The 57,671-nt window shown below is 66.7% G+C and carries 44 protein-coding genes (2 of these 44 cut by a window edge); 31 read left to right on the forward strand and 13 right to left on the reverse strand.

All coding sequences use genetic code 11. From position 1 onward, the window contains the following. Both CCK87_RS17635 and CCK87_RS17640 read right to left on the reverse strand, forming a co-directional pair. Positions 1 to 794: the 5' portion of a metal-dependent hydrolase gene (locus CCK87_RS17635; RefSeq protein WP_086462724.1), read on the reverse strand. It extends 85 nt beyond the left edge of the window; only the first 794 of its 879 coding nucleotides appear in the window; the start codon lies at positions 792 to 794; its stop codon lies off the left edge, out of view. A 9-nt stretch (positions 795 to 803) separates the two neighbouring features. Then, a complete protein-coding gene (locus tag CCK87_RS17640; protein ID WP_086462725.1) occupies positions 804 to 1,673 on the reverse strand; it encodes an aldo/keto reductase in 870 nt (289 codons plus the stop codon). 173 nt (positions 1,674 to 1,846) lie between these two features. On the opposite strand from CCK87_RS17640, the gene CCK87_RS17645 reads away from it, so the two are divergent. Further along, positions 1,847 to 2,110: a hypothetical protein gene (locus CCK87_RS17645; RefSeq protein WP_085488135.1), complete on the forward strand. Its 264-nt coding sequence runs from the start codon at positions 1,847 to 1,849 to the stop codon at positions 2,108 to 2,110. Between the two features lie 16 nt (positions 2,111 to 2,126). Here CCK87_RS17645 and CCK87_RS17650 read toward each other — a convergent pair whose 3' ends face one another. Further along, entirely contained in the window at positions 2,127 to 3,776 is a 1,650-nt protein-coding gene (locus tag CCK87_RS17650; RefSeq protein WP_086462726.1) for a cyclic nucleotide-binding domain-containing thioredoxin-disulfide reductase, read from the reverse strand. 132 nt (positions 3,777 to 3,908) lie between these two features. Here CCK87_RS17650 and CCK87_RS17655 point away from each other — a divergent pair, with 132 nt between their 5' ends. Both CCK87_RS17655 and CCK87_RS17660 read left to right on the forward strand, forming a co-directional pair. Beyond that, entirely contained in the window at positions 3,909 to 5,126 is a 1,218-nt protein-coding gene (locus tag CCK87_RS17655; protein ID WP_212638260.1) for a low temperature requirement protein A, read from the forward strand. Then, on the forward strand, positions 5,116 to 5,511 hold the full coding sequence (locus CCK87_RS17660) for a DUF202 domain-containing protein (protein WP_086462727.1): 396 nt from the start codon (positions 5,116 to 5,118) through the stop codon (positions 5,509 to 5,511). The genes CCK87_RS17655 and CCK87_RS17660 overlap by 11 nt, the downstream gene beginning before the upstream one ends. 634 nt (positions 5,512 to 6,145) lie before the next feature. Here the strand turns inward: CCK87_RS17660 and CCK87_RS17670 are convergent. Further along, on the reverse strand, positions 6,146 to 7,498 hold the full coding sequence (locus tag CCK87_RS17670) for an HNH endonuclease signature motif containing protein (protein ID WP_086462729.1): 1,353 nt from the start codon (positions 7,496 to 7,498) through the stop codon (positions 6,146 to 6,148). A 548-nt stretch (positions 7,499 to 8,046) separates the two neighbouring features. On the opposite strand from CCK87_RS17670, the gene CCK87_RS17675 reads away from it, so the two are divergent. From CCK87_RS17675 to CCK87_RS17750, 16 genes are all read left to right on the forward strand, one after another. After that, on the forward strand, positions 8,047 to 8,910 hold the full coding sequence (locus CCK87_RS17675; RefSeq protein WP_086462730.1) for an ABC transporter ATP-binding protein: 864 nt from the start codon (positions 8,047 to 8,049) through the stop codon (positions 8,908 to 8,910). Beyond that, on the forward strand, positions 8,892 to 10,466 hold the full coding sequence (locus CCK87_RS17680; RefSeq protein ID WP_086462731.1) for a transporter: 1,575 nt from the start codon (positions 8,892 to 8,894) through the stop codon (positions 10,464 to 10,466). Before CCK87_RS17675 ends, CCK87_RS17680 begins: the two co-directional genes overlap by 19 nt. A gap of 48 nt (positions 10,467 to 10,514) precedes the next feature. Then, a complete protein-coding gene (locus tag CCK87_RS17685; protein ID WP_086462732.1) occupies positions 10,515 to 11,318 on the forward strand; it encodes an MOSC domain-containing protein in 804 nt (267 codons plus the stop codon). Beyond that, positions 11,315 to 12,292, forward strand: coding sequence for a PDR/VanB family oxidoreductase (locus CCK87_RS17690; protein ID WP_086462733.1), 978 nt, complete (start codon positions 11,315 to 11,317; stop codon positions 12,290 to 12,292). Before CCK87_RS17685 ends, CCK87_RS17690 begins: the two co-directional genes overlap by 4 nt. A gap of 133 nt (positions 12,293 to 12,425) precedes the next feature. Then, positions 12,426 to 18,515 (forward strand): Ig-like domain-containing protein, encoded by a 6,090-nt coding sequence (locus CCK87_RS17695; protein WP_249273975.1) that lies wholly within the window; start codon positions 12,426 to 12,428, stop codon positions 18,513 to 18,515. Positions 18,516 to 18,545: 30 nt separating this feature from the next. Then, complete coding sequence (locus CCK87_RS17700) at positions 18,546 to 19,520, forward strand: MoxR family ATPase (RefSeq protein ID WP_086462734.1); 975 nt, start codon at positions 18,546 to 18,548, stop codon at positions 19,518 to 19,520. Next, positions 19,517 to 20,833, forward strand: a complete 1,317-nt coding sequence (locus CCK87_RS17705; protein WP_249273976.1) for a DUF58 domain-containing protein — start codon at positions 19,517 to 19,519, stop codon at positions 20,831 to 20,833. The genes CCK87_RS17700 and CCK87_RS17705 overlap by 4 nt, the downstream gene beginning before the upstream one ends. Further along, the gene (locus tag CCK87_RS17710; protein ID WP_086462735.1) at positions 20,833 to 23,193 is read left to right on the forward strand and encodes a transglutaminase domain-containing protein; all 2,361 of its coding nucleotides are present in this window, start codon (positions 20,833 to 20,835) and stop codon (positions 23,191 to 23,193) included. Before CCK87_RS17705 ends, CCK87_RS17710 begins: the two co-directional genes overlap by 1 nt. After that, positions 23,190 to 24,677 (forward strand): RDD family protein, encoded by a 1,488-nt coding sequence (locus tag CCK87_RS17715; protein ID WP_086462736.1) that lies wholly within the window; start codon positions 23,190 to 23,192, stop codon positions 24,675 to 24,677. Before CCK87_RS17710 ends, CCK87_RS17715 begins: the two co-directional genes overlap by 4 nt. Then, entirely contained in the window at positions 24,674 to 25,498 is an 825-nt protein-coding gene (locus tag CCK87_RS17720; RefSeq protein ID WP_086462737.1) for a protein phosphatase 2C domain-containing protein, read from the forward strand. Before CCK87_RS17715 ends, CCK87_RS17720 begins: the two co-directional genes overlap by 4 nt. Continuing rightward, complete coding sequence (locus CCK87_RS17725) at positions 25,495 to 26,991, forward strand: FHA domain-containing protein (protein WP_086462738.1); 1,497 nt, start codon at positions 25,495 to 25,497, stop codon at positions 26,989 to 26,991. Before CCK87_RS17720 ends, CCK87_RS17725 begins: the two co-directional genes overlap by 4 nt. Next, entirely contained in the window at positions 26,988 to 28,637 is a 1,650-nt protein-coding gene (locus CCK87_RS17730; protein ID WP_086462739.1) for a serine/threonine-protein kinase, read from the forward strand. Before CCK87_RS17725 ends, CCK87_RS17730 begins: the two co-directional genes overlap by 4 nt. Then, complete coding sequence (locus tag CCK87_RS17735) at positions 28,637 to 29,419, forward strand: hypothetical protein (protein ID WP_086462789.1); 783 nt, start codon at positions 28,637 to 28,639, stop codon at positions 29,417 to 29,419. The genes CCK87_RS17730 and CCK87_RS17735 overlap by 1 nt, the downstream gene beginning before the upstream one ends. Before the next feature lie 3 nt (positions 29,420 to 29,422). Further along, positions 29,423 to 33,880 carry an FtsK/SpoIIIE domain-containing protein gene (locus CCK87_RS17740; RefSeq protein ID WP_086462740.1) on the forward strand — a complete coding sequence of 1,486 codons (4,458 nt, stop codon included), beginning with the start codon at positions 29,423 to 29,425 and terminating at the stop codon, positions 33,878 to 33,880. Positions 33,881 to 34,007: 127 nt separating this feature from the next. Further along, positions 34,008 to 34,274 carry a WXG100 family type VII secretion target gene (locus CCK87_RS17745; RefSeq protein WP_044441009.1) on the forward strand — a complete coding sequence of 89 codons (267 nt, stop codon included), beginning with the start codon at positions 34,008 to 34,010 and terminating at the stop codon, positions 34,272 to 34,274. Between the two features lie 111 nt (positions 34,275 to 34,385). Further along, the gene (locus tag CCK87_RS17750; protein WP_086462741.1) at positions 34,386 to 34,859 is read left to right on the forward strand and encodes an LpqN/LpqT family lipoprotein; all 474 of its coding nucleotides are present in this window, start codon (positions 34,386 to 34,388) and stop codon (positions 34,857 to 34,859) included. A gap of 76 nt (positions 34,860 to 34,935) precedes the next feature. Here CCK87_RS17750 and CCK87_RS17755 read toward each other — a convergent pair whose 3' ends face one another. After that, the gene (locus CCK87_RS17755; RefSeq protein WP_086462742.1) at positions 34,936 to 36,156 is read right to left on the reverse strand and encodes an ice-binding family protein; all 1,221 of its coding nucleotides are present in this window, start codon (positions 36,154 to 36,156) and stop codon (positions 34,936 to 34,938) included. 247 nt (positions 36,157 to 36,403) lie between these two features. On the opposite strand from CCK87_RS17755, the gene CCK87_RS17765 reads away from it, so the two are divergent. Continuing rightward, the gene (locus CCK87_RS17765; RefSeq protein ID WP_086462744.1) at positions 36,404 to 37,003 is read left to right on the forward strand and encodes a DUF308 domain-containing protein; all 600 of its coding nucleotides are present in this window, start codon (positions 36,404 to 36,406) and stop codon (positions 37,001 to 37,003) included. Next, positions 37,000 to 37,248, forward strand: coding sequence for a hypothetical protein (locus CCK87_RS17770; protein WP_249273977.1), 249 nt, complete (start codon positions 37,000 to 37,002; stop codon positions 37,246 to 37,248). Before CCK87_RS17765 ends, CCK87_RS17770 begins: the two co-directional genes overlap by 4 nt. A gap of 300 nt (positions 37,249 to 37,548) precedes the next feature. Here CCK87_RS17770 and CCK87_RS17775 read toward each other — a convergent pair whose 3' ends face one another. From CCK87_RS17775 to CCK87_RS17785, 3 genes are read right to left on the reverse strand one after another with little or no spacing between them, the layout of a single operon-like run. Continuing rightward, positions 37,549 to 38,085, reverse strand: a complete 537-nt coding sequence (locus CCK87_RS17775; RefSeq protein ID WP_086462746.1) for a HEAT repeat domain-containing protein — start codon at positions 38,083 to 38,085, stop codon at positions 37,549 to 37,551. Between the two features lie 35 nt (positions 38,086 to 38,120). Further along, positions 38,121 to 39,503: an adenylosuccinate lyase gene (purB, locus tag CCK87_RS17780; protein ID WP_086462747.1), complete on the reverse strand. Its 1,383-nt coding sequence runs from the start codon at positions 39,501 to 39,503 to the stop codon at positions 38,121 to 38,123. A 45-nt stretch (positions 39,504 to 39,548) separates the two neighbouring features. After that, on the reverse strand, positions 39,549 to 40,085 hold the full coding sequence (locus CCK87_RS17785; RefSeq protein WP_086462748.1) for a low molecular weight protein-tyrosine-phosphatase: 537 nt from the start codon (positions 40,083 to 40,085) through the stop codon (positions 39,549 to 39,551). Positions 40,086 to 40,198: 113 nt separating this feature from the next. Here CCK87_RS17785 and CCK87_RS17790 point away from each other — a divergent pair, with 113 nt between their 5' ends. Continuing rightward, positions 40,199 to 40,471 carry a hypothetical protein gene (locus tag CCK87_RS17790; protein WP_140162921.1) on the forward strand — a complete coding sequence of 91 codons (273 nt, stop codon included), beginning with the start codon at positions 40,199 to 40,201 and terminating at the stop codon, positions 40,469 to 40,471. Then, positions 40,468 to 41,901, forward strand: coding sequence for a hypothetical protein (locus CCK87_RS17795; RefSeq protein WP_086462750.1), 1,434 nt, complete (start codon positions 40,468 to 40,470; stop codon positions 41,899 to 41,901). Before CCK87_RS17790 ends, CCK87_RS17795 begins: the two co-directional genes overlap by 4 nt. A gap of 54 nt (positions 41,902 to 41,955) precedes the next feature. Here the strand turns inward: CCK87_RS17795 and CCK87_RS17800 are convergent, their stop codons facing one another. The 3 genes from CCK87_RS17800 to CCK87_RS17810 are packed head-to-tail and all read right to left on the reverse strand — an operon-like array spanning position 41,956 to position 45,884. Beyond that, positions 41,956 to 42,354, reverse strand: a complete 399-nt coding sequence (locus CCK87_RS17800; protein ID WP_086462751.1) for a phage holin family protein — start codon at positions 42,352 to 42,354, stop codon at positions 41,956 to 41,958. A 24-nt stretch (positions 42,355 to 42,378) separates the two neighbouring features. Continuing rightward, positions 42,379 to 43,674 (reverse strand): glycosyltransferase, encoded by a 1,296-nt coding sequence (locus tag CCK87_RS17805; RefSeq protein WP_086462752.1) that lies wholly within the window; start codon positions 43,672 to 43,674, stop codon positions 42,379 to 42,381. Continuing rightward, the gene (locus CCK87_RS17810) at positions 43,671 to 45,884 is read right to left on the reverse strand and encodes a glycosyltransferase (RefSeq protein ID WP_086462790.1); all 2,214 of its coding nucleotides are present in this window, start codon (positions 45,882 to 45,884) and stop codon (positions 43,671 to 43,673) included. Before CCK87_RS17810 ends, CCK87_RS17805 begins: the two co-directional genes overlap by 4 nt. 194 nt (positions 45,885 to 46,078) lie before the next feature. On the opposite strand from CCK87_RS17810, the gene CCK87_RS17815 reads away from it, so the two are divergent. From CCK87_RS17815 to CCK87_RS17830, 4 genes are read left to right on the forward strand one after another with little or no spacing between them, the layout of a single operon-like run. Next, the gene (locus tag CCK87_RS17815; RefSeq protein WP_349290002.1) at positions 46,079 to 46,918 is read left to right on the forward strand and encodes an alpha/beta hydrolase; all 840 of its coding nucleotides are present in this window, start codon (positions 46,079 to 46,081) and stop codon (positions 46,916 to 46,918) included. A 2-nt stretch (positions 46,919 to 46,920) separates the two neighbouring features. Next, on the forward strand, positions 46,921 to 48,714 hold the full coding sequence (locus CCK87_RS17820; RefSeq protein ID WP_086462753.1) for a GGDEF domain-containing phosphodiesterase: 1,794 nt from the start codon (positions 46,921 to 46,923) through the stop codon (positions 48,712 to 48,714). Positions 48,715 to 48,753: 39 nt separating this feature from the next. Continuing rightward, complete coding sequence (locus tag CCK87_RS17825; protein WP_086462754.1) at positions 48,754 to 49,164, forward strand: hypothetical protein; 411 nt, start codon at positions 48,754 to 48,756, stop codon at positions 49,162 to 49,164. Beyond that, on the forward strand, positions 49,161 to 49,826 hold the full coding sequence (locus CCK87_RS17830) for a DUF1345 domain-containing protein (protein WP_249273978.1): 666 nt from the start codon (positions 49,161 to 49,163) through the stop codon (positions 49,824 to 49,826). Before CCK87_RS17825 ends, CCK87_RS17830 begins: the two co-directional genes overlap by 4 nt. Here the strand turns inward: CCK87_RS17830 and CCK87_RS17835 are convergent. Together CCK87_RS17835 and CCK87_RS17840 are read right to left on the reverse strand one after the other, a co-directional pair. Beyond that, entirely contained in the window at positions 49,823 to 50,863 is a 1,041-nt protein-coding gene (locus CCK87_RS17835; protein WP_212638261.1) for a LacI family DNA-binding transcriptional regulator, read from the reverse strand. The genes CCK87_RS17830 and CCK87_RS17835 overlap by 4 nt on opposite strands. 48 nt (positions 50,864 to 50,911) lie before the next feature. Next, the gene (locus CCK87_RS17840; protein ID WP_086462755.1) at positions 50,912 to 52,468 is read right to left on the reverse strand and encodes a sugar ABC transporter ATP-binding protein; all 1,557 of its coding nucleotides are present in this window, start codon (positions 52,466 to 52,468) and stop codon (positions 50,912 to 50,914) included. A 405-nt stretch (positions 52,469 to 52,873) separates the two neighbouring features. Here CCK87_RS17840 and CCK87_RS17845 point away from each other — a divergent pair, with 405 nt between their 5' ends. The 4 genes from CCK87_RS17845 to CCK87_RS17860 all read left to right on the forward strand — a co-directional run. Continuing rightward, positions 52,874 to 53,869 (forward strand): ABC transporter substrate-binding protein, encoded by a 996-nt coding sequence (locus tag CCK87_RS17845; RefSeq protein WP_086462756.1) that lies wholly within the window; start codon positions 52,874 to 52,876, stop codon positions 53,867 to 53,869. Between the two features lie 121 nt (positions 53,870 to 53,990). Further along, a complete protein-coding gene (locus CCK87_RS17850) occupies positions 53,991 to 55,580 on the forward strand; it encodes a sugar ABC transporter ATP-binding protein (protein ID WP_086462794.1) in 1,590 nt (529 codons plus the stop codon). Continuing rightward, positions 55,580 to 56,647 carry an ABC transporter permease gene (locus CCK87_RS17855; RefSeq protein WP_086462757.1) on the forward strand — a complete coding sequence of 356 codons (1,068 nt, stop codon included), beginning with the start codon at positions 55,580 to 55,582 and terminating at the stop codon, positions 56,645 to 56,647. Before CCK87_RS17850 ends, CCK87_RS17855 begins: the two co-directional genes overlap by 1 nt. Further along, positions 56,644 to 57,671: the 5' portion of a sugar ABC transporter permease gene (locus CCK87_RS17860; RefSeq protein ID WP_086462758.1), read on the forward strand. The gene runs 13 nt beyond the window's last position; only the first 1,028 of its 1,041 coding nucleotides appear in the window; its start codon is at positions 56,644 to 56,646; its stop codon lies off the right edge, out of view. The genes CCK87_RS17855 and CCK87_RS17860 overlap by 4 nt, the downstream gene beginning before the upstream one ends.

Consider the following 57,671-nt stretch of genomic DNA (forward strand, 5'->3'; position numbering starts at 1 on the left):
AGTGCCGCCACATGGGTTCCTCCGCAGGGGATGCTCACGGGGTGGCCGTCGAGCGTCGTCGTCCAGTACCGGCGGTCGGTGAGGCGATCTCCGTCGCGCTCAATCGCGGCCGCAGCGCCCGAGGCGATCCACGCCGACAGGCGCGCATCCACGCCTTTCTCGACCTCGCCGAGGTCGTCGGCGAGCCTGGCCGGCGTGAAGCCCTTCTTTCGCAGCGACTTGCCCACTCGGTAGGCGTCGGCGGAGCCGCGCTCGTGAATACGCGACGTCTCGATGGCCAAGGCGTCGAAGTTCGGATGCTCGAGAGCGTCGAGTGACGCCTCCTTGTTCCACGACCCGGCGAGTTCTGCATTGAGCGCCAGCGACGCAAGGTGGCATGCCGTATGGCCGACAGAAAGCGCGTGCCGGTAGTCGGCATCGACCGCGACGGATGCGTCGGATCCTTCGACGAGGCCGGCCTCTGTCGCGAGGGCATCGTCGACGATGTGTGCCGTCACGAACGCCCAGCCTTCGGTTCCCTTGCGTACGGGAACATCGCCAGCGAGATAGAGCGCCTCGCCATCGGTCGCACCCACGACGCAGTCGAGAATGTCGAGTTCGACGCCGTTCGTTGTGAGTACGGCGCGATCGGCGGGCTGGTCGGGCCAGGCGGAGTCGACGGGGTGGCAGGCCGAGATGTCGAGCACAACCACGCGTCGACCGGCATCCAGCGCTTCGGTGTGAAGCACGGTGCCGGTCGACGTGAGGTCTCCCGCCGGGTAGGTGACGATCGTGTCAGCGGTGGGAAGTGTCATGCGGTGAGGTTAGCTTGCCAGCGCGGAGAGTTCGTCGAACTCGGCGTCGCTGAGCTGCACTTCGGCGCCGGCGATGTTCTGCTCGAGGTGATCGACCGACGAGGTGCCGGGAATCGGCAGCAGTACGGGTGAACGCTTGAGCAGCCAGGCGAGCGCGAGCTGCGAGGGTGTCGCGTCGTGCTTCGCGGCGATGTCGTCGAGTACGCCACCTGCCTTGGCAAGCTCGCCGGTCGCCAGCGGGAACCACGGGATGAACGCGATGTTCTGCTCGGTCGCGTAGTCGAGCAGCTCCTCCGACTGGCGGTTGGCGAGGTTGTACAGGTTCTGCACCGAAGCGATGGTCGCGAACTCGGTGGCGGCCTTCAACTGCTCGACGGAGATCTCGCTCAGGCCGATGTGACGGATCTTGCCCTCCTGCTGCAGCAGCGCGAGCTCGCCGACCTGGTCGGCCAGGGGCACCTGGCTGTCGATGCGGTGCAGCTGAAAGAGGTCGATGCGGTCGACGCCCAGGATGCGCAGGCTCATCTCGGCCTGCTGGCGCAGGTACTCGGGGCGGCCGACGGGGCGCCAGTCGGCGGGTCCTGAGCGGGTGAGTCCAGCTTTCGTCGCGATGACGAGGTCGTCTGCATAGGGGCGGAGTGCCTTGGCGATGAGGGGTTCGGCCACGGCGGGTCCGTACGAGTCCGCCGTGTCGATGAAGTTCACGCCCAATTCGACTGCGCGGCGCAGGACGCGCACGGCCTCATCCGGATCGGCGGGCCAACCCCATACCCCGGGGCCGGTCAATTGCATGGTGCCGTAGCCGAGACGGGTGACGGGCAGGTCTCCGCCCAGGTCGAAGGTTCCGGATGCCCTGGCGGGAAGCGTTGAGGTTGTCATTGCGCCAACGCTACGCCCGTGCCGGATCGTGCGGGTAGCCCCGGTCGACGTGTTCGCCGCGCGCGGAAATCGAGGCAGGTGGGACGAAAAAAGGAGGTGGTTTCGGCGTCGGAGGGACAGACTGGAGAGGGCTTTCGTATGTACGGCTCAATCGATCGATCAAGGAGTTCACCGTGACCGCAGTAGAAGTGGCAACAGTCTCGTACACCGTGTCGGCCGACTACTTCGCCGAGGTCGGCGCAGATTTCAACAGTGAGGCGGTCGACGATGCGGTGCTCGCCGAGCTGAACCGGATCGTTCCGAAGGGTGTCGTGGTGCACCGCAACGGCAAGGCGTATGCGGAGCCGGAGGTGGCCGCGGCCGCTCGTGAGATCGACTGGGACGCTCTGCTCGAGCGCATCGACGTCGATCAGATCATGGCGACGCACGGGCGCTGAATCGGAGCGGCTTCACCTACAGGTGCACGCCGATCGCTCGGTGAACGGATGCGACGGCGCTCGCGCCCTCGCCCACCGCGGCGGCGACCCTCTTCATCGAGCCGTGCCGCACGTCGCCGGCTGCGAAGAGGGCGGGAACGCTCGTTTCGAAAGGCAGAGGCACGCGGCCTAGCGCGGAGAAGGTCTCGCCGAGGGCTGCCTCATCGAGATGCGAGTCGGTGAGCAGGAACCCGTTCTCATCGGAGGCCACACCCGTGAGCCACTCGGTGGCCGGCGTCGCACCGATGAAGCAGAACAGCCCGGCGCTCTGCTGTTCGGAACTCGTGCCCGTCGCTCGGTTCGTGAGGGTGATCGTCTCCAGCGACTCGTCCCCTCCGAGTGCGGTCACCTCGGTCGACGTGTGAACCGTAACGCGCGGGTCGACCAGAAGACGGTCGACGAGGTAACTCGACATCTCCTTTCGGATGTCGGTTCCGCGGATCACGAGGCAGACGTCGCTTCCTCTGCCCGCGAGAAAGAGCGTCGCCTGGCCGGCGGAGTTCGCTCCCCCGACCACGGTCACCGGCTTGCCGGCGACAGCGCGTGCTTCGAGTTCTGTAGCCGCGTAGTAGATGCCCGCGCCCTCGAAGTGAGACCACCGAGGAAGCGAAAGCGCCCTGTACTGAGCGCCCGTGGCGATGACGACCGCGCGGGAGTTGATCTCGGTTCCGTCTTCGAGAACGACGCGAAGGCGCTCGCAGTGGGGGTCGAGCGCGGTGACCGTGCACGGACTGTAGATGCGCGCTCCGAACTTCAGCGCTTGAACCGAGGCGAGTCCGGTGAGCTCAGACCCGCTCAATCCATTGGGAAACCCCAGGTAGTTCTCGATTCGGGAACTCGCGGCGGCCTGCCCGCCCGGCCCCGTCGCATCCAGAAGCACCGTATCGAGGCCTTCGGATGCGCCGTAGACGGCGGCGGCGAGGCCGGCCGGCCCGGCGCCGATCACCGTGAGATCGACTTGCTGGCCCGACGGGCGCGCGTAGGAGAGGCCGATCCGTTCGGCGAGATGGCCCGGCGTGACGTGGGTGAGCACGTCGGAACCGAGCAGCACAACAGGCAGGTCGGACGCGGTGACGCCAGCGGACTCCATCAGGGCGATTGCCGCGGTTCCGTCTGCGTCGAACCAGTGGTGTGCGAGCTCGAGGCGAGCGGCGTAGGTGCGGAGTGCGAGAGAGGCGGATGACAGCGGGCTTCCGATGATCTCGATGCTGCGCGACGCGGTTCCTCGAAGCATGGCTCGACGCGCCTGGAACGCTCGGAGCAGGATGCTCGACAACTCCGGATCCTCCGACATGACGCGGCGGAAATTGTCGGGTGAGATGCGGTGAACCGTTCCGGGGGATGTGACGCGAGCCGTGAGAAACACGGTCTGCCCGGTCAGCAGGTTCAGCTCTCCCAGAAACCTGCCCGCGCCGTGCTGCGCCACGATCTCCTCGGCCGAGTCGCGCGTCGCCTCGCGCACGATGTCGATCGCGCCGCTGTCGATGAGCACGAGGTCGTAGCTGCGGTCGCCGACGCGAAACAGGGTGTCGCCCGTGGCGACCTCGGCAGGCTCGCCGAACGAGCGAAGGCGGGCGAGCTGGGCCTCGGTGAGTACGGGGTTGGATGCGCTGGGCTCGGTCGTCACACGCCAACCGTAATGCGGCTGTGGCCCGCGAGGGTCATCGATTCGTCGAATCGAGCACGCTCGACTCAAAAGTCATCCGGCTCTGCCCGAGAGGCATCTGTTCGGGGAATGACCGCCCCTAGGCTGTGGATCATGACCCTGCCAGTGATTCGCATGCGGCACCGCGACATCGATGAGAAGCATCGCGCATCCACCCCGCTCGAGTTGCTTTTCGACCTGACCTTCGTCGCTGCCGTGCAGGCGGTAGTCACGCAACTGGCCCACGGCATCGAGGGCGGTCACGCGGCCGAGGAACTTCCCAACTTCTTCATGGTGTTCTTCGCGATCTGGTGGGCCTGGCTGACCTTCACCTGGTTCGCATCTGCCTATGACACCGACGACGTGCCGTATCGTCTCTTCACCATGCTGCAGATGGGCGGAGTGCTCGTCTTGGCTGCGGGAGTTCCCGCCGCGTTCAACGACGGCGACTTCTTGCTCATCACCGTGGGCTACTTCATCATGCGGATCGCTCTCGTCGCGCAGTGGCTGCGCGCCGCCGTGCAAGACCCTGAGGGCAGGGCGACGGCCCTGCGTTATGCGGCGGGAATCAGCATCGTGCAGGCGATGTGGATCGCGCGGCTTTTCATCGCCGCCGAGCTGCCCACCGGGGCGCAGATCGCGACCTTCGCCTTTCTCGCCGGATGCGAGCTCGCCGTGCCGTTGTGGGCGGAACGTCGCGGGTACATCCGCTGGCACCCGCACCACATCGCCGAGCGATACGGACTCTTCACGATCATCCTGCTGGGCGAGTCGGTTCTCGCGGCCACGGTCGGCGTGCAGGCGATCGTGACAGCGGGGGATGCTTCGGGCGAGTTCGTTCTGCTGGCCGCCTCGGGTCTCGCGCTGCTCTTCGGCATCTGGTGGGTCTATTACCTCGAACCGGCTGGCGACGGTCTCGAGAAGCGGCGTCGGCGAAGCTTCATCTGGGGATTCGGGCACTACTTCGTGTTCGCAGCGCTCGCGGCCCTCGGGGCCGGACTCGAGGTGGCCGTTCAGTCGCTCAGTCATGAGGCCCATGTCGACAGCACGACGGTGGCGTACTCGATCGCTATTCCCGTGGCGGTGTTCCTGGTCGCAATGCAGGTGCTCTATCGGCCGCTCCTCGGTTCGGACACGGCCATCCGGCCCGCGAGCAGTCTCGTGGGCGCCGGGGCCGTGATGCTCATTCCTCTGCTCGCCCCGGCGGTCTCGTTCGGTGTCACCGTGCTGCTCATCACACTCGTCGTGGCGGCGATCATCGCGGTGACCGTTCTGCAGCAGCGATCACGCACCCTGAACACCACCGAAGAGGGAGTGCGTCATGGCGCCTGACAAAAGCTTCGAGGACAACCGCAGACCCCGGTCGGTTTACGGCGTCGGTGACGAGCCGGATGCGCGATTCTCGCTGGCCAACGAACGCACGGCGCTCGCGTGGATGCGCACCGGCCTGGCTCTGGTCGCCGGCGGCGTGGCGCTGACGACTCTGGCGGGCGTCGCGGATCTTCCCCTGTTCGTCGACGTGATGGCGGCGCTCGTCTGTCTTGGCGGCGGCCTCGTCGCAGTGTCTGCGCTGATCGGGTGGCGTCGCGTCGAGCGGGCCATGCGGCTCGCGTTGCCACTACCGGCTCCGCGCATTCTCGTCGGGGTGGGGCTGGGCATCGTCGTGCTCGCTCTCGTCTTCGCGGGATATGCCGTCTTCGAGGCCCTGCAGCGGTGAGCACGCCTGGAGCGTCTGCCGGTATGTCCGGGCAACCGGCCCGAGATCCGGGACTGCAACCGGAACGAACCGCCCTCGCTTGGAGGCGCACCGCGATAGCCGCCGTCGGAGTCGCCCTTGTCTGCGGCATCACAGCGGTGCGATCCGGCGCTCTGGCGCTTGCGGTCATCGCAGCTGTGGTCGCTGGCGGAATCGTGGTCTTGTCGCTTCGCCCGCCGTTTCGCGCGCGCATGTCTGGAATATCGCGCACGTCTGGGACGGAGTATCGACCGGAACCATGGTCGGCGCTCGCGACGTTGACGGCGTGCGTCTGCGCTGTCTCGGTTCTCGGATGCGCGCTCGCCGTCGCTGGTGCAATGCTGCGCTGAGTGCGCTGAGTGCGCTGAGTGCGCTGAGTGCGCTGAGTGCGCTGAGTGCGCTGAGTGCGCTGAGTGCGCTGAGCGCGCGAAGACCAGGTGTGACGCCGAGCCCTTCACGGCGGTCGGGTGCGAGGGTGTCCGGGCACAAGCGCATGCGCGTTCGAGCCGGGAAGACCGGCTCCTTCCGTCAAGGACGAACCGCTGATGCACGGAGGGAGTGCGTTCGTGGGCTCTCCTTTGGCTGGCCGGGTATTCGCCATATAGGTCAGGGGCTCCTAGAAGGGGCAGTCGTCGGTGTCGTTCTCCGTTGCAGTCGCTCGGTTTGCGACTGCTTGCCCGGCCGCGGTGGCGGCTCCTGAGCTGGCGGCCGCTGTCGCTGCTGATGCGTCGACGAGTTGTTTCGGTGCGGGTCGCATCGTGCCTTCTGGCTGGATCACATACCGGTAGCCGGCGGGTGAGGTGGCTGTGAGGGTGTCGTCTCCGTTCTGCACGATCTGCCACCTCGTGTGGTGCTTCACCCTGTGGTGCGCCTGACTCAACGGCGCGAGGTTCTCCGGAACGGTGTTGCCGCCGTAGGCGTGGTCCTCGGTGTGGTCGACATCGGCCTGCTCCGACGGGACCGTGCAGCCCGGAAACACACATGTCGGATGCACCAACCGGGCATGGTCGATCATCCTTGCTGTCGGCCGGTAATCCCTCGGGTCCGTCGTCAGGATGCGCCCCGTGATCGGGTCCGTGAGTATCCGCCGCCATGACGTCGCCTCCGCCGTCAACTGCGCGGCGGTCGCCGGGTCGATCGGCCCATAGCCGCGGAGGATCGCTGCCTCTTGCCCAACACCTAGGAGCGTCATCGCGGGAACCATCACATGCACCCTGCCCCGGACGCCCCGGGTGGCGCCCGGGATCGAGGTTTCTCCGTTGAGCATGAGGTCGGTGAGGACATCGAGTTTCAGGTGCGTCATGCTGCGCGGGTCACCTCCCGCCCTGAGACCTGCCGCCAATCGAGTCGCCCTGTCTGTGATCGCGTGGACCTCGGGCGCCGGAGCGAACAGGGTGAGATAGGCCATGCCATCCGCTGCAGGATCGACATATATGCGTCGGGTGCCCGCGGCCTTCTCGGCACGTTCGACCGCGGTCGACGGTTGAGACAGTTCGACTTCGTGGCGGGCTTTGCGGTCGAGTTGCTTCGGGTTCACCTCCGCCGCCAGGGCTGCGAGTCTGGTGTCGTACAACACCAAGGCGTCGCCGTCGAGGCCGTCGGCGTGCTTCGCGATGACCTCGGCATGCTCCCACGACACGACTCCGGCAGCCACTGCAGCGAGCGTGGCGGGAAGACGATCCACAAGAGCAGTGCTGGTGTCGATCAGAGTCGCGGCCCGATACTCGGTGCGGCGGGTGAGCTGGGCGAGTTCGGTGAACAACTCGACTCTCTCGACTCGGGCGGTCGACCACACGGGACCACCCGTCGAGGTGTCGGTGGGTGTCTGCCTGTGCAGGTGGTGCGCAGCGTCGGTGACGCGTCTGGCCCTGACGGCAGACAGTCGGGCTATCTGCTGATCGAGGGCGGCGACCTCCTCGAGCGCGACCACGTACGGGTCGGGCTCGAGGAGCGGGATCGAGGATGTCATACCTGAAGTCAAACAGCAGCCACCGACACTGGGTCCAGGAGGGCATTCGATACTTGATCAGGGGATATCGCTGTGGATAACTCCCCGAAGCCTTGCCCTGTGGAGGAGTAGACGCCACCTATACCCCCTTCGACAGGCTTAGGGAACGGGTCTCGATACGGCCGCGGGCGGCCTACTCGACCAACGCGGCCGGGTCTCGATACGGCCGCGGGCGGCCTACTCGACCAGCGCAAACATGGCCTGCTCGACCAGCGCGGCCGGGTCTCGATACGGCCGCGGGCGGCCTACTCGACCAGCGCTGGAGCTGTCTGCTCGACCGGCGCATTAGCGGCCCACTGGACGGGTGCAGGTGAGTCTCGACAGGTCCAGATCAAGAGCGAAAGGCCTCTGCCCGATGTCCCCCGCGCGGGGGATGCGAGCTGTCTGTCGCTCCCCCTATGGTGGGTGACACGCGCCGGGTTCGCGCACGCGTATCGACAGATCGCACGACGAGAACGGCCTGAGTGTCCATCGCAAGACGCAAATCGTAAGACGGAAAGCAGGCGGCTATGTCCTTGGAAGACCCAGTACAGACCCACCCAGTACAGGCCAACCCCGTGCAGGCCGACCCCGTGCAGGCCGACCCGGCCCAGGTTCTCCCCCCGGTGACGGATGCTCATGGGCCGGCCCTCGAGATCCGCGGCCTGACGAAGCGATTCGGTGAGAAGGTCGCCGTCGACAACCTGGCTCTCACCGTTCCCTCCGGTTCGTTCTACGGCCTCGTCGGCCCCAACGGTGCGGGAAAGACGACGACCCTGTCGATGGCGACCGGTCTTATGCGGCCCGACGCAGGCGACATCACGATCCACGGTGTGAACGTCTGGCACGACCTCATCAAGGCCAAGCGCCTCGTCGGGGTGCTCTCCGACGGCGTTCGCCTCTTCGACCGACTCACGGGCACCCAGCTCGTGACCTACGCGGGACTGCTCAGCGGCATGAGTCGCGAGACCGTCGCCGAGCGCACCCACGACCTGCTCAACCTGCTCGACCTCGAATCAGCCGGCGGCACGCTCGTGGTCGACTACTCCGCCGGAATGACCAAGAAGATCGCCCTGGCCTGCGCTCTTGTGCACGCGCCGAGCCTGCTCGTGCTCGACGAACCGTTCGAATCGGTCGACCCCGTGTCTGCCGCGAACATCCGCGACATCCTCGACGGCTTCGTCAAATCAGGCGGCACCGTGATCGTGTCGAGCCATGCCATGGACCTCGTTCAGCGTATGTGCGACCACGTGGCCGTGATCGCCCAGGGCCGTGTGCTCGCGGCAGGCACGACCGAAGAGGTGCGCCAGGGCTCCACACTCGAAGACCGTTTCGTCGAACTCGTCGGAGGTCGCCGCACAGGAGAGGGGCCGGAATGGTTGCGACTCTCGTAAGACTGCGCTTTCTCATTCTGGCGAACAGCCTGAAGGGAAAGCCATGGCAGATCGTCGCCGTCGTCATCGGCGGGCTCTACGGACTCGGCGTTCTCTTCGGCGTGGTGGCCGGGCTGATCGCCCTGAGCTTCGCACCGACTGAACTGGCTCGCACGGTCACGGTGCTCGGCGGCGCAGCAACCATCCTCGGCTGGATCGTGCTGCCTCTCATCGGCCCCGGAACCGACCAGACTGTGGAGCCTTCGCGGCTGGCCGTCTTCCCCATTCCCCTCAACCAGCTCGTGCTGGGCCTCCTCGTCAGCGGAGTCCTCGGAGTTCCCGGAATCGTCACCTCGGTAGCCGCCCTCGCAACAGCGGCAACGTGGTGGCAGCATCCACTCGGCGCCATCGCGGCGATCGTCTGCGCCGTGATCGGTGTTCTCACGTGCGTCGCCGGTTCGCGGGCGATCACCGCGTTGAGCTCGGGCATCGGATCGGGCCGCCGGTTCCGCGAAGCCAAGGGAATCCTGTTCTTCATTCCCCTGATCCTGCTCGGCCCGATCATGATCGGGCTCACGACGCTGCTGCGCAGCTCTGCGGATGCCCTTCCCGGCATCGCAGACTTCGTCGCGTGGACGCCGCTCGGCGCGATCTGGTCGGTTCCCGGCTACATTGTCACAGCAGACTTCGGCCGCGCGGCGGCCGGATTCGTCATCGGTCTCGCGACCCTCGCCATCCTGCTGGTCGTCTGGCGTTCTAGCCTGCGGCACGCGCTCGAGAACCCCGCTCGGGCGTCGTCGCCAGCGATGAAGGGAACCCGCAAGCTGGGCCTCTTCGGAGTCTTCCCGGCGACGCCGTGGGGCGCCGTGGCGGCGCGCGCACTCACCTACTGGATGCGCGATCCGCGGTACGCGCAGTCGCTCATCGTCATTCCGCTGATTCCCGTTCTGCTGTTCGTGTACTCGGGAAACATGGGCAGCATGGGCGTCTTGAACGCGCTCGGCCCGATCGTCGCGCTGCTGCTGGCGTTGTCGATCTACACCGATGTCTCCTATGACAACACGGCGTTCGCGCTGCACCTCTCGACAGGCGTATCGGGCCGCGACGACCGACTCGGTCGCGTGGTGGCCCTGGGCGTCTTCGCCGTTCCGGTTTCCGTGCTGCTGACGATCGCGTCGGTGTGGTTCACGAACTCGTGGCAGGTGCTGCCGGGGCTGCTCGGTCTGGTGTTCGGGCTGCTGTTCTCGGGCTTCGCGCTGTCGTCGGTCATCTCGGGTCGATTCGTGTTCCCTGTTCCGGCTCCCGGCGAGAGTCCTTTCAAGGCGAAGCCCGGCGGCGGCTTTATGCTCACGCTCACGACGTTCGCGACCTGGGGAGGCCTGACCGTGCTCGTGCTTCCCGAGCTGGTCCTGGCCATCGTCGGCTTCGTCACGGGCGATGCGATCTACGGTTGGATCGCCCTGGTCTTGGGACTCGTGCTCGGCGGCGGCATGCTCGTGATCGCGGTGCGTTGGGGAGGATCGATTCTCGACAAACAGGGCCCCGACCTGCTCGCCACGCTGCAAGCCGGCAAGTAGGGCACGCAGGACACCAAAGGAACTTGGCTCGACAAGTACTCTCGAGACATGCTCGGAACGATCGATTCGCTCTACCGTTACCCGGTCAAGGGGCTCACTCCCGAGCCCCTCGACAGGGTGGTTCTCGAAGCGGGCAGCGCGTTCCCCGCCGACCGGCTCTTCGCGCTGGCCAAGCCCTCCGGTGCGTACGATGCCGACAACTTCGTTCCCCTGTCGAAGCGCGAGTACTACGTGCTCCTGAACACCGATCGTCTGGCGGGGCTCGCCTCGAGATTCGACCCTGAGACGCGCGTCATGCGCGTGAACGTGCAGGGGCATCCGGTGCTGGAGGCCGACCTCGGCACAGCCGAGGGCCGGGCTGAACTGGTCGAACTATACGCACGTGTAGCTGATCTGCCCGACGGCGAGCGGCCCGTGCTGGCCGAGCAGCCCGGCTACAACTTCACCGACAACGCGATCGACGGGCCTCGCATGATGAACACCATCTCGCTCATCAACCGCGCATCCATTCGCGAGTTCGAGTCGAGGATCGGGCGTGAGCTCGACCCGTTGCGCTTTCGGGCGAATGTCTATCTCGAGGGTCTCGACCCATGGGTCGAGCGCGGCTGGATGGGCAGGGAGTTGCAGCTCGGAGGCCCCGAGGGCGTGACCGTGCGAGTGGTCGAAGAGACGGAGCGCTGCGCCGCGACCGAGGTCGACCCCACGACGGCCCGCCGAGACGTGCCGGTGGTGCGCCTGCTGCATGAGAACTACGCACACGAGATCATGGGCGTCTTCGCCGAGGTGCTCTCGGCCGGAACCCTCGCGACCGGCGGCACCGTTTCGGTGTCCGAGACGGTGTCGGCAGCATGAGCGCAGCAGGCCCAGCCGACCTCACGGTCGTCGTCACAGGCCGCCGGATGCTCACGGCTGAGGTGTGCGAGTTCGAGTTGCGCCGCCGAGACGGCGGGCTGCTCGAGCAGGCCGAGCCCGGCGCCCACATCACGGTGCATACCCCGTCGGGCGAGGCGCGCAGCTACTCGCTCACCTCGGATCTCAGCGACCGGAGCCGCTACGTGATCGCGGTGCGCCGCGACGGCGCGGGCCGGGGCGGCTCGAGAAGCATGGTCGACGAGGTCACAGAGGGCGATTCGCTCACGATCTCTTCTCCGCGCAATGCGTTCGAGCTGGTGGATGCTCCGGCGTACCTTCTCGTGGCGGCGGGAATCGGCATCACCCCCATCCGCGCGATGCTGATCGAACTGCGTAGACGCGGCGTGAGAGATGTTCAGCTCGTGTACGCGAGTCGTTCACGAGAAGACACGCCCTACCTCGACGAGCTGACCGAGTTGGTCGCATTCGACGAGATCGATGGCCTGATGCAGCCGATGACCTTGCACCACCGCTTCCTGCATGGCGCGCTCGACTGGTGGCCTCTTCTCGAGTCTCCTGGTGACCGGCACCTCTATGTATGCGGCCCGGAGCCTCTGCAGAATGAGCTGCGCGCGCTGACGATGCACTGGCGCCCGAGTCGGGTGCACATGGAGGACTTCGCCGGGATCTCGGCGTTCGGGGGCATCAATCTGCCCTTCGACCTCGAGTGGCAGCCCTCCGGCGCCACCATCACGGTGCCCGAGGCCGTGACGATGCTGGCGGCGCTCGAGGGCGCGGGCATCGACGTCGACAGCTCGTGCGACAGCGGAACCTGCGGCACCTGTCGGCTCAGACTCATCGACGGAGAAGCCGATCACCGCGATGTCGTGCTCACAGAGAGCGAGCGGCGCGACTTCGTTATGCCGTGCGTCTCACGGGCGAAGAGCGGGCGGCTCGTGGTCGCTCCGCTCTGAATGCGCGCATGGGGACTTCTCCCCATTTACAGCGGGTCGTGTAGCCGTGCTTGAATATCCCGGTGCCCCCGTGCCCATTTCAGGGGTGCATCTGCTGCACGCATAACGAGACCGACGTGAAGATGAGGATTTTGTGAGGCTCTTCGAGGCATTGCGTCGCCGCAAGGCGACAGCTGCGTCGGTGGCGACCGTCACGGTCTTCTCGCTCGCGGTCACCACGATGGCATTCCTGTATCAGGGCATCACCACGGCCGATGTCGAGCTCAACGACGGCGGCGTGTGGGTCACCAAGCCGTCGGGACTCCTCGTGGGGCACCTGAACTATCAGGCCCAGTTGCTCGACGGCGGCCTCAAGATGACGTCGAGCGACTTCGACATCCTGCAGCACGACGAGACGATCATCACCGTCGACCACGCCACCGGATCGCTGGCGCCTATCGACCCCGTGTCGGTGACACTGGGCAATGCCGTGGCCCTGCCGGCCGAGTCATCCGTGACCATGGGCGGCAATACGCTCGCCGTCGTCGACAAGACCGGCGACCTCTTCACCACCCGCGCCAGCGATGTCGCCAACTTTCTGCCCGACCCCGATAAGCCCCTGCTAACGCTCGGCTCCGGCGCGTCAGCCACGGTGGATGTCGATGGTGGCGTTCACGCGCTGTCGCCCACGTCAGGCGAGATGGTCACCATTCCGCTCGATGAGAACGGCGTGCCTCTCGAGCCCGTGAAGAACGGCTTTCCCGAGACCGAAGACGATGCCGCCCTCACCATGACGACGGTCGGCGACGACGCCGTCGTGTTCGACTCCGCGAACGGCATCGCCTACCTGCCGGGGGGCAAGAAGGTCGACGTCGCCGATTCCACCGGAGGTGTACTGCAGGAGACGGGCCCGGCATCCGACGCCGTGCTCATCGCCACAGACACCTCGCTGATCCGCCAGCCCCTCGACGGCAGCGCCGCAACGGCGACGTCGGCCGGCAAGCCCGGAAAACCGGCGGCGCCCGTGTATCTCGCCGGCTGCGCCTACGCGGCGTGGGCCGTCTCGAATGCCTATCTCCGCGATTGCGCCGGCGACGACAAAGACGTCGAGACCACCATCGACGGCCTCACCTCACAGGCCCAGCTCGTCTTTCGCGTGAACCGCAACGTGGTGGTGCTCAACGACCTCACCTCGGGCGCTGTCTGGCTCGTCAACCAAGACATGAAGAAGGTCGAGAACTGGGACGACATCGTTCCTCCGCCGGACGAGACGAAGACCGACGAGGAAGACGACAGCACCGAAGAGGAGCTGCAGGTCATCCTGCCCGAGCGCAGCGAGATCAACAATCCGCCCATCGCCGAACCCGACCAGCTCGGCGTGCGCGCCGGGCGCACCGTGGTGCTGCCCGTTCTCGACAACGACTCCGACCCCGACGGCGACGTGCTCACAGCCACGCTGAAGGGCCCGCAGCCCTCGATCGGCGAGGTGCAGCCCATCCTCGGGGGCGTGGCGATGCAGATCATCGTGTCTCCCGACGCATCCGGAACCGGCACATTCACCTACACGGCCGACGACGGGCGCGGCGGCACGGCGGATGCGACCGTGACGCTCACCGTCAAGGCTCCCGGTACCAATGAGGCACCGGTGGAGAAACGCGTGCCCAAGGTGCTCTGCGAGGTTGCATCGACCTGCTCCTACAACGTGCTTCCCGACTGGATCGACCCCGATGGCGACGATATGTTCGTGCGCTCGGCGACGGCCGACGGTGCCAATCAGGTGCAGTTCCGGGCCGACGGAGAGCTCACGTTCACCGCTCTCGACCCCGATCCGGGCCGCAAGATCGTGACCATCGTCGTCTCAGACGGCATCACAGACACCGAGGGTACGGTCGCCTTCGAGGTGCGCGAGTCGGGCACCCTCGTTCCCGTCACCAACGCCGACCACGTGGTGACGAAGGCCGGCCAACAGGTCACCGTGTCGCCAATGGCGAACGACTACTCTCCCAGCGGCACCCCGCTGCGACTGGCGAAGGTCAACGAGGTTCCGGGCGGCACGATCACGCCCGACTACACCACGGGAACGTTCGACTTCACGTCGGCGGCTCCTGGCGACTACTACGCCCAGTACCTCGTGACAGACGGCCCGAAGTCCGCTTCGGGACTCGTGCGCATTACGGTCGTAGGCGATACCTCCGCCGACCAGCCGCCGATCGCCGTGCGCGACGTGGCCCTGCTCACCAAGGGTCGTTCTACGCTGACCGACGTTCTCGCCAATGACTTCGACCCTGCCGGCGGAATCCTCGCGGTGCAGTCTGTGCAGGTTCCCGAGGGACTCGGCGTGAGCGTCGAGGTGCTCGAGCACCGGGTTCTGCGCATCACCGACACGGGCATCTCCGAGCCCACGAGCATCCGCTACACCGTGACAAATGGAGTGAAGACGGCCGAGGGCGAGGTCTTCATCATCCCGATCCCCGCCCCCGAGAGGCTGCTGCCCCCGGTGGCCACCGACGACACGGTCACCGTGCGGGCCGGCGACGTCGCGACGATTCCGGTTCTCGACAACGACTACTCGCCCAACGGCGACACGATCACGCTGGCGCCGGCGCTGATCGCACCCCTGATCGATCCCGCCGACGGCGACATGTTCGTGGCGCAGAACACGCTGCGCTTCAAGGCCGGCCCTGTCGCCAAGACCGTCTACGCCACGTACGAGGTCGTCGACAGCCAGGGCCAGCGTGACGCGGGCTACGTCACCATCCAGATCGTCGGCAACGACGAAGGCGTGAACTCCCCACCCCGCCCGCGCGATGTCACCGTGCGGGCTCTCGAGGGCACGACCGTGCGCATCCCGATCCCCCTGGATGGCATCGATCCCGACGGCGACTCGGTCGAACTCGTCGGTCAGGACGGAGCCCCCACGAAGGGTCGCATCACCGAGGTCGGGCAGTCGTGGTTGGAGTACGAGGCCTACCCCACCTCCGTGGGCACGGACGTCTTCACCTACACGGTGCGCGACCGCAAGGGAGCTGAGGCCTCGGCCACGATTCTGGTGGGCATCGTCCCCTCGTCTAGCGCGAATCAGCGGCCCTACGCGGTGAGAGACACGGTGTCAGTGCGGCCCGGACGCTCGGTGTCGGTCGACGTTCTCGCGAACGATTCCGACCCCGACGGCGACCCGATCGCCATCCAGAAGAACGGTCTCGACGTGCCCGACGGCATGACCGGCAAGATCGAGCGCGGACGCGTCACTGTGACTGTGCCGAACAAGGCGGGCGACTACCCGGTGCAGTACACGATCGTCGACCAGTACGGCGCCACGGCCGTGGGTCAGCTTCTCGTATCGGTGAGCCCGGATGCGACGCTCCAGCCGCCCATCGCCCGTGACGACCTGGTGCAGGTCGCCGACGTGGTCGGTCGCACGAGCACCGACGTCGATGTCAAGAAGAACGACGACGACCCCGACGGAACGATCGATGCCCTCGACGTGTCGGTCACGAGCGGCACGGCGACGGTTCGCGGCAACGGGCAGCTGCGCATCCCGCTCACGCCCGAGTCTCAGATCATCACGTACACCGTGACCGATGTCGACGGGCAGACGGCGTCGGCGTTCGTGTTCGTTCCCGGTCTCGAGAGCGCGCATCCCGCTCTCAAGGCCGGCACCAAGCCGATCGTCGTCAACAGCGGCGAGACCATCAGCATCCCTCTCTCCGACTACGTCGTCACGGGCAACGGGGAGTCCGCACGCATCACCCAGGCCGACAAGGTGGCAGTGTCGCACGGCAACGGAGCGAACCTCGTGACCGACGCGACCACCCTCAGCTACACGTCCGCCGACGGCTACTACGGCCCCGACGCGCTGAGCTTCGAAGTCACCGACGGAACCGGCCCCGACGACCCCAACGGCAAGAAGTCCACGCTCGTCATTCCGATCACCGTCGTCTCGACCACGAACGTGTCACCGACCATGAACACCGGCGCCGTGAACGTCGAGCCAGGCGGAGCCGAAGTCGAGCTCAACCTGCGACCGCTGTCACGCGACCCCGACGAGGGAGATCTGAAGAAGCTCACGTACAAGGTCGTCGGAGAGCTCCCTCAGGGCATCTCCGCCTCGACAGATGAGCAGACGCTCAAGGTCAAGGCGGCGGGCAACGCGGCCAAAGGCGACTCCCCCATTCAGATCGAAGTCAGCGACGGACAGAGCAAGCCCGGAACCGGAACCGTGGTGGTGACGGTGGTCACCTCGACCAGGGCGAAGCCGAGCGCGACCGACGACGTGGTTCCGCAGGCCAACCAGGGTGAGACCCGCCAGGTCGACGTACTGTCGAACGACTTCAACCCCTACCCCGAGAACCCCCTGAAGATCCTCGAGGCGGTCGTGGAGACCGGCGACGGCGGGGCCACCCCGGCCGGAAGCGGCGTCGACGTGACGCCCGCGGCAGACTTCGTAGGAACGATGGTGGTGCGCTACCGCATCGCCGACTCGACCGGCGACCCCGATCGCGAGGCCGACGGACGCATCCGGTTGACCGTGCAGGGCAAGCCCGATGCACCGACCACGCCGAGCGTCACGAGCATTCAAGACCGCACGGTCGTGCTCTCGTGGACCCCGCCCGTGAACAACGGCGCGCCCATCACGGGTTACACCGTGAAGAGTCCGCAGGGGTACTCGAAGCAGTGCGCGTCGACCACATGCACGCTCGACGGACTCACTAACGACGTCGAGTACACGTTCACCGTCACGGCGACGAACAGCGTGGGCGACTCCGACCCGTCGCCGTCGTCGGCGCCCGCCCGACCGGATGCCCGCCCGGACCGCCCGGCCGCGCCGACGCTGGTCTTCGGCGACAAGAGCATGACGGTGAACTGGGTAACGCCATCCACTCCCGGTTCTGCCGTGACGTCGTACAACCTCGAGATCTCGCCGGCGCCGGCACGAGGCGCCGTGCAGAAGACGGGCGTCACGGGCAACTCCGTGGTCTGGGAGGGTCTGGAGAACGGAACCTCGTACCAGGTGCGAGTTCAGGCTGTGAACCGCGCGCCCGACCCGAGCGACTGGAGTCCGTACTCTGCGGCCGAGATCCCGGCCGGTGTTCCCGCGGCGGCCGGAGCGCCCACCTCGGTGCGGGTCGACTCTGTCGGCAGCCAGGCCCAGATGAACGTCAGCTGGAACGCGCCCAATGCCAATGGCGACAAGATCTCGTCGTACATCCTGTACATCAACGGTGGTGCGGGTGCCCGCGAGGTTCCCGTGGCCGGCGGTGCGACCAGCCAGACGGTGACCGTGGACGTCTCTGAGAACGACTACACATTCGCCGTGGCCGCCATCAACAAGGCTGGACAGGGGGCGACGTCGCCGGCTTCGGCGCCTCGTCGGGCGGTCACTCCGCCGAACGCGCCGTCACTCGACAATGCTTCGGCAGGCGACAACACAGTGACCGTGGCCTACACGCCCGGTGCTGCGAACGGGGCCAGATCGAACGAGGTCGGCTACCAGTACTCGATCAACGGCGGCGGATGGTCCGCGCTTCCGGGTGACAACGTCATTCGTTCGGGGGTAGGCAACAACGGCACCTACTCCGTCGCACTGCGCGCGGTTACGACGGCTGATGGCTCGACCTATACGAGCGGCGCCAGCAACTCGATCGGCGGACTGCAGCCCGCTGGTGCTCCCAACGTCCCGTCGGTCACCGCGACCAGCGGTGACTACTCGGTGAAGTTCACCTGGGGAGCGCCGGCGCGGAATGGTCGTGACTTCACCATTCAAGTCCGTATTGACGGCGGTGGCTGGGAAGACGTCGGATCGGCGAGCGGAAGCAGAACGAATACCTATGGAGGATGCGACGGCAACGGAAATTGCTCCCTCCTTGTCAATGACAATTCGGGCACCATTGTCGCTCGTACTGTAGATGCGTCCGGGGCGGTAAGCGGCGAAGCAAGCGCGAGCGCGAAGCCCGGCAATCCGACAAGAGTCACCGTTTCGAAGGGTGGCAACGCCCAGGGGCAAGAGGGATGCGCGACGGCCGGCTGCGCGTACGTCGTCGTTCAGCTCTCGCAGTCGAGCAGCGGGAGTTTCAGCGTTGCGTACCATTCGAACAAGCCCGGTTATGAAAACTGGGAGACCGGCTCGATCTCCGGTAACGGCCAAGCGAGCGGCAAGTACTGGGGATTCACCGGCTACGACGTCTGGGTGACCGTGACCGCTCCGGACGGGAAGAAGTACGAATCGAATCACGTCCCTTGGTGACGCGATGATACTCAGAGAGAAAGACGCTCAATGACAATGACACCCGAGCAGGCGACCTGGTTCGCCGGCACCTTCGACCGCCTCGTCGCGAACGTGGGGCTGGCCGTGTTGGGCAAGCCCCACGTGATCAGGCTCTCGATCATGGCGATGATCGCCGAGGGCCACGTGCTGCTCGAGGACGCCCCGGGAACCGGTAAGACCTCTCTTGCCAAGGCCATCGCGGCGACCGTGCAGGGAACGCACCAGCGCATCCAGTTCACGCCCGACCTGCTGCCCTCCGACGTCACGGGTGTCACCATCTACGACCAGAAGACCGGTGCGTTCGAGTTCCACCGCGGGCCTGTCTTCGCGAGCATCGTGCTCGCCGATGAGATCAACCGCGCCAGCCCGAAGACGCAGTCGGCGCTCCTCGAGGTCATGGAGGAGTCGCGCGTGACCGTCGACGGCCAGGTGCACGAGGTGGGCCGCCCGTTCCTCGTGATCGCCACGCAAAACCCCATCGAGCAGGCCGGAACGTACAAGCTGCCCGAGGCCCAGCTCGACCGCTTCCTCATCAAGACGTCGATCGGCTACCCCGATCTGGCCAGCGCGGAGAAGATCCTCGCCGGCTCGGCCAACCGCAATCCCTCGTCGGCACTCAGCGCCGTGATCACCACCTCGGCGGTCGCCGACATGGCCGACCTCGCCGCGACCGTGCACGTCGACAGCGCGATCCTGCGCTACACCGCACAGCTGGCCGAAGAGACGCGCAACGCACCCGAGAGCCGCGTCGGAGTCTCGGTTCGCGGCGCCATGGCCCTCGTTCGCGCAGCAAAGGTGTGGGCCGCGGCCCAGGGCCGGCATTTCGTGCTGCCCGACGACATCCGCGACCTCGCCGGCCCCGTCTGGACGCACCGTTTCGTGCTCGACCCCGAGGCCGAGTTCCAGGGAACGACCGCAGAGAAGGTTCTCGCGCGCGTGCTCAGCGACGTGGCCGCCCCACAGGCGAGGCAACCCGCCGCATGACCGTGACCGGGGAGAAGAAGCCCTCCCCGATGGCATCGATCGGCCCTCGGCTGGCGAGCGCATCGGGCGCGGTTCGCACGAGCGCGCCCGCACGCTGGGTCGTGGGCACCGGATGGCCGCGCGCCCTCGATGGAGTGCGTGCCGCCTGGCGCGTCATCGGCCCCGTGCTCACCACGGTATCGGGCTTCGGCTGGGCCGTTCTGGCGTTCTCCCTCGTCTTCCTGATCGTGGGGCTCGAGTTCGGATGGCGCGAATTCCTGGTGATCGGATGCGTCGGCCTGGCGGCGGTCGTGATCGCCATCGGCTTCGCATTGGGTCGATCGGCCTACGCCGTGAGGCTCGACCTCGCCAGCGAGCGGGTCGTCGTGGGTGAACGCGCGGTCGGCCGCATCACGGTGTCGAACACCTCCCAGCGCACCCTCTTGCCCGCCCGCATCGAACTTCCCGTCGGCGCCTCGCTCGCCGGATTCCCCCTCCCCCGCCTGGCGCCCGGCCAGGAGCACGACGACCTCTTCGGAATCCCCACGAACCGTCGCCAGGTCATCACCGTCGGGCCCGTGCGCTCCGTGCGCGGCGACCCCCTCGGTCTTATGCGTCGCGAGCTGCGCTGGACAGACGCCGTCGACCTCTTCGTGCACCCTCGAACCGTGCGCCTCGAGGGCTCGGCTTCGGGCTTCATCAAAGACCTCGAGGGCCTGGCCAGTCGAGACCTGTCGAACAACGACGTGTCGTTCCACGCCCTGCGCGAGTACGTGCCGGGCGACGACCGCCGCTACATCCACTGGAAGACCACGGCACGCACGGGAACGCTGATGGTGCGACAGTTCGAAGAGACGCGCCGCTCCCACCTCGCCCTCGCCCTCTCGACCAACACCGCCGACTACGCGAGCGACGACGAATTCGAGTTGGCCGTGTCTGCGTGCGGTTCCCTCGGCATCCAGGCGCTCATGGAAGAGCGCGACGTGACCGTGATGGTGCAGGGAGCGACTCTGCACTCCGAGACCGGCCGACGCCTGCTCGACGACCTGTCGGCGATCGAAGAAGAAGAGAAGCGCGAGACCATCGTGCAGCTGTCGAAGGTGGCGGGCCAGACGGTTCCGGATGCCTCGGTGGCGGTTCTGCTGTTCGGCGGCCCGGTCACACCCACTCAGCTTCAGGCCGCTTCGGTGCACCTTCCCCTCGGCGTGCGCGTCGTCGGCGTGAGCTGCCAGCCCGGAACAGAGCCGATAAGACGACAGATCGGCGACATGACCCTGCTCACGATCGGCGACCTCGGCCAGCTTCCGGCAGCTCTCAGGCGGGTGAACAACTGATGACAGCGCAGACGCCCGCTCCCACTCGTCGAGGCCGCGCAGCCCAACAGATGAGCCGCCGCTCGGCACTCGACACGACCATCGATTGCGCTGCCATCGTCGCGCTCGTCGCCGTCGCCGTCATCGGCTTCGGCCCCGCATTCGGTGGAACGGGCTACCTCGTCGCCGGCTTCGGCGCCCTTGCGCTGGGGCTCGCCATCGCCCTGCTCGGCGCCCGGCTCCGCGCCAACATCCTTGTTCTCGCGGCCGTCACCCTGATGGTCTACATGATCTTCGGCGGACCCCTCGCGGTGCCCACGACCACGCTCTTCGGTGTCGTACCCAGTCTCGAGACGATCCGCGCGCTCGTTCTCGGCGTGGTCTTCTCGTGGAAAGACGTGCTGACCCTCGAGACGCCCGTCGGCGCCTTCGCCTCGGTGCTGATCGTTCCCTACCTGGCCACGCTCGTGGCATCCGTTCTTGCGTTCAGCTTCGCGCTGCGCCTGCGCCGCGCCGCCTGGGCGCTGCTGCCCGCCGGTGCGCTCTTCGTGGTCGCCATCGCTTTCGGCACGCGCGACGCGGCCGCGCCGATCGTGCAGGGACTCGTCTTCGCGGGCATCGCCCTGGCCTGGTGGGCCTGGCGTCGCAGTCAGGATCGCGCTCGCCGCATTGCCGCTACCACGCTCGACAGTTCCGCGGGGGCGCAGGCTCCGGATGCGGGCCTCGCCCGCACGCGGTTGGCGCTCGGCGCCGGGCTGCTCGTCGTCGCCCTGGGAGTTGGGTTGGCGACCGGCGGACTCCTGGCCCCGGTCAGTGCCCGCGAGGTGCTGCGCGACGCCATCGTTCCGCCACTCGACCTGCACGACTACCCCAGCCCGCTCGTGGGCTTCCGAAAGTACGTGCGCGACGAGAAAGAAGACGTGCTCTTCACGGTCAAAGGCCTCCCCGACGGCGCCCGCGTGCGACTCGCAACGCTGGATGCCTACGACGGCGTCGTCTACAACGTCGCGGGAGACGGGACGGCAGGCTCCGGAACGTTCACGCGCGTGAGCGGCGACATTCCGAACGACGTGAAGGGAGACAAGGCCACCCTCGATGTCACCATCGGTGATCTGACCGGCGTGTGGATCCCCGACGCCGGCTACCTCGACTCGTTCCGCTTCACGGGCGACCGCGCCGACGAGCTCGCGAACAGCCTGCACTACAACCGCACCACCGGCGTGGCCATCTCGACGCTCGGGCTGGCCAAGGGCGACAGCTATTCGATGGATGTCGTGATCCCGAAGGTGCTCACCGAGGAGCAGCTCGAGAGTCATGGGCTGCAGTCACTCTCGATGCCGAAAGCCTCGGGAGTTCCCGAAGACGTGCCGTCGCTCGCGACCCAGTACATCGGCGACGCCGATCGGCCACTCACTCAGGTGCGCAACCTGGCGACCTCATTGAGCCAGGAGGGCTTCTTCAGCCACGGTCTCGAGGGCGAGGCTACATCGCGAGCCGGCCACGGAGCGGAGCGCATCTCGGCGCTGCTGGATGCGGACCAGATGGTCGGCGACGACGAGCAGTACGCCGTGGCCATGGCACTGATGGCACGCTCGGCCGGCATGCCCGCCCGAGTCGTGATGGGCTTCTACCCTGACAAGTACGCCGGAGCGAGTGCCGAGCAGCAGATCACGGGAGACCAGCTGCACGCATGGGTCGAGGTCGCCTTCGACGACGCCGGCTGGGTCGCCTTCGACCCGACGCCCCCGAAAGACCAGGTTCCTCAAGAAGAGGCGCCGAAACCCAAGTCCGACCCCAAGGCCCAGGTTCTTCAGCCGCCGCCCCCGCCGCAGGAGCCGGCCGATCTTCCGCCGGATCTGCGCACCGACGACACCGATCAAGACGACGAGCCCGACGCGAACCCGATCTTCGTGACCGTGCTGATCGCATCCGGCAGCCTTCTGGCACTCGTCATCGTGCTGATGACGCCCGTCGTGGTGATCGGCGCGTTGAAGACCCGCCGTCGCAAGGCGCGTAAGAACGCGGATCGGCCGGCCGACAGGGTGAGCGGTGGCTGGGATGAGATCGTCGACCGGGCCGACGACCTCGGCACAGCCGTGGGCCGGGGTGTGACGCGTCGCGCCGATGCCGCGGTCATCGCCGAGGCATGGCCGGACCTTCCTGTGGGCGCCGTCGCAGTGCGCGCCGATCACGGCGTCTTCGGACCTGGCGAGCCCTCCGCCGACGAGGTTGACGCCTTCTGGGCCGAAGTGGACGATATCGTCAGGGGAATGCACGATTCGCGCGGGTGGTGGAAACGCCTGCAGGCGCGGCTATCGCTGCGTGCGTACATCGGCAGGCGCCTGGAAAGTCGGAGCAGACGAAGGAGGGCACGGTCGTGACCAACCCCGTGCAACAGCAGCCCACTGGGCAGTCGATGCCCTGCGTGCGCTGCGGATCGCCCGTTCCCCGAAGCTCGCAGTTCTGCCTCGCGTGCGGAACTCCGACCTCGACGCGCAGCCAGACCGCGGCCTTCGGCGGCCCTGAAGTGCCCGTGCAGGCGGCGTGGCAGCCCACACCGGTGAACGCGCCGATCCTGCTCTCGAGCATCGTGCCGTCCAACTATGGCCGCCGCGTGCTTGCATTTCTCATCGACGGCGCGTTCGGTGGGGTGCTCACCTCGATCATCGCCCTGCCCATCCTCTGGATCGTGGCCGCCTCGGTCGCCCCCGGCACCACCTTCGAGCTGGCCGGTCTGCCGTCGGCCCTGATCACGCTCGCGGGCGGCCTCTACCCTCTCGCCATGCTCGTGCTGCAGGCCTTCACCGGCTTCTCGCTGGGCAAGCGCATCATGGGACTGCGCATCGTCAAGGTCGAGACGCTGATTCGACCGGGGCTGGGTCGGATGCTGCTGCGCGGCGTGATCGTCGGAGCCTCCAACATCGTGATCGGCATCGGGCCGCTGCTCGTCTACCTATCGCCGCTCTGGGATCCGACGAAGCGCCTGCGCGGTTGGCACGATCGCCTGTCGGGCACGTGGGTCATCGACGTGACCAAGGGGCCGAACCCTCTCGCCAAGAACGCCGGCGAGATCGTCGACGATGTGCCGGTGGTTCAGAAGTCCCGGCGGCCGGCGGCTGCGCCTGACGTATCGGCTGCGCTTTCGCCCGTGCCTCACGCACCGGTCGTCGAGCCCATCGCCCAGGCACCGGATGCGTATTCGTACGCGCCGCCGAGCGTTCCGGCGGCCCCGGTGCCCGCTGCACCGGCGCCCTCGGCGCCGGCGCCCTCGGCGCCGGCGCCCTCTTTCGCTGCGCCGGCTCCTGCTTTCGCCGTGCCCCTCAATCCCGACGTTCCGTCGTATCCGTTCCCATCGGCATCCGCTGCACCCGAGGCGCCGGCGGCCGCGGTGGCACCTGCACCCCCTGCAGCCCCGGCCCCGGCCGCGCCGATCGAGGCGATTCCGAGCTTCGACCCCCTGCCTCCATTCGGTGGCGAAGACCTCGACGGCACCAAGCTCAGCAACTCCGTTCCCGCCCAGGCCCTGCCGACCGGCACCGTGACGCTGCTGTTCGACACCGGTGAGAGCTACGTGATCGCCGGACACGGCGTGCTCGGGCGCGATCCCGTGTCGCCCTATGGCGCACCGGGAGATCAGCTGGTTCAGGTCGCCGGCGACACCCGCTCGATCTCGAAGACGCACCTCGAATTCGAGGTTCAGGCCGGCAGTATCTGGGTGACCGACCGGCGATCGACCAACGGCTCGGCCATTCTTCGGGCCGATGGCGTGGAGTCGCCGATCACTCCTGGTCAGCGCATGACGCTTCGCAGCGGAGACCGCGTGCGCATCGGAACTCGCGTCTTCACCCTCACGGTGGCGCCGTGAGTCCGCCGCCTGCGCTCGGAGTCTCCACGGTGGTCCTGCGCTCGGGCGCGGCGACGCATCGGGGTCTCAAGCGGGCCACGAACGAGGATGCCTACCTGGCCTCGTCACCGGTCTTTCTCGTGGCCGATGGCATGGGCGGGCACGAGGCCGGCGAGCGGGCGAGCGCGATCGTCGTCGAGTCGTTCGATGGCCTGACGGGGCGGCCGACGGTCGACCCCACCGACGTGCGCGCAGCCTTCGACCGCGCGTACCGCTCGATAGCCGAGCTCAGCACGAGCGGCCGTCGCAGGGCGGGCACCACGGTGTCGGGTGTGGCGATCGTCGACAGCGAGGGAACGGCCGTGTGGCTGATCTTCAACCTGGGCGACTCGCGCACCTACAGGCTCAACTCAGGGGTGCTCGAGCAGATCAGCATCGACCACTCGGTCGTTCAGGAACTGCTCGACGGCGGGGGTATCGACGCGGCTGAAGCACTGGTGCATCCGGCCCGCAATGTGATCACGCGCGCGCTCGGCGCGGGCGGCGACTACCGCCCCGACTTCTGGCTCGTGCCCGTCGAGCCGGGAGACCGCATGTTCATGTGCTCCGACGGCATCTCGGGTGAAATCGACACGGAGTCGATCGCCCACATACTCTCGAGTGAGAAAGATCCTCAGGTGGCGGCCGACAGGCTGGTGCGTGAGGGCATGGCTCGGGGAGGCCACGACAACCTCACGGCGGTCGTGGTCGACGCGTCGCTTGCCCCGGCGACGCTCGAACCGGCTCTGCCCGACGACACCATCCCCCGCGGATCCGCCCCGACCGAAGGAGCCGCGCGATGACCCGTCTCAACTACCAGCCCGGGCAGTGGCGCGGCGTCGTCGCGCCCGGGGCAGTAGCCCTGTTTCCCACCACTCTCGACGGCGAACTGCTGGAGCGCATCTGGCGTACCCTCGACGACGGTCACGGTCTGAGTGGTGTGCTCGAGGCGCTCACGGCCGAGTTCGGAACGAATCTCAAGGCCATTCCGCCGTTTGCCGTTGCCGTCGCCTCTGGCCCTGAACTGCGCGTCGCCGTGCGTGGTGCGTTCCGCATCGAGGTATCCGAGCCCGGCGCATCCTCGCCCGTGATCGTGGCGGGCGACGAGGTGACCACGTGGAACGAGCGCGTCGTCGCCCGCGCCGACGGTTTCGTCGTGAGCAGCGACGGCGCCGACTCGTCGGACTGGTTCGCCATTCGCAGCGGAATCGTGTTGTGCCGTGCGGTGTCCTTCCGTATGGATGGCCAGTCGGGCGCGGCGGCGTCTGTCGTCGCAGTGGTTGCTGCGCCGGCGCCGACGCCCGTGCAGGAGCCCGCGCCGACCGAGACGATCCTCCCTGAGTCCGTCCCCGTGCCGGAAGCGGCCCCGGCGCCGACGGAGGCCCCAGCTCCGGCGTCGGTTCATCAGCCGGCGCCTGAGCCGGAGGCCGTCGGCGAATCCGATGTCGACGTCAACGACACCATCGACGACGTCGAGCCGATCGAGGCTGAAGACTTCGGGCCCACTGTCACGGAGCTTCCCGACGATGCCTACGATCACCTCTGGGGCGCCACCGTCGTGAAGTCGGTGGAGGAGGCCGCCGTGCGCCTCGACGACGACGACTCGTCCGATGAAGAGAGTGCATCCGCCGCTCCGCCATCAGCGGCCCCTGCAGAGGCTCCGACACCCGCTCCGGCACCGGCTGCCCCGGCGGTCGAGTCGTTCACTCCCCCGGCATCGTCGACACCCTCGTCGAAAGAGTGGACCGCTCCGCCCCCGACAGGGCTCATCGATCGGGTTCCGGGATTCGCCGGGGTTGGAGCGGCGGCCACAGACTGGAATGACCAGTCCACTCCCGCCGTTCCATCGCCCCAGGCGTCGAACGAGAGCGATCATGACGGTCTCACCGTGACGGTCTCCGAGCTCGAGGCCATGCGCCGCCTCGAGTCGGCCGACGACGCGGCTACGACAGATGGGCCTGGACGCATCGTGCTCGCCACCGGAGACGTGGTCTTGCTCGATCGCCCGGTGATCGTGGGCCGCCGTCCGAGGGCTCAGCGGGTGCAGGGCGATGTACTGCCGCACCTGGTCACCGTTCCGAGCCCGGAGCAGGATGTGTCGCGAAGCCATCTGGAGGTGCGCGTCGAAGGACGGCATGTTCTCGTCGTCGACCTCGACACCACCAACGGCTCGGTACTGCACCGCGCGGGAACCCCGCCCCTGCGGCTGTCGCCCGGAGAGGCGGTACTCGTTCTGAACGGCGACATCGTCGACATCGGCGACGGCGTCACCCTGCTCTTCGAGGATCTCCCGTGAACGCGCGCCGACCTCCGTCGCCGCCGCCCGAGATTCCCGGTTTCACTCACGAACAGCTGCTCGGATCCGGCGGGTTCGCCGACGTCTTCCTGTACGAGCAACGGATGCCCCGGCGGCGCGTGGCCATCAAGGTTCTGCTCAGCGAGGCGCTCACCGCCGGAGCGCGCGAGAACTTCGACGCCGAGGCGAACCTCATGGCGCAGCTCTCGACGCACCCCTCGATCGTCACCATCTACCAGGCCGATATCGCGGCAGACGGCAGACCGTACCTGGTCATGGAGTACTGCTCCCGACCGAATCTGGCGGCTCGATACCGACGCGAGAAGATCAGCGTGGCAGAGGCCCTGCGCATCGGCATTCAGGTGGCCGGAGCCGTGGAGACGGCGCATCGGGCCGGAATTCTGCATCGAGACATCAAGCCAGCCAATATTCTCACCACGGAATACAACCGCCCCGCTCTGACCGACTTCGGAATCTCGGTGACGATGGTCGGCGGCGGAGACGACGCTGCGGTCGGCATGTCGATTCCGTGGTCTCCTCCGGAGGTCTTCGGGCAGAACTCCTCGAGTGGCCCCGGCGGAGACATCTACGCCCTCGGTGCCACGGTGTACACGCTTCTGGCTGGGCGCAGCCCGTTCGAGGTCGCCGGCGGAAGCAACGGAGGCCTCGACCTCATCACGCGCATCCAGCAGTCGCCCCTGTCTCGCACCGGCCGCGCCGATGTGCCCGACTCGCTCGAGCAGATACTCGCAACCGCCATGGCGAAGCGCGAGGAAGACCGCTTCGGCTCCGCGCTCGAGTTCGCACGGGCACTGCAGAAGGTGCAGCTCGAACTGAGCCTCTCGGTCACGCCCGCCGACGTTCTCGACGATTCTCTTCCCTCGGCCGCCGAGGAAGAGGAAGACGACGGCAACACGCGCATCCGGGGCATCGTCACGATCGACCCGACCGCGCCCGTCGCGGGAACGGCGAGCCGCCGACCCGCATCGGCCCCCGCCACGACGAACGCGCCGGTTCCGCCCGTAGGCATCCTGCCGGTCACGTTCAATCAGCCGAACCGCACGACGATGCCGGATGCGGTGGAGGCGACCCAGCGCCGGGGCCAGATTCCGCCCGCGGCATACATTCCTGCGTCCACGCCCGCGGGCTTCGGGCTCACGGCCCCGGCGATCGAGCAGACCCAGCACCGCGTTCCCCAGCCGGTGCAGCACGCCGAGACAGTGCAGGGCAGCAGGTCGAAAAAACTGCCTATTCTCATCGGCGCGATCTCGCTGGTCGTTCTGCTCGCTCTGGGTGGAACGATCTTCGCGATCAATGCCGCAGGCGGCAGCCCCGCGGCAGTGAAGACCGAAGACCCCGTCGACCCGGTCGACGTGATTCCCACGGGAATCGTCGCACCGCCCGTCGGCATCGCGGGAGCCCCCGGCGACGGCGGTATTGTCTTCACCTGGTCGAACCCCGAACCCGAGGCGGGCGACGTGTACCAGTGGGGTCTGCTCGTTCCGGGACCAGAACCGACCCTCGCGTCGACGACCGACGCGACGGTGACGGTCGTTCCAGCCGAGGGGCAGAAGACCTGTATCGAAGTGAGCGTGCGCCGCAAAGACGGGCGCGCGTCCGAACCAGCGACGGGATGCGCGCCCTGATGACCGATGTCAGCAAGACCGAATCGACCACCACCGAGGCAGTGTCGACCGACGCCAGTGTCGAGTACTGCGGCGAGTGGTTCACGCTCGACAGGAACACACCCTTCGACATCGGTCGTGACGCCGATCTCGACATCGATGACAACCAGTATCTGCATCGCCGCTTTCTGCAGATCGCGTACATCGATGGCCTGTGGTGGCTCATCAACGTGGGCTCGCGGCTCTCGGCGTCGATATCGGATGCGACGGGGTCGATGCAGGCCTGGCTCGCGCCCGGTGCGCGGCTGCCCGTGGTATTCGGGCTCACCTCCGTGGTCTTCACCGCGGGGCCGACGACCTACGAGTTCGTCGTGCACACCTCGACGCCCGCATTCGTCGACTCGAAGCCCGTGTCGTCGAGCGACGGAACGACGACCGTCGGGGCGGTCACCTTCACCCGTTCGCAGTGGCTGCTGATCCTCGCCCTCGCCGAGCCCATGCTCAAGCGCGAGGGAACGGGCACGAGTGAGATCCCCTCGTCGGCGGCTGCGGCCGAACGACTCGGCTGGGTGCTGAGCCGATTCAACCGCAAGCTCGACAACGTCTGCGACAAGCTGAGCCGCCAGGGTGTCGACGGCCTCCGCGGCGGAGTCGGAGCGCTCGCGACGAACCGGCGTGCGCGGCTCGTCGAGTACGCGGTGCTGTCCCGTCTCGTCACCCCGGCCGATCTCCCCGCCCTCGACGACGACACGGCCGACACCCCCCAGGCTCCCGCCGCGACCGGATCAAAGGATGCCCGCTAGTCCATGCACATCAAACTCACGCTCTCCCGCGGCGGAGGCACCTCGACGAACGTCGCCGTTACAGCGGATGCGACCACCTCGGTGTCGAACGTGGCCGAGGCTCTCTACACGGCCGATCCGAACAACGACGTGGAGGTCGCGCCTCCCCGGTTGACCCTGCAGGTCACCGAGACGTCGGGCCAGACCCGGGTTCTCGACCCCCAGTCGAATCTGCTCGACTCGGGAGTGCGCTCCGGCTCGACCATCGAGATCCGCCAGCACAGCGACGACTTCAACGCGCCCGGTTCCGACCGGGGCGCTGCCGCCGCAACCCTGCGCATCCTGTCGGGCCCGGATGCCGGTTCCGAATTCGCGCTGCCCTTCGGCACGAGCTACATCGGCCGTGAGCGTGGGGTGGATGTGCGACTCACCGATTCGCTCATCTCCAAACGGCACGCGCGCATCAACGTGGGCGAGACCGTCGAGATCACCGACATGAACTCGGCGAACGGCTTGCTGATGGGTGGCGAGCAGGTGGCACGCACCGTACTCAGCTCGGCGGATGTGGTCGTCTTGGGCGATACCGCGCTCTGCGTCGTGCCGCTGCAGCGTCTCGGAGGCGCCGCTCCCTCGACGCCGGTCATCGAGTTCAACCGCTCTCCGCGCGTGGTCGCCCGCTACCCCGGCGACAAGTATCCGGCGCCCGAGCCTCCCGGGCGGCCGCAGCCGCAGCGCTTTCCGATCGTCGCCCTGATCGCCCCGCTCATCATGGGTGTCGTTCTGTACGCCTTCACCCGCAACATCCTGAGCGTGGTGTTCATCGCCCTGAGCCCGCTGCTGATGATCGGTACCTACATCGATCACAAGCTCACGAGCAGGCGCCAGATGAAGGATGCGATCAAGCAGTTCACGCTGTCGCTGACCGCCTTCGTCGACAAGCTGCACGAACGTCAGCGGCTGCAGAGGGCTGTTCGTCTGGGAGAGGCACCCTCCGTCGGCGACAGCCTCGAGTCGGCCCACAGGCTGGGCCACCTGCTCTGGACGCACCGGCCGGAGCACGGCGCCTTTCTCGCCGTGCGGCTGGGCCTCGGAACTGCGCACAGCCGCGACAGCGTCACCCTGCCTCAGGCGAACGACACGCTTCCTGAGTACTGGGGCCAGCTCGAGGAGGTGGCCGAGAAGTTCTCGCTCATCGACAACGTTCCGATCGTCGCCGATCTGCGCGAATCGGGGGCCCTGGGCGTGGCCGGCAGCCTCGAACTGCGCCGCGGTGTGACTCGCGGCGTCGTCGCTCAGCTCACGGCGCTGCACTCCCCCGCCGAGCTCGTGGTCTGCGCGCTCGTCTCGCCGGCGTCTCGCGAGAGCTGGGAGTGGCTCGAATGGATGCCGCACACCGGCTCTCCGCACAGCCCCCTGGCCGGCGATCACCTCGCCGACAACCCCGGTTCCGGCCTCGCCCTGCTGTCTCGACTCGAAGAACTTGTCTCGCAACGCACGACCGGAGCGCCCAGCGCTCGCGGCGCGCTCGAGAGCCCGGACCTGCGGACCAAGAAAGACGACGAGTCCGACGTCCCTCTGCCCATCACCCCGGCTGTGATCGTCGTCATCGAAGACGACGTGCCTGTCGACCGGGGCCGGCTCAACCGCCTCGCCGAGCGGGGCGCCGACGCGAATGTGCACGTCGTCTGGTCCGCGCCATCCATCGCTCACCTTCCGGCCGCGTGTCGCAGCTTCGTGAGCGTCGATTCGGATGTCGCCGGCGGCACGGTGGGCCAGGTTCGTCTCGGCGAGCACACCTACCCCGTCGTCTGCGAGACGGTCGAGCTCGATGCGGCTCACCGCTACGCCCGCCATCTCGCGCCGGTCGTCGACGTCGGATCGCCGATCGACGACGAGTCCGATCTGCCGCGTTCGGTGTCGTACCTGTCGCTCGTCGGCCCCGAGCTCGCCGAGCAGCCGGATGCGGTCGTCGAGCGCTGGCGAGAGAGCAACTCCATCGCTCTTCGTGACGGTTCGCCTCCCGTTCGCCGCAAGAAGGAGGGCTCGCTGCGTGCCCTTGTCGGCCACAGCGGAACCGAGCCGTTCTATCTCGACATCCGCAACCAGGGCCCGCACGCCCTCGTCGGCGGAACGACCGGGGCCGGAAAGAGCGAGTTCCTGCAGTCGTGGGTGCTCGGTATGGCCGCGGCGCACTCCCCCGACCGCGCCACCTTCCTCTTCATCGACTACAAGGGAGGCGCCGCCTTCGCCGACTGCGTGGCTCTGCCCCACACCGTCGGACTCGTCACCGACCTGTCGCCGCATCTCGTTCGGCGGGCGCTCACCTCGTTGCGTGCGGAGCTGCGCTACCGCGAGCACCTGCTCAACCGCAAGAAGGCGAAAGACCTGGTCTCGCTCGAGAAGACCGGCGACCCCGAGACCCCGCCCAGCCTGCTGATCGTCGTCGACGAGTTCGCTGCCCTGGTGCAGGAGGTTCCCGAGTTCGTCGACGGCGTCGTCGACGTCGCCCAGCGTGGTCGTTCTCTCGGGCTGCACCTGATTCTCGCGACCCAGCGCCCGGCCGGTGTCATCAAAGACAATCTGCGCGCGAACACGAACCTGCGTATCGCCCTGCGCATGGCCGATGCCGAGGACTCCTCCGACATCCTCGGAACTCCGATGGCCGCCTACTTCGATCAGTCGATTCCAGGTCGCGGAGCAGCCAAGACCGGTCCTGGTCGCCTCGCCTCGTTCCAGACCGGATACGCGGGTGGGTGGACCACGAACGAGCCGCCACGTCCGCGGATCGACATCAGCGAGATGAACTTCGGCGCCGGAGCGGAGTGGGAGGTGCCGGAGGTCGAGGTCGTCGAGGCGGCCGACCCCGGGCCGAACGACATCGCGCGACTCGTCGCATCCATTCGCACGGCGGCCCGAAGGGCCGACATCCCCGACCCGCGCAAGCCGTGGCTCGACGAGCTCGCCGCCGTCTACGACTTCTCTCTGCTGCCCAACCCACGCACCGACGAGCGGCTGCTGCTCGGAGTCATCGACGAGCCTGAGAATCAGATTCAGCCGACCGTCTTCTACGAGCCCGACCGTGACGGCAACATGGCGGTCTACGGAACCGGTGGTTCGGGCAAGAGCGCCACCCTGCGCACGATCGCGGTGGCGGCGGCGGTGACGCCCCGCGGAGGCCCGGTGCACGTCTACGGCCTCGACTTCGGATCGAGCGGCCTCAGCATGCTCGAGGAGCTGCCCCATGTGGGCGCCATCATCGACGGCGACGACGAGGAGCGGGTCATCCGCCTGCTCCGGATGCTGCGCGACACTGTCGACGACCGTTCCGTGCGGTACTCGGCCGTTCGGGCGGGAAGCATCGGCGAGTACCGACGCATCGCCGGGGTTCCCGAGGAGCCACGCATCATCGTCCTGGTCGATGGCATCGGCGCCTTCCGTGAGCAGTACGAGTTCGGCGGGCACTCCGCCTGGTTCACCACGTTCGCCCAGATCGCGAGCGACGGCCGCCAGGTGGGCGTGCACATCGTGATCTCCGGAGACCGACCCAACTCCGTGCCCGCATCGCTCGGATCGACCGTGCAGCGACGACTGGTGCTGCGCATGGCCAGTGAAGACGACTATCAGCTTGTGGGCGTTCCCAAAGACACCCTCACCGCGATCTCGCCTCCGGGGCGGGGCCTGATGGGTGGCAACGAGATCCAGATCGCCGTGCTCGGAGCCGACCCGAACGTGGCGATCCAGTCGCGCGAGGTCTCGAAGCTGGCGGAAGCCATGCGGCGCCAGGGAATCCCCGAAGCGCCGCCCATCCAGAAGCTGTCCGACTCGATTCCCCTCTCGAGCCTTCCGGCCACGGCGGGCGGGCTGCCCGTGATCGCGGTGCGCGACGACAACCTCGCGCCGCTCGGCATCGCTCCACGCGGAGCGTTCATGGTGTCGGGATCGGGCCAGAGCGGTCGGTCGACGGCGCTCGCCACCATGGCCGCCGCTCTGCGACGTGCACAGCCGGGAATCCGTCTTGTTCACATCTCGCCGCGCAAGACCTCGCTCACTCCCCTGCCCTTCTGGTCGATGTCCATCTCCGACCCGACGCAGGTCACCGCGTTCGCCGACGACCTGCAGGGACAGCTCGATGCCGGAACACTGCGACCCGACTCGATCGCCATCTTCGTCGAGAACATCGGCGATCTCACGGGGACGATGGCGGAGAACGACATCGACCGCCTGATCAAGCGAGCGCTGCGCGACGACGTCTTCGTCGTCGGAGAGAGCGAGACCGCCACGTGGTCGGCGGCGTGGACGCTCGCGGGATCGTTCAAGGGCGCCAAGCGCGGCCTGCTGCTGGTTCCCGGCGAACTGGATGGCGACACGCTGCTCGGTACCTCGCTCGGCCGCTTCCGCCGCGCAGACCTGCCGCCGGGGCGCGGATTCCTGGTGCAGCAGGGGCGCATCACGAAGGTTCAGGTGGCGCTTCCCGACGCGTGACAAGGGCATGGGGAGTTCTCCCCATCGACTCCCCTCTGGGGGCGCTCTAGTCTGAACACGTGAGATCGACTCACAGGATGTAGCGAAACCGGAACCGCCGGCTCGCCAGGAAAATAAGGAGAAAACAATGGCCGTATGGGGTCTTGACGTTGACCAGGTTCGTAGCCTCGGAAAGCAGCTCAACCAGCAGTCGCAGCAGGTCCAGACGATCCTGACGACGCTCACCAGCGCACTGCAGAGCGTGCAGTGGACCGGTCCCGACGCGGAGAACTTCCGCAGCGAGTGGAGCGGAACGCACACCGCCGCCCTCAAGCAGGTCATCGCCGCACTCGAGGACGCCTCGCAGAAGGCAGCAAAGAACGCTGCCGACCAGGAGAGCACCTCGAACGCGTAGCAACTCTTCTTCTGAGGACCCGGTCTTCCGGGTTCGCAGGACTCAGGCGGGCGTCGATCATTCGACGCCCGCCTGTGGTGTTTCTCCCCTCATGAAAGGCCCCACGGCTCGATGTCGCGCACACTCACCTTCCCCAGCTCGGATGCCCCGGCTCTTCCGATCGTGTCGCTCGATGTGCCCGACGACTGGCACGTGCTCTCGACGACCGCCGCGCTGCTCGCCACGGCCAAAGAGGTCGAACAGGGCGAGTTCCGACCCAACGTCGTGGTGGCGATTTCTCGGTTCGGCTTGGGATACACGCTCGACACAGCCATTCAGGCCGTGATCGAGAAGGTCTCCTCGATAGAGGGGGTAGCCGAGTTGGGCCGCGATCGGCCGGAGGTTCTCGGCCGCGCAGGCTTCCGCATCGAGTTCAGCTATCCCGACCCGCGCGCGGGCACACTCGTCCAGGCTGTTCGACTGGCCCTCGTGTCCAACGGTCCTGCCCTCGACCTGGTGCAGGTGACGGCCACGGCGACGGCCGCCCAGGCAGTGGGGATCTGGCCAGAGATCCGTGCCATTCAGGCCAGCGCGAGCCTCTCCTGACACGTGAGAACGCCCGCTCCCTTGAGGGAGCGGGCGTTCTCATTCTCAGCGCCTCAGCGCCTCAGCGCTTCAGGTGTCAGCTTCGACGAAGGCGACGACGGGTCATTCCCATCGTCAGAGCCAGGCCGGCCGCCAGTGCGAGGCCGCCGATCATGGCGAGGCCGCCACCGTCGAATCCGGTCGCCGCGAGGCCTGATCGCGGTGAACCACTACCGCCGGCACCGTTACCGTTACCGCCTGCGCCGTTACCACCGGGAGTCGTCGGCCCGGTTGCCGTCGGAGAGTCGATCACGACCGTGTACGTCTCTGAATCATCGTCGGCGTGACCGTTGTTCGCCGTCACCGTGAAGGTGTAGCTACCCGGAGTAGTCGGCGTGCCCGTGATCTCTCCGGACGGCGACAGCGCGAGGCCCGGAGGCAGCTCGCCCGTCACGACCGTGTAGGTGGGCGTCGGCGACGTGGTCGGCGAGGTCGTGAAGTCGTACTCGTAAGGGGTACCTGTCGTGCCAGACGGTGGTGCCGCCGAGGTGATATCGGGCGCGCAGCCGGTCGGCCGGGTGATCACGTTGGTGTCGAGCGTGACTGCGCCGGTGTTTGCGAGCAGGCGGCCCTGCACGCTCGCGGCGGCATTAGCTGTGATCGATGCCTGCGCCATCACGGTGCCCACGAAGGTCGCTCCGCTGCCGATGGTGGCCGACGTTCCGACCTGCCAGAACACGTTGCAGATGCTGGCGCCCCCGGTCAGCTGCACGGTGCTGCCCACATTCATAACGAGTGAACTCGAGGCCTGGAAAACCCAGACCGACTCTGCTCCCCCGGAGAGAGTGAGCAGACCGCCCGATGAGAGGTCGAGTGCGCCGCCGGAGTAGACGCCCGGTGTGAGCACCTGGCCAGCGAGCTGAGATAGCCCGGTGGCCTGAGGTGTGAGTCCCGCGGCCGTGTTGTACGCGGCTGTCAGCGCGGACTGTGCGTCTCCTACGCCGGGATCCGTGCGGATCGTGCCGGTTCCATCGACGATCGAGCCCTCAAGCGGCGGGCCGCCGAACCCGGTGATTCCCGCGCTGCCCGTGTCGCCACTAAGACCAACGTCGCCGGTCACCGTGGTGGGTCCCGTGTTGGTGACCGTACTGGCCGCGAGAACGCCGAAGCTGGAGGCCAAGCCCAGGTTGATCGGGCCACCGGCCTCGGGCGGAAGAGCCTGAGCGCTTCCGGAGAAGCCCAGGACCATGGCGGTGCCGAGAGCGAGGCCTGCGAAACCGGCAACCGCGTAGCGATGCCGTAGAGTAGTAATGAGCATTTGTCAGACCCCCAAGGTCTTCACGGATTGACGCTTCTCGCAACCGAGCGGGAACGCGACACAAATCTCCTGCTCTGAGTAGACCATGCGGGGCGGGTTCTGCAATAGGGGCGACAAATGGTCGGCAGTGGTGTATCGCGCGCGCGGAGCCATCTGGCCTGACTCGTGAGATTCTCCGTGAGGGAGAACGTCCAGGATCGGCCACGGTAAACTAGCGGGGTTCTCGAACTCGAAAGCAGGCCGCGCGGTGACCACCCAGCCCACCCGCCTCGAGGCGCAGTCGCCCTACTGGGGTGTGCCGATCGCCCGGGCGATTCCGGCGATCGTCGTAGCCCTCGTCGTCACTTTCACGCCGAACCATTCCAGTGTCGTCGGATTGCTGGTCTTCGGAGCCTTCGCCCTCACATCCGGCCTGCTCACCGGCATCCTGACCCTGCGCGTCGTGCCCGCGGGAATGAGCCGCACCCTTCTTCTCACCCAGGCCGGTACCAGCCTCGTGGCCGGCGTGCTCGCCCTGGCACTGCAGGGCTTCGGGCTCGGGTTCCTGCTCTATCTCGTGAGCGTCTGGGCCGCGATCACCGCGATTCTCGAACTCGTGACCGGCCTGCGCTCGCGCGGTGAGGCTCCTGCCAAAGACTGGATCGCCATGGGCGGCTTCACAGGCATCCTCGCGCTGGTCTTCCTCCTCCTTCCGCTCACAGACCTCGTGGCCGTGGGCCTCTTCGGGGCATACGGAGCGGTTCTCGGAATCTACCTCGTCATCGCGGGGCTGTCGCTTCGCTGGGGCACGCAGGTCGACGCCCACAAAACAAAGGAATCCGTGACTCCGCAGGTGCAGAACCCGTGACCCAGCCATCAAAGCGCGACGTCTTCAAGCCGGTCGAACTCATCGTTCTGTCGGCGGTGCTGGCCCTTTTCGTGGGGCTGACCGTGCTGCTTTCTACTCGCAGTCCGTTGTTGGCGGTGATCTTCTTCGGGGTCGCGTTCATCGTGGTTCTTGTTGTGATCGCGATGATGGTGTTGACGTTCAAGCCGAACAAGTCGGAGCAGACGGAGCTCGACGATGACGAACTTCCGCCGTCTGGGCACTAAGCGTTTTCTGTAGGGCGCGGCTCGGGGTGTGCGTTTTCAGCTCAGACAATGGCCGTGGCTGACAACCGCTCCGCGGCGCTCGTTCCTCGCGCTGCTCCGGGTCATCAGCCACAGCCATAACTCGCAAGAAAACGCACACCCCTCCCCGCGCCGAGTTCGCTTCGTTCCCCCCGAGTTCGCTTCGCTCACCGGGTGGTGCTGCCGGGGCGCCGAGTTCGCTCCGCTCACCGGCTAGTTCGTCGTGAGGGAGATCGTTCCCTGAGCCTGTCGAAGGGCGGGGATGGGTCAGGCCGGACGGGGTTAGGCGCTGGTGTCTTTCAGGGTTTTTAGGGACTGCTGGGCCGTTCTGCGGACCTCTTTGTCGGGGTCTCGCAGGAGGGACTCCAGGGTGTCTTGGGTTGTGGGGTCGCCTGTGGATGCGAGTGCTCGGGCCGCTGCGGCGCGGACTCGTGCGTGGTCGTCTTTGGTGAGGGCGGTGAGGGCCTCCGGGGCCGCGATCGAGCGCAGAGCCGCGACCTTGGCGCACATCTCTCGTACCCGCCATGCCTGGTTGCCGAGGCCGGCGATGACGGCCGGCGCCGCGGCATCCGACCAGACGTAATTCAGAGCGCGGGCGCCCCACAGCTCAGGCCAGTAGAGCGAGGGCGCGCCAGCCAGGATGCCGTCGGCGTGAGGGCCTCCGACGACGCGCAAAAACTCCTCGCCCTCGTAGCCGCCCTCGAGCAGAGAACGCGCGCGCAGCACGACCGAGGTCTCACCCTCGCTGTCGACGGCGGCCCGGATGCGCTCTTCGAGCGACGCGGTGTGGTGGGACGGGGTCTCGCTGTCGTGTGCCATAAGACACCAAGGCTACCGCGGGCGCCCTCGGTTGCTCAGAGGATGTGCTCCACCAGAGCTGAGGAGATGCCCACATAGGTGTGCGGGGTGAGCGCGAGAAGGCGCTGCTTGGCGGCGTCGCCGATGTCGAGGCCCTCGACGAAGGTCGCCAGGTCGGTGGCCCCGATGCGCTTGCCGCGGGTGAGCTCTTTGAGCAGGGCATAGGGATCGGTGATCGATGAGCGCCCCGCTGTGATCTCGGCCCGCACCACGGTCTGGATGGCCTCCGCGAGGACCTCCCAGTTGGTGTCGAGGTCGTCGGCGAGCAGCTCGCGGTTGAGCGAGATCTGGCCGAGGCCCGCGGTGATGTTCGACAGCGCGAGCAGCGAGTGGCCGAGGGCCACGCCCACGTTGCGCTGCGTGGTCGAGTCGGTGAGGTCGCGCTGCAGGCGGCTGGTGACGAGGGTCTGCGCGAGCGAGTCGAGAAGCGCGCTCGAGAGTTCGAGGTTGGCCTCCGCGTTCTCGAACTTGATCGGGTTGATCTTGTGCGGCATCGTCGACGAGCCCGTGGCGCCCGCGACGGGGATCTGCGTGAAGTAGCCGAGCGAGATATAGGTCCACACGTCGGTGCAGAGGTTGTGCAGAATGCGGTTGCCGTGCGCGACTTGCGAGTAGAGCTCGGCCTGCCAGTCGTGCGATTCGATCTGTGTGGTGAGCGGGTTCCAGGTGAGACCGAGCGAGGTGACGAACTCGCGCGAGACCGCCTGCCAGTCGAGGTCGGCCTCGGCCGAGAGGTGTGCCGCGAATGTTCCGGTGGCGCCCGAGAACTTGCCGAGGTACTCGGCCGCCTCGACCTGCTTGCGGATGCGCTCGAGACGGTAGACCGTGACGGCCAGCTCCTTGCCCATGGTGGTGGGGGTCGCCGGCTGCCCGTGGGTGCGCGCGAGCATGGCATCGTCGCGGTACTGCACCGCCTGTGCTCGGAGTTCGTCGATGACCGCACGGAAGGCGGGCAGCCAGACCTCGGTCACGGCATCCCGGATGACCAGGGCGTAGCTGAGGTTGTTGATGTCTTCGCTGGTGGCGGCGAAGTGCGTCAGCTCGGCGATCGCGTCGAGGCCCAGTTCGCTGAGGCGGCGGCGCACGTAGTACTCCACGGCCTTCACGTCGTGCTTCGTGGTCGACTCGAGGGCGCCGAGTTCGGCGACCTCCTCATCTCCGAAGTTCGGGGCGAGCTGGCGCAGCTTGCGCTGCTTCTCGAGTTCGATCGGGGTCGAGCCGAAGAGCGAGTGGTCGGTGAGGTAGATCAGCCACTCGACCTCGACCTGGATGCGGGCGCGGTTGAGCCCCGCCTCTGACAGGAACTCGCCCAGTTCGGACACGGCCGACGCATAACGACCATCGAGGGGGCTGAGGGGCTGAGGGGAAAGAGCGCTCATAGTGCGGGGTAACTCCAGTGCTGGGCGGCCGTCGGGCCGCATCGGTCAAGCGTGGGTGGATGTCTGCGGCGCACGAAACGCCGGCTCGAGCTGGGCGAACAGGGCCGCGCAGGCTTGCTCGATGGTGGTGAGCACCGAGGCGAACGTGGCCGGGTCGGCGTAATAGGGGTCTGGAACGTCGAGTTGGCGGCCCGGGGAGGTGTCGAAGCTCGTGAGCAGTCTGATCTTCGATCTGTCGGAATCACTCGATGCCCACGAGCGGATAGCGCGCTCGTGGGTGCGATCGAGCGCGATGATCAGGTCGAGTTCGTCGAAAGACGACGAGTCGAACTGCTTGGCCCGATGCATGGATGCGTCGTAACCGCGATCAGCGAGGGCGTCGATCGTGCGCGGGTCGGCCTGCTCCCCCACGTGCCATTCGCCCGTTCCGGCGCTGGTCACCGAGACGCGATGGCCGAGGCCGGCCTTCTGGACCATGTCGCGAAGCACTATCTCGGCCATGGGAGAACGACAGATGTTGCCCGTGCAGACCATGCAGACGCGAAAGACTCCAGGGGGAATCTCGTCTCGCTCGGGGGGCATGCCTCTATCTTGGTGCAGTTTCCTCTCCTCCACATCAGCCGTCTGTTCATCGCCACTCCCCTGATACCCGTCACGGCGGCACGATGACGGATTCGGGCGATGACACTGGTGCCGTGACAGATCATCCAAACCCCCTTCTGACCCACGTGAGCGCCGCCCTCGAGCACGACAGGGCCACGGTGCAGGCGCTGAGCCTCGACCTCTGCACCGAGCTGGTGCCCGCCGTTGTGCGCGACGATGCACCTGGCTGGCAGGGCCTCGCACGACGGTCGTTCGATCTGAGGTGCGAGCACGTTGCAGCTGACGTTCGCCGCGTGTCGTCGGCGCTCGACGAGATCTCAGGAATGCTGGCGGGAGCCATCGAGAGGCTCGGAACGACCCCATGACCCCCGACACCGACGAACTCGTGGTCTCTGGCGGGGGCAGCTTTGCCGTATCGACAGACGAGATCGCGACCACCGCCTTTCGGCTGAGGTTCATCGAGACCGAGGCGCTCGCGGCTGCCGGTCGGCTGCGGGGGCTCGAGCTCTGCCTCGATCCGCTGGTGGCCGCTCAGACGCCGACCGTGCCGACGCTGGTGCTGCAGGCGGCGCACGAGCTCGAACAGGCGTCGCGCTCCGCGGGCGAGCTCGACTTCTCTCTGCGCTTGGCTGCCGAGGCGTACGGAATCGTCGAGAACGCCATGATCGACGGAATGCGTATGGCCTCCGGTGTGGTCGGCAACGTGCTCGGGCATATCGCGCCGTTCCTCCTTCTGGCCGGCGCGCCGTTTCTCGCTGCAGCAGGGTCGGGTGTGCTGGCGGGTCTCGCCTTGCGGCCGGGCACCTCGAAGAATCCTGCCGATGTCGTCGAGTGGATGCGCGAGCATCCGGAACTCGCCAACAACCCGGCCGTCGCGGCCGCCGTTCGTCTGCTCTTCTCCTCGAGCGACGACATCATCGCGGGGCTCCTCGGAGTTCCTCCCGGAGCGGGCGCCGTCATCGGCGACGATGGACTCGGTCTCTTCGGCATCAGAGAGGCCGCGGGGCTCATCCTCGTGGCGGCAGGGGTCGCGGGCGCGGGCGCGGCAGGCCGTCGGCCACTCGTCGAGACGCCCGTGCGCACGACGAGGATCGCGACGTCGCCCGTTACAGCACCTTCCAGCATCTCCGACCTGGCGTCTCGGATGCCGGTCACGAGCAGCGCTGGATCGCAGATCAAGGTCGAGAAGTACGTCGACGCCGACGGAGATCCGTCGTACATCGTCTATCTCGGCGGAACCGTCGACATGAACGCCCTGCCGACCGGTGAGGCGTTCGACATGACGAGCAATGTCACGTCGATGGGTGCGGGCGACGGCGCCTCGTACCGCGCCGCTGTCGAGGCGATGCGCGATGCGGGCATCCAGCCGGGCGACCCGGTCTTCGAGGTCGGCTACTCGCAGGGCGGCCTTCTGGCCGTGCAACTCGAGCAGTCCGGTGACTACAACGTGCAGGGCGTTGTCACCCTCGGCTCACCCGTGGGTCAACTCGAGACCGAAGCGCCCACACTTACGATCGCGCACAGCGAAGATCTCGTTCCTGCCATCGGTGGCCTCGACACGGCATCCGGTGACGACCGCGTACTGGTGCGCCGCACCCTCTACGACGATGCGCCCATCCCCACGGGCGACGCCTTTCCCTCGCACGATCTGGGCGCGTACCGCGAGACGGCAGGGCTGGTCGACGCATCGAAAGACCGCAGGGTCGAGAAGTTCATCGACGATGCAGCGCCCTTCTTGTCGGGAACAGCGCCGGGCACGGCCACCGAATATCGCGCCACGCGGGTCGAGAGGTGAGGGGCGTCGTGAGTGGCACCCCCTGTCGGCCGCGAGCAGGCCCCGTCAGTTCGGTCAGTCTTTGTCGCGGCCGGCGAGGGGGCGCAGGATCGAACCGATGATCGCCGAGAGGATGGCGAGCACGAGGGCGCCCAGAACAGCCCAGCCGAAGCCGGCCACCATCAGTCCGAACCCGAAGAGCTGCGAGAACCAGGCTGCGAGCATCAGCAGCAAAGCGTTGACCACCAGTGAGAGCAACCCGAGGGTGAGGATGTACAGAGGGAACGCGACGACGCGGATCGCCGTACCGACAATCCCGTTGACCACGCCGAAGATCAGTGCAACGAAGAGGAACGACAGGATCGTGCCGAGGGTGTCGTCTTGAAAGGGGTCGACGGTGACGCCCGTGACGATGAGCGTGGTCAGCCACAGGGCGATCGCGTTGGCCACCAGAGAGACGAGAAATCTGCGCATGCGCCCAGTATTCCAGTTCGTCGGCTAGCTCGACAGCGCCTCGTACGCTCTGTCACGGCCCGGTGTTGCGCGGAGCTCGGCGCCGAGCAGGCGGCTACGGTCACGGAGTTCCGTCGCGGTGAGGAGCGTCTGCGCTGCTGCGCGCAGTTCGTCAACCGAGGCCGTATTCGGGGCCAATGCGAGACCGTAGCCCCTCGACTCCACGGCCTCTGCGCCGGCGAACTGATCGGTCGAGAACGGCAGCACCAGCATCGGCACCCCGGCCGTCGCGGCCTCGGTGACACTGTTGTTGCCCCCGTGCGTCACCGCGAGAGCGGCGTGCTTGAGCATCGTGACCTGCGGCAGGAACTCGCGCACCAGCCACGTGTCGGGCAGCTCTCCCAGCTCTCGTCGGTCGGCTGATCCGATGGCCAGTGCCACCCGCACATCGAGTTGCCTCAGCGCGTCGGCCACTCGAGAAAGTACATCGGCGCGAACAGAGAGAAAGCTGCCGAAGCTCACGTAGACGATCGGCGCCCCTCCCGCGCTGAGCCAGGCGTCGACCTCAGGGTCAGCCGGCTCATCGCGAACGGCGGAGCCGAGAAAGGCATGCGTAGCGAGTTGCGCGGTGCGCTCCGGGTCGTGCAACTGGCCCGGGTAGTTCAGCAGCAGAGTGTCGCCGTGCTCGGCGAAGGCGTCCGACGACGAGGCGGCACTCGCATCGAGCACACCGAGCGCGTCATTCCACTGCTCGGTGAAGCGGTCGCGCACGACGATGCAGCTGGCGCGCAGACGCTCGAGCGCGTCGCTGTCGGGCTCGAAGGCCCGCGGCCACGATGTCGGATAGCCGTATACCTCTCCGGCTATGGGCAGTGCTGTCGGGTGACCGAGCACGACATCGGCGTGCTCGATGCCCGCGGCCTGCAGCGCGAGCCGGGCCGTGAAGGCGAGATGATCGACGATCACCGCATCCGGCTTCACCTCGTCGATGACCTTAAGGACGGCGCTCGCGGTATCGAGCGGTTGCCACAGCAGATCGGTCGTGCGCTGAGAGGCCTGATAGGCGAGGGTGTCGACGAGCCCCCGTCGAGTGGCATCGAAGAAGCCGCGCAGGGAGTCGTCTTCGCCCGCCGGCTGTTCCTCGGCGCGGATCGTTCCCGGATTGGAGCCGCGACCGAGTCGCAGCTCGACGGAGCGAAAACCGAACGACGACGCGATCGACGAGGTCGCTGGCCCGGATGCGACGACCACGTCGTCTCCCCTGTCGAGCCAGGCCGTGGCCAGGGTCGCGAGAGGCAGCAGGTGCGACGCGTAATCCGGGCTGATGACGAGCAGCGTCACGAGGCGTTGCCCGTGCTCGACAGAGGCAGGCCCTCGACGCGCCTGTTCGCGGCGACGTTCGTGTACACCCGCTCGAGAGCCGTAGCCATGGCCTGCACGGTGAAGCGATCCCGCACGATGCCGCGTGCCGCCGCCACCCGGTCACAATCGTCCTCGGCCGCGATTCGCACGGCCTCCGTCATGCCGCGACGCACTCCCGTGGCCGAGCCGGTGTCGACCAGAATGCCCGTGACGCCGTCGTCGACGTACGTCGCGGGACCACCCGCGTCGGGCGTCACGACGACGAGTCCCGCCGCTAGAGCTTCGAGAATCGCGATGCCGAACTCCTCTTTCAGACTGCCGCACACGTAGATGCCGGATGCGCCCACGATATCGCCCGATCCGAGTCGGGTCGCGGCGAGCCAGCGCGACACCACGTCGTTGGGACGGTGTCCGGCGAGAACGAGCCCGTCGGCTGCCTGAGGGTTCTCGCGCAGCACGCGGTCGATCGCATCGAGTTGCGACTGTTCGTCGGCGGAGGGCGAGACAAGGTCGCCGCCGACGATCACGAGGTTGCAGGTGTCGAACAGGGTGGCATCCGTCGCCCAGGCTTCGACGATGGTCGCCATACCCTTCACCCGGTGAAGGCGGCCCACGCTCAACGCGATGGGCAGGCCGCGACGGTGCTCGGGTAGGGCGGCGACCAGCTCCTCGAGCCCGTCGAGGGCGTCGTGTGCATCGAGGGCGTCTGCGCGGGCGGTGTCTGCGCGGGCGGCGTTGCGGGCCTCGACCTCGATCAGCGCATCGTCGATGGTCGCGAGGTCGATTCCCTCGGGCACCACGGTGTAGCGCTCGGGTGACTCGTCGATATCGATGCCCAGCAGCTCCTGCAGTTCGGCACGCAACGCGGGCCGGGGAAACAGCACGATGTGATCGGAGTCGGCGGCAAGACGCTGCACGAGCCGGTGCCGGAACCAGTAGTGCTCCTGCTCGTCGATGTCACCGAAGTTGGCTGCGGTCAGCGAGCCCGCGACGTCGAGTGCGCGGATGACTCCGTGAGGATCGGGCGCCAGCGTGAAGACCACGGGGATGCCCAACTCGCGGGCCACGCTCGACGCGGCCATGCTGCCGACATCGGCCATCCGCAGATGAAGAACGTCGACAGGGCCCAGGGCCGTGAGCGCGCGACGGATGCCGCGCTCGGCCGCGACCCTGGTGTGCCACGAGCGGGCTTGCGGGCTCGGCTCCGACAGAAGGGGAACGGGAACGAAGTCGTGGTCGGCGCCGGTGCGCGCTGCGAGGTCGAGCAGGCTGTCGGCGGCGGCGCCGGCGTCTCCTCGAGACATGGTGAGCACGCGGTCGATGCCGTCGAGGTTCGCCAGGGCGTCTCCGAGGCGCACGAGCAGCGTCGCCACTCCCCCGTTGTCTCCGGCGCCGGCGCGTGTGAGTCCACGGTCGATATCGGCGTGAAGAAAGAGCTGGGCGACCGTGAGGCCGTCGCCGAGTCGGATGGCGGCGGGCGCGTCCCCGAGGTCGATCAGGGCCAACCGTGCCGCATGGGCGATCGTCCGCGATCCCGTCGCGTCGGCATCGCTGTCGACCGAGGCGAGGTCACGCACGAGAATGAGTCCACGCTCGTCGCCTCGGCGGTCACCGAGTCCGGCGATCGCGGCGATCCGCACGTCATCGTGCTCGGAGGTGTCGGACGCTATCTCGCGCAGAGCCCGTCCGGCGACCCGTCCGGAGACGAGTCCCAGCGTTTCGACGAGCCGGGTGCGGACGTCACTCGCGCGCTCTGCGACCAGCGCGCCCTCGAGGGCCAACGCGACGTGATCCGGGGCCGACACGCCCCACTGCTGCAGCGTGCGTTGCGCGAGCATGCCGGTGAAGCCCGCCTGCACGACGCAGGCGACGAGACGCGACACGGCATCCAAGCGCGGAAGCCGGCTGCCGAACGCCCAGGCGGCGTGTTCTCTCAGGAACGCCCGGTTACTCGAGAGCAGCTCGGACAGCGCGTCGTCAGCCTCGTCGTCGAAGACCCGGCCGAGCGCGTGCACGGCGGCTATCGCCACGAGCTGGTTCTGCTCGTCGTCGATGGTGCGACGCAGGATGCCGACCGCCTGGCGACCGCCCGCCCGCGATGCGGTCAGCGCGAGATCATCGGCGGCGCGCACCACATCGAGGAGGAAAGGAGTTCGACGAAGACGGTCGAGGGCGGCGGTCAGTTCCATCGATGCGGTGTTTCCATGGTGCGGGTGATCCGAATTCGTGAGTATGAGATGTCGCGGGTCTATTCGGAGCCGTCGCTGCGACGGATCGGACTCGAACTCTTCGAGTACACGCGACTTCGATTCGCGCTGCAATGCCATTGACAGGCGCTTGCTCACCACACACGAGAAGTCGTGCATGTGCGAAGGTGGATGTTATGGCACGCATGCAGGACGCCTCGGCCAGGGCGGGCGACGTTATAGAACGCAATCATGTGCGGATCTCCGGGGCTGAGGACGCTCCGGTGCTGGTGCTCGCTCACGGCTTCGGCTGCGACCAGACCATGTACTCGCGCCTCCTGCCCCATTTCGAAGGCCGGTTCCGGGTCGTCCTGTTCGACCACGTGGGCTCGGGCAGATCGTCTCTCTCCCACTACGACGCCGTGAAGTACTCGACTCTGGATCAGTATGTCGACGACCTCCTCGAACTCTGCGATGCCTTGCACCTGACCGACGTGACCCTGATCGCCCACAGCTTCTCTGCGATGCTCGCTATCGCGGCGGCCGTGAAGTCACCCGAGATCTTCCGTGATCTCGTGCTCCTCGCACCGACGCCGTCGTACATCGACGACGCCGACGCCGACTACGAGGGCGGGTTCAGTCGCGCCGACATCGACGGACTCATGGAGTCGCTCGACGACAACCATCTGGCCTGGGCCGCGATGATGGCGCCGGTGATCATGAAGAACCCCGAGGTGCCCCAACTGACCGACGAGCTCGAGCAGAGCTTCTGCCGCCTCGATCCTCTGGTGATGCGCTCGTTCGCCCGGGTGGCCTTCCTCTCAGACGTGCGCCCGCTGCTGCCGCGGGTCGAGGTGCCGACCCTGATCGTGCAGTGCACGAACGACTCTCTCGCTCCACTCCATGTGGGCGACTACATGGAGGCGCACATGCCCCGAGCGCGGGTCGTCGTTCTCGAGGCGGAGGGGCATGTGCCCCAGGTGAGTGCTCCGGAAGAGACGTCCCGCGCGATCCTGCAGTTTCTGGCCGAGCGCTGATCATGCCGACACAGGGTGCGGTGCAGATCGACTACGAGACGCTCTTCCGATCGGGGCCGGGTGCAATCGTGATCACGGATTCGAGCAACACGATCGTGCAGGTCAACGATCACATGCTCACGTGGACAGGATTCTCCCGGGAGGAACTGGTCGGAACGTCTCTCACCCGACTCCTCCCGCCGGCCGACCGCATCCTGTTCTCGGCGCGCACCGTGCCGCTGCTCTACCTCGAAGGGCGCGTCTCAGACATGTCGTTCAGTGTGCTGGGCAAAAACCGCGAGGCGCTGGCCGTTCACCTCTCGGCCTCACGGGTGAACAAGGGCCCCGAGACGAAGACGCAGAAAGGGGCTTCGCTCGTCGGCATGACGGTCTTTCTCTTCACTCCTCGCAGGGAGCGCACGGCAGAGGAGCAACACGTCATCAGCGCGGTGCGTCACGCCGAGAAATCAGACGTGCTGAGGCGTGAGGCGGAAGACGATCTCGCGCAATCGGCACAGTTCGACGCCTTGACTTCTCTACTGAGTCGAGAGGGTCTCATGCCTCGATTCAGCAGCCTCGTGAGCTCCGCGCCGTCAGAGAGAGAGCTCGTCACCATCGCTCTCGGCCTCGATCACTTCAGGGTCGTGAACGAGAGTTTGGGGCAGGCCGCCGGTGACCAGGTCTTGAGAGCGATCGCGCAACGACTCGCGGGTCTCGCCGAGGAAGGATTTCTCTGCGCGAGAGTCGGGGGCGACGAGTTCGTGGTGGTCGGATCAGGTCGCGGCCGCGGCGTGCCCCTGGCAGAGCGGATCCTGGAACTCGTCAGCGGTGCGATCAGGGTCGACGACCTCGACATCGTGGTGACGGCGAGCGTGGGGGTGTCGACCGCCGCCACGTCAGGAGCCGAAGGCGATCGGCCCGCGAGCTTCGCGCACCTCGCCGAGCTGCACGTGCGCCAGGCCACAACGGCCATGTACAAAGCGAAGGCGACGGGCCGCAACCGCTGGAAACGCTTCACCTCTGTGGGGGACGACTCGGCCGTCAATGAGATCAGGCTGCTGGGCGAGATCCGCAACGGGCTCGCGGAAGCCCAGTTTCGCCTCGACTATCAACCCCAGCTCCACGTCGAGACGGGGCGACTGCACGGCTACGAGGCGCTGATGCGCTGGCATCATCCCGACCGCGGGCTGATCGGACCTGCAGGCTTCATCGATGTGGCCGAGAGGTCTGGTCTCGTGAATCAATTGGGCGCGTGGGCGTGCCGCACGGCCATCGACAGATGCGTGCGGCTCAACGCGGCCCCCGACGCGCTGCCCGTGACCATGTCTGTGAACGTCTCGGCCCGCCAGCTGGGTGATCCACGGCTCGCGGAGATGATCGGCGAGTTATTGGCCGAGAGTGGCCTCGACCCCGCTCTGCTCACGCTCGAGATCACCGAAAGCGGGTTGATCACCGACAGCCCGAGCGCTCATCGAAACCTCGAATTGCTGCACAGCCACGGCGTTCGACTCTCGATCGACGATTTCGGAACCGGCTACGCGGGATTCGCCTACCTCAAGGACTTTCCCGTCGACGAATTGAAGATCGATGGCTCGTTCGTCTCGGGGCTGGGCGTCTCGGCCGAGGACACCGCCATCGTCGCCAGCTGCATCGACATCGGCCATGCCATGGGGATGAGTGTGGTCGCCGAAGGCATCGAGACTCGCGAGCAGTTGGAGCGGCTCACCGAGATGGGATGCGACATCATTCAGGGCTACTTCTATTCGATGCCGCTGGCCGACGAAGCTCTGGAGTCATGGCAACCGCCGGTGAGCTGATCAGGCTGATAGAGATGCGCAGGCTGTAGCGTCATGCGTATGCCCGTCACCGACGCTCCGATTCCTCCGTACGACGGGCCTCGCGGCATCCTGCACGCCGACAGGCACGACGTGGCCGCCCGACTGTTCGTCGTCACATTCCTCAAGAGGAATACATCTACGTTGCCCCGAGTGGACTTCGAGGTCGTCGGAATGGCGGGCCTCCAGGGCGAACTCGCCGAGCTCGGCGGGTATTCCATGGGCTCGTTCACCCTCTTCGCGACAAGGCAGCCCTGGGCTATCACGACCCAGCTGGCGCTCGAGTGCGTTCTCATCTGGGAGCGGGCGTCGATAGCCGCGCGCTACGGAGACCAGGTGGTCGTGCTCGAACCGGGCATGCGCATCCTCGTGTCGAGCGAGCCGGAGGCCGCAGCCGACCGGGCGATGGCGAGAATCAGGCCCATCTCGTGAGTGCCGAGAACAGCCCACGGGATTTCACGGACTTCTGGCACCGCGCCGGGGTGCGGGCCACGGTGGTGCTCATCATCTTCGCCGTCGTCTTCACGGTCACCGGCATTGCCGGATCGTGGGTGTTCGCCCCCGCGATCGGCTGGATCGCTGCCGCCGGCACCTTCACCGTGTGGGTATGGCTGTCAGTGCTGCGATTGAGTGCCGCCGACACTGCTGCTCACGCGAGCAGAGAGGATCCCTCGCAACGCATGGCGCAGACGCTGTTGATCCTGGCGAGCATCGCCAGCTTCGGTGCGATCGCGCTGTTGTTGATCGAGGCTGGCAAGCTCGGCGAGAGAGCCACGCTGGGCCTTGTCGCGACCGCCTTGGCCACGCTGGCAGCCTCGTGGTGGCTGGTGCACACCGTGTACACGCTGCGCTACGCGGGGTTCTACTATCGCGCCGGCGGGGCCGGCATCGAGTTCAACCAGAAGGAGCCGCCGCGCTATCTCGACTTCGCGTATCTGGCATTCACTCTAGGAATGACCTTCCAGGTCTCCGATACCAACATCACGAGCTCCGTGCTGCGGGCGGAAGCGTTGCGACACGCTCTGTTGTCGTTCCTGCTCGGGGTCGTGGTCGTGGCGTCGACCATCAATCTCGTGTCGAGCCTGCTGAACTAAGCCACACTCCGCGCGGGGCCGGTCGACGCTCGTTCGATCAACTCGGGGAGTGATTGCGGCAGCTCGGTCGAGCGGTCACCCTCGATGCGCGCGAGCAGTGTGCTGAGCATGTCACGGCCGATCGTCTCGAAGTCCTGGCGCACCGTGGTGAGCGGTGGAGTCACATATGCCGCTTCGGGAATGTCATCGAAGCCGATAATGCTCATGTCGGCGGGCACGGTGAGCCCACGTTCGTTGAGCGCGTGGATCAGACCGATCGACATCTGGTCGTTCGCGGCGAAGATGGCGGTGAGTCCCGTGAGATCGCAGGCTTCGCCGAATCGGTGTCCGGATGAGGGGGACCAGTCGCCCACACCGATCACCCGGGCCGACAGGTCGTTCGCGCCGAGTTCGTCTCGCCATCCGCGCTCGCGCTCTCGCGCGTCGACCGAGTCGGCCGGGCCGGCGAGGTGCGCGATTCCGCGGTGGCCCAGGGCGATGAGGTGCCGCACGGCGTTGCGCGCTCCGTTGTACTGGTCGGCGCCGACCGTGGCGAGACCGACGTGGGGAGTCGCTTCGAGGGCCACGAGGGGAATCGTCAATTCCATGCCGGCAACGACGTCGACCGACCCTTCGTGGCCGGAGATGACGGCGATGCCCTCGACGTTCTGCCGGAGGAAGGCCTCGACCGCCCCTCGGATGGATCCGGGATCGCTGTCGGTCATGTTTGCGGTGAAGACCGACCAGCGAGCGTCGCGTGCCGCGGCATTGAAGTACAGAACCGTAGACGACGGCCCGAACTCCGGCCCGCCCGTGGCGATCAGCCCGATTGTTCTCGATCGTCGAGTGACGAGGGCCCGCGCCGCGGGGGAGGGCACGTAGCGAAGCTTCTTGATCGCCTCTTCGACGCGTACGCGGGTGGAGGATCGGACGTTCGGCAGGTCGTTGACCACTCGCGAGACCGTCTGATGTGACACGCCCGCCAGTCGGGCCACGTCGAAGATCGTCGCTTGGCGCGGCGCCTCTTCCGTCACGTAGTCCACCTTATCCAGCGCCACGCCCGTGATCGTGTCGTGAATCGAACACTAGCCGACCCACGCTGTGGCTCAGTCATCATCACCGTCGCCCGAGTTCTCGGCGATGATGGTGAGCAGTCTCGCCACCGTGAGGTCGTGGTTCTCGAGGTCGGCGACTTTTCTCTTGTCGCGCAGGATCGCGATGCGGTGGCTGATGCGCAGCACCTCTTCGAGTTCGGCCGAGATGAAGACGACAGACAGCCCGTTGTCTGCGAGGTCGGAGACGAGCGTCTGGATCTCGGCCTTGGCGCCGACGTCGATGCCACGGGTCGGCTCGTCGAGGACGAGGAGGCGCGGCGCAATGGCGAGCCAGCGCGCGAGCAGGACTTTCTGCTGATTTCCTCCCGACAGCGTCGCCATCAGCGCATCGGGGTCGGCAGGGCGGATGTTCATGGCCTGGATGTAGCTGGCGGCCAGTTCGTCTTGACGACGGCGGGGGATGCGCCGGAACCATCCCATGTCGGCCTGCAAGGCGAGAGCGATGTTGTCGCGCACCGACAGATCGCCGATGATGCCCTCGGTGCGCCGATTCTCGGATGCGTACGCGATGCGATTCTGCATGGCCTTGCGCGGATTCGTGAGGCGTTCGGCCCGGCCGTCGACGAGGAGTTCCCCGCTGTCGGCGCGGTCGATTCCCGATAGGAGGCGCGCGAGTTCGGTACGCCCGGAGCCGAGAAGCCCTGCGATGCCCACGACCTCGCCTTCGTAGACCCGCAGATCGAAGGCCTCGATCGCCCCTCTGCGGCCCAGGCCTATGGCGCTGATCAGGGGTTCTTCATCAGAGAGGCCCTCTTCGACATCGCTGTTGCTGGTGTGCTCGCGAATCGTCGCCAACGCGGGCAGGTCTTTGCCGACCATCTTCTGCACCAGGTCGATGCGCAGAAGGTCGGGGGTCAGGTACTCGCCGACGAGTCGCCCGTCGCGCAGAACCGTGATGCGGTCGGAGATCTCGTAGACCTGATCGAGGAAGTGCGAGATGAAGAGAATGGCGACGCCAGACTCTTTGAGGCCCGCGATGATGCGGAACAGCTCTGTCACTTCGTCGTTGTCGAGGCTGGATGTCGGCTCGTCGAGTACGAGAACGCGTGCGTCGACGTAGATGGCCCGGGCGATGGCGATGAGTTGCTGGATCGCGGGGGAGTGGTCGGCGAGCATCGACCGCGGATCGACGTCGAGGCGCATGGTCGCGAGGAGCTCACGCGTGCGGGCATGGGCCAAGCGCCAATCGATGCCGCCGAAACGTGTGCGCGGCTCACGGCCCAGCATCACGTTCTCCGTGACGGTGAGATTGGGTAGGAGGTTGACCTCCTGGTAGACGGTGCTGATTCCTGCGCGCTGGGCTGCGCCGGGAGTCGAGAAGGACACCGTTCGGCCGTCCATCTCGATCGTTCCGCCGTGGATCTGCTGAACACCCGTGAGAGCTTTGATCAGAGTGCTTTTTCCGGCGCCGTTCTCGCCCATGAGGGAATGGACTTCGCCCGGAAACAAGCGGAAGTCGACGCCGTCGAGAGCTCGTGTGGCGGTGAACGTGACAGATACATCGGTGAAGCGGATGACGGGCTCTGCCTCGTTCACACTCGCCTCCATCGAGGAGTCGTCACGGGGGAACCTCCTCGTTCGTGCACGCGAGGACGCGTGCTCCCAGTGGGAATGTTAGGGCTCACATTTGGCATGCACAAGTCGAGACGGCTTAGAGAGGACGGCGGCTCACACCCCCACGCTCCGTTGCACATTCGTTACCAAGGCCATGGCTGCACTCGCTTGACACAAGGATCAGGACGCGGATATCGTCTCGGCTAAGCAAACTGTGAGCGCTAACAACTTTTCACAAAACGCCGAAGGATCTCAGGGACGAGATGACAAGCTCCCCTGAAGAGCCGCCCGGCCGAGCGAATTGTTAGCCCTCACAACCAAAGCCCATTGCACCAATCACGGTTCACATTCACTCCGGAGGCGCACGACAGTCGCCGCCCGGTCTCAAGGAGGAGATCAATGTTCAAGACACCCCGATTCAGGTCCATCGCAGGCCTCGCTCTGGTGGGGGCAGTCGCCCTCGGCCTGGGCGCCTGCTCGGCAAGCGGCGGCGGAGACGACGCGTCGGGCGACGGCGGTGACATCAAGACCATCGGGTTCGTCGCGGTCGGCCCCGAGGGCGGATGGCGTACGGCCAACGAGAAGAACATCCAGGACTCGTTCTCGAAGGAAAACGGCTTCGATCTGAAGTACGCTCCGGCGACCAACGGTGACCAGAACTCGCAGATCACCGCGTTCACCTCGTTCATTGACGAGGGTGTCGACGCCATCCTGCTGTCGGCAACGGAGGCCACCGGCTGGGAGAGCATCCTCGAGCGTGCCAAGGAGGCTGAGATCCCCGTGGTGCTGCTCGACCGTGGCATCGAGCCGAACGACACCGAGCTCTACACGAGCCACATCGCTCCCGACAACGTGGGCATCAGCGCTTCGGCCGCCGAGTGGGCGAACGAGCAGTTCCCCGACGGAGCCAACTACGTCGTGCTCGAAGGACCTCCCGGACTGTCGGTCGTGAACGACCGCAACAAGGGCTGGGACGAGACGATCGATGCCAACATGACCAAGCTCGAGAGCCAGTCCGCCAACTGGTCGACCGAAGAGGCGAAGAGCGTCTTCGAGACGATCCTCAAGGCCAACAACAACAACGTCCAGCTCGTGTTCGCACAGAACGACGAGATGGGCCTCGGCGCCGCACTGGCCGTCGAAGAGGCGGGCCTGAAGCCCGGCACCGACGTCAAGATCATCACGATCGATGGGACGAAGGCTGCTCTCGAAGCGCTCGCTGCAGGTCGCCTCAGCTTCGTCGCCGAGTACAACCCGCTGTTCGGTGACACGGCCATCGACGTGGTGAACAAGGCCCTCGCCGGTGACAAGGTCGAGTCCGACATCGTCGTTCCCAGCGTGACCTTCGACTCGCCCGAGGCCGCCACCGAGGCGCTGCCCGACCGCAAGTTCTAATTCACCCCCGCTCATTCGGTTCCCCGAGCCACCCGGCTCGGGGAACCGAATGGGCTCCCGCGTGGGAGAATCCACGCGACTCAAAGACGAGGCCGGTAGACGGCAGAACGAGCAGGCAGACATGGCAGCGACAGAGCCGATCGTCGAGATGACCGATATCTCGATCGAGTTCCCTGGCGTCAAAGCCCTCCAGAACGTGCAGCTGCGGCTGTACCCGGGCGAGGTGCACACCCTCATGGGTGAGAACGGTGCGGGCAAGTCCACCCTCATCAAGGCACTGACCGGTGTGTACAAGATCGACTCCGGCAGCATCTTCGTCTCTGGCGGCCCCCGCCAGTTCTCGGGAACCGCAGACGCCCAGAGTGCCGGCATCTCGACCGTCTACCAAGAGGTCAACCTCTGCGACAACCTCACCGTGGGCGAGAACGTGATGCTCGGCAACGAGATCCGCGGCGCCTTCGGAATCAACTGGAAGAAGACCCACCAGGCCGCTCACGAGGCCCTCGTCGGCCTCGGCTTGGGCGATCTCGACCCGCGGCAGCCGCTGTCGAGCATCTCGCTCGCCCTGCAGCAGCTCGTCGCCATCAGCCGCGCGATGGTCGCCAAGTCGAAGGTGCTCATCCTCGACGAGCCGACCTCGAGCCTCGACGCCAACGAGGTCGAAGGCCTCTTCACGGTTATGCGCCGCCTGCGCGACCAGGGCGTCGCCATTCTCTTCGTCTCGCACTTTCTCGACCAGGTCTACGCGATCAGTGATCGACTGACGGTGCTGCGCAACGGCGAGTTCGTGGGGGAGCACCTCACCCGCGACCTGGGTCGCAGCCAGCTGATCTCGCTCATGATCGGCAAGGACTTCGAGACTCTCGCTTCGCTCGGCTCGAACAGACGGCGGGATGCGCGAGAGAGCGGCGAGCAGCCCTTCTACAGCGCCACAGATCTCGGTCGAAAGGGTTCGATCGAACCCGTCGACATCGCCGTCTACCCGGGCGAGGTCGTGGGCCTCGCCGGACTCCTCGGCTCCGGCCGCACCGAACTCGGCCGCCTGATGTACGGCGCCGACCGCCCCGACTCCGGAGAGGTCACCATCGGAGGCAAGAACACCGAGGTGCACAGCCCCGTTGCCGGACTCGCCACCAAGATCGCCTTCTCGACAGAGAACCGTCGCGACGAGGGAATCGTCGGCGACCTCACCGTGCGCGAGAACCTCATTCTGGCCGTCCAGGCCCGGCGCGGCTGGGCTCGCCCGCTCTCGAAGCGCGAGCAGAAGGAACTGTGCGACAAGTACCTCGTCGAGCTCAACGTGCGACCGAGCGACCCGGAGCGTCCCATCAGAAACCTGTCCGGCGGCAACCAGCAGAAGGTTCTGCTCGGCCGTTGGCTCGCAACGAAGCCCCAACTCCTCATCCTCGACGAGCCCACTCGCGGCATCGACATCGGTGCGAAGGCAGAGATCCAGGAGGCGATCGCGACCCTGGCCGAAGAGGGAATGTCGGTGGTCTTCATCTCGTCGGAGCTCGAAGAGGTCGTGCGCCTCAGCGAAAGAATCGTGGTCTTGAAAGACCACCGCAAGATCGGAGAGATCATCAACGGGCCAGACATCACCGCAGACACGATCGTCGACTTGATCGCGTCGGATGGCGCGGAGGCGCAGGGCGTCGACGCGATCGAGCCGGAGCCCGCCGCTCTCGCCACCGAGGGGAGCGCCAACTGATGTCGAACACCACATCGGGTGCATCGTCATTCGTGAAGACCAGCATCAAGCAGCCCTACATCTGGGCCATCGCCGCGCTCGTGCTCCTTCTGATCATCAACCTCATCAAAGATCCGACCTACCTCGGCATCTCGGTCAACGCCGTCACCGGCGATCTCTCGGGCAACCTCATCGACATCCTCCGGGCCAGCGCCCCGATCATGATGATCGCCGTGGGCATGACCCTGGTCATCGCCACTCGCGGCATCGATCTGTCGGTCGGTTCGGTCATGGCCGTCTCCGGCGCCGTGTCGATGGAGTTCATGCACGACGCCGGCGACGGATCTCTCGGATCCGCTCTCATGGCCATCGCGCTCGCCCTCGGAATCAGCGCCTTCCTCGGCCTGATCAACGGCGTACTCGTCTCGATCGTGGGGCTGCAGCCGTTCATCACGACGCTGATCATGATGCTGGCCGGTCGAGGACTCGCCAAGGTCATCACCTCCGGTCAGAACACCTCGGCCAGCAACGAGTTCTTCCGCTGGATCGCCAACGGCACCGTGCTCGGCTTTCCTGTCGTCTTCGTGATCGGCGCGGTGATCGTCGCGCTGGTCGCCCTGCTGGTACGCCGCAGCGCGCTCGGCCTCATGATCGAGTCGATCGGCATCAACCCCAAGGCAGCGCGCATGGCCGGCATCCGCCCGGTCGGCCTGCTGATCTTCGTCTACATCCTGAGCGCCGTACTCGCCGGGGTAGCGGGAATCTTCAGCACCGCCAGCGTCATGACCGTCGAGGTGGCCAAGACCGGCTTCTCGTCCGAGATGGACGCGATCCTCGCCGTGGTCATCGGCGGCACCTCGCTGGCCGGCGGCAAGTTCTCGCTCACCGGCAGCGTGATCGGCGCCCTGCTGATCGCCACGCTCGACAAGACCATCGTGTTCCTCGCCATCCCGTCGTCGGCGACCCCCGCATTCAAGGCCATCGTCATCGTGGCGATCTGCCTCCTGCAATCGCAGCGGGTACGCGCACTCTTCAGCCAGCGTCGTGCGAGAACCAGCACGCCACGAAAGGAGGCGGTGTCGGCATGACCTCCGTCATCGAACGCCCGAGCGCGCCGCAGAGCCCGCACACCCCGTCGCTCGTGAGCCGTCTCAAGCCCAACCTCGAGACGCTGCCGACCCTGGCCGCGATCGTGATCTTCGTGGGAATGATCATCTACGGCGAGATCGCCTACGGTCGCATCCTGCAGTTCTCGACGCTGTCGAACCTCTTCATCAACAACGCCTACCTGATCATCCTGGCGGTCGGACTCACCTTCGTGATTCTCACGGGTGGAGTCGACCTCTCGGTCGGCGCCATCATCGCGATCAGCAGTCTCGTGGGAGTGATGCTCGCCAATTCGGGCTGGAACCCCTTCGTGGTCATCGTCCTGATGATCCTGATCGGCTCCGCATTCGGAGCGGCATCGGGAATCCTCATCCAGTACTTCAATGTGCAACCGTTCATCGCGACACTCGCGATGATGTTCCTGGCCCGCGGTCTCGCATCCATGCTCTCGACCACGCCGGAGCGCCTGGCCGACGAATCGCCCATCCGCACCCTGTCGACCGAGATCAAGGTGATCGACGGTCCGAAGATCAACGACCTCGTCACCACGCCGAACGTCGTCATCGCGGCCATCGTCGTGATCGTCGCCTTCTACGTGCTGCACAAGACGCGCTTCGGCCGAACGGTCTACGCGATTGGCGGATCCGAGCAGTCGGCGACACTGATGGGCCTGCCCGTCGTGCGCACCAAGCTCGCCATCTATGTCATCAGCGGCACCCTCGCCGGCCTGGCCGCCGTGGTCTACACGTCGAAGCTCGGAATCGCCCAGAACATCACGGGCGTCGGCTGGGAGCTCGATGCGATCGCCGCCGTCATCATCGGAGGCACGCTGCTGACGGGTGGCGCCGGTTTCGTGCTCGGCTCGGTCATCGGCGCGCTCGTGCTCGGCCTGATGAACGTTCTCATCACCCGCGACGGCAGCATCCCGCCCGAGGCGACCACCATCATCACGGGCGCCATTCTTCTCGTCTTCGTGCTGCTGCAGAGGCTCGTCGTCTCGCGCAA

This window comes from Agreia sp. VKM Ac-1783 (assembly GCF_900177765.1).
Lineage (GTDB): Bacteria > Actinomycetota > Actinomycetes > Actinomycetales > Microbacteriaceae > Agreia.

Coding starts and splice junctions, on each gene's coding strand:
- CCK87_RS17640 (WP_086462725.1), bottom strand. CDS start 1,673: ATGACAACCTCAACGCTTCCCGCCAGGGCATCCGGAACCTTCGACCTG.
- CCK87_RS17655 (WP_212638260.1), top strand. CDS start 3,909: ATGACCCTGCCAGTGATTCGCATGCGGCACCGCGACATCGATGAGAAG.
- CCK87_RS17660 (WP_086462727.1), top strand. CDS start 5,116: ATGGCGCCTGACAAAAGCTTCGAGGACAACCGCAGACCCCGGTCGGTT.
- CCK87_RS17670 (WP_086462729.1), bottom strand. CDS start 7,498: ATGACATCCTCGATCCCGCTCCTCGAGCCCGACCCGTACGTGGTCGCG.
- CCK87_RS17675 (WP_086462730.1), top strand. CDS start 8,047: ATGTCCTTGGAAGACCCAGTACAGACCCACCCAGTACAGGCCAACCCC.
- CCK87_RS17680 (WP_086462731.1), top strand. CDS start 8,892: ATGGTTGCGACTCTCGTAAGACTGCGCTTTCTCATTCTGGCGAACAGC.
- CCK87_RS17685 (WP_086462732.1), top strand. CDS start 10,515: ATGCTCGGAACGATCGATTCGCTCTACCGTTACCCGGTCAAGGGGCTC.
- CCK87_RS17690 (WP_086462733.1), top strand. CDS start 11,315: ATGAGCGCAGCAGGCCCAGCCGACCTCACGGTCGTCGTCACAGGCCGC.
- CCK87_RS17700 (WP_086462734.1), top strand. CDS start 18,546: ATGACAATGACACCCGAGCAGGCGACCTGGTTCGCCGGCACCTTCGAC.
- CCK87_RS17705 (WP_249273976.1), top strand. CDS start 19,517: ATGACCGTGACCGGGGAGAAGAAGCCCTCCCCGATGGCATCGATCGGC.
- CCK87_RS17710 (WP_086462735.1), top strand. CDS start 20,833: ATGACAGCGCAGACGCCCGCTCCCACTCGTCGAGGCCGCGCAGCCCAA.
- CCK87_RS17725 (WP_086462738.1), top strand. CDS start 25,495: ATGACCCGTCTCAACTACCAGCCCGGGCAGTGGCGCGGCGTCGTCGCG.
- CCK87_RS17735 (WP_086462789.1), top strand. CDS start 28,637: ATGACCGATGTCAGCAAGACCGAATCGACCACCACCGAGGCAGTGTCG.
- CCK87_RS17740 (WP_086462740.1), top strand. CDS start 29,423: ATGCACATCAAACTCACGCTCTCCCGCGGCGGAGGCACCTCGACGAAC.
- CCK87_RS17745 (WP_044441009.1), top strand. CDS start 34,008: ATGGCCGTATGGGGTCTTGACGTTGACCAGGTTCGTAGCCTCGGAAAG.
- CCK87_RS17750 (WP_086462741.1), top strand. CDS start 34,386: ATGTCGCGCACACTCACCTTCCCCAGCTCGGATGCCCCGGCTCTTCCG.
- CCK87_RS17755 (WP_086462742.1), bottom strand. CDS start 36,156: ATGCTCATTACTACTCTACGGCATCGCTACGCGGTTGCCGGTTTCGCA.
- CCK87_RS17775 (WP_086462746.1), bottom strand. CDS start 38,085: ATGGCACACGACAGCGAGACCCCGTCCCACCACACCGCGTCGCTCGAA.
- purB (WP_086462747.1), bottom strand. CDS start 39,503: ATGAGCGCTCTTTCCCCTCAGCCCCTCAGCCCCCTCGATGGTCGTTAT.
- CCK87_RS17785 (WP_086462748.1), bottom strand. CDS start 40,085: ATGCCCCCCGAGCGAGACGAGATTCCCCCTGGAGTCTTTCGCGTCTGC.
- CCK87_RS17795 (WP_086462750.1), top strand. CDS start 40,468: ATGACCCCCGACACCGACGAACTCGTGGTCTCTGGCGGGGGCAGCTTT.
- CCK87_RS17800 (WP_086462751.1), bottom strand. CDS start 42,354: ATGCGCAGATTTCTCGTCTCTCTGGTGGCCAACGCGATCGCCCTGTGG.
- CCK87_RS17810 (WP_086462790.1), bottom strand. CDS start 45,884: ATGGAACTGACCGCCGCCCTCGACCGTCTTCGTCGAACTCCTTTCCTC.
- CCK87_RS17815 (WP_349290002.1), top strand. CDS start 46,079: ATGGCACGCATGCAGGACGCCTCGGCCAGGGCGGGCGACGTTATAGAA.
- CCK87_RS17820 (WP_086462753.1), top strand. CDS start 46,921: ATGCCGACACAGGGTGCGGTGCAGATCGACTACGAGACGCTCTTCCGA.
- CCK87_RS17825 (WP_086462754.1), top strand. CDS start 48,754: ATGCCCGTCACCGACGCTCCGATTCCTCCGTACGACGGGCCTCGCGGC.
- CCK87_RS17840 (WP_086462755.1), bottom strand. CDS start 52,468: ATGGAGGCGAGTGTGAACGAGGCAGAGCCCGTCATCCGCTTCACCGAT.
- CCK87_RS17845 (WP_086462756.1), top strand. CDS start 52,874: ATGTTCAAGACACCCCGATTCAGGTCCATCGCAGGCCTCGCTCTGGTG.
- CCK87_RS17850 (WP_086462794.1), top strand. CDS start 53,991: ATGGCAGCGACAGAGCCGATCGTCGAGATGACCGATATCTCGATCGAG.
- CCK87_RS17855 (WP_086462757.1), top strand. CDS start 55,580: ATGTCGAACACCACATCGGGTGCATCGTCATTCGTGAAGACCAGCATC.